Genomic DNA, 47075 nt, shown 5'->3' on the forward strand with positions numbered 1-47075 from the left:
GTGACACCGCTGGGTGTCGGCGAGGACGTCGGCGAGTACGTCGCCGACGCCGTCCGCGTGGTTCGCGAGTCGGGCCTGCCCAACCGCACCGACGCGATGTTCACGTCCATCGAGGGCGAGTGGGACGAGGTCATGGACGTCGTCAAGCGTGCGGTCGCCGCCGTGGAGGCCCGCGCCCCGCGCGTCTCCGTGGTCCTCAAGGCGGACATCCGCCCCGGAGTGACGGACGGCCTCACCTCCAAGGTGGAGACGGTCGAACGGCACCTGGAGCGATAGGACCTGTCCGGCGGAGGCGGTGATCAACCGGCCCGTTCCGCCGCCGGGGTCAACCCCCCACCCACCTGGACGCACCCAGTTCGACACGCCCTCAATTCTCCACTTGTGTGAGGTTATCGGCCCGGTCGATCTTCGGAACCCAACGGTTCCGGCGGTCCCCGGGCGTCGATCACTCCTCAATCATTGGAGGGCGCTGTGCGGCCGGAGGGCTACGACTACGACACCTACAGCCGACTGGCCGGACCGCTCACGGAGCCGTCCGGTGCGTCGTACCAGGTGCAGTACAACTCGCTCCTCTCGCGCGAGCCCCACCGAATACGCGCCATCCTCCTGATGAGCCTCGCCCCGGTGCTGACCGCCGCCCTGCTCGTCTATCTCGTCTGGCCCACCCACTGGGTGGAGCGCGAGGGCGGTCAGGAGTGGATGGTCGGGCTCGACATCACGATGCTGATAGCCATCGGCCTCATCGAGCTGTTCATGGTCGTCAACGTCGCCTCCGTCGCCCACGCCACCCTGGTCGCCCGCGACCCGGTCCCCGTCGTCCCCGCCCCCGGCACCCGCGTCGCCTTCCTCACGACGTACGTCCCGGGCAAGGAGCCCCTCTCCATGGTCCGCGCCACCCTCGAAGGCGCGGTCGGGGTCACGCACACCGGGCCCGTGGATGTGTGGCTCCTCGACGAAGGGGACGACGAGCAGGCCAAGGCCCTGTGCGCCGAGTTGGGCGTACGGCACTTCACCCGGCACGGAGTCCCGGAGTGGAACCGCCCCAAGGGCGTCCACAAGGCCCGTACCAAGCACGGGAATTACAACGCCTGGATCGCGATGCACGGCGGCGACTACGAGTTCTTCGCCTCCGTCGACACCGACCACGTGCCGCTCCCCAACTTCCTTGAGCGGATGATGGGTTACTTCCGAGACCCGGACGTGGCCTTCGTCGTGGGACCGCAGGTGTACGGGAACTACCACAACCCCGTCACCAAGGCCGCCGAGTCGCAGCAGTTCCTCTTCCACGCGTTGATCCAGCGCGCCGGCAACCGATACCGCGCCCCCATGTTCGTCGGCACCAACAACGTCGTACGGATGGCCGCCGTCAAGCAGATCGGCGGGCTGTACGACTCCATCACCGAGGACATGGCCACCGGCTTCGAACTCCACCGGCACCGCAACCCGTTGACCCGCACGCACTGGCGGTCCGTCTACACCCCGGACGTGCTCGCCGTGGGGGAGGGGCCGGCCTCCTGGACCGACTTCTTCACGCAGCAGATGCGGTGGTCGCGCGGCACGTACGAGACGCTGATCAAGCAGTACTGGAAGGCGCCGTTCACGATGCCTCCCGGGCGGCTGTTCTCCTACACGATGATGCTCGTCTACTACCCGATGACGGCCGTCAACTGGCTGCTGGGCATCATGAGTTGCTTCCTGTTCCTGTGGTTCGGCGCCTCCGGCACCCAGGTCGCCGCGTCCGTGTGGCTGATGCTCTACAGCGACGCCGCGGCCCTGCAGATCGGGCTCTATCTCTGGAACCGGCGGCACAACGTCTCCCCGCACGAGCCGGAGGGGTCGGGCGGTCTCGCGGGCATGGCGATGTCCGCGCTGTCCGCGCCGATCTATCTCAAGTCCCTGGGCGAGGCGCTCGTCCGCAGGCCCAGCCGGTTCGTCGTCACCCCCAAGGGCGGCGACGCCAGCCCGGACCGGGTGATGACCTTCCGCATCCACCTCTTCTGGGCGATCCTCCTGGCGACCTCGCTGGCCGCCTCCGTCGTCCTCGACCACACCCACGCGGCCATGCGCACCTGGGCCGTTCTCGCGATGGTCATCTCCCTTGCGCCGCTCGGTGTTTGGGTCGGCTCGCTGGTCAAGGAGCGCCGGGAACGGCACGCGCTGCTCGGCGCCACGCGCACCCTCGACACCGTCGAACCCGCTCTCGCCACCACCGGGGCCGGCCCGTCCGTCTCCGGCACCACGACAGGGGGCAACTAGACCATGGCGTACCAGCCGTCCCAGAAAACCAGGAAGACCGTCCTCGGCATCGGCGGCATCGCCGTCCTGGCCGGTCTCAACGCCCCGGCCGCCCTCGAATTCGCCGGCGAGCAGTACCACGAGTACAAGATCACGCGGCCCGACTACATGGCCGAGTACGGCTCCTGGGACCAGATCGACATCCCGAAGGAGTACCGCACCAACGCCATCCACGCCTCACTGCTGCACACCGGCAAGGTCCTGATCGTGGCCGGTTCGGGCAACGAACAGAAGAAGTTCAACGCGGGGTCCTTCGACACCGTCCTGTGGGACCCGAAGGCCAACACCTTCAAGAAGATCCCCACCCCGGTGGACTTCTTCTGCGGCGGCCACAGTCAACTCCCCAGCGGCAACCTGCTGGTGGCCGGCGGCACCGCCCGCTACGAACTCCTCGACGGCGAGGTCAAGCGGGCCGGCGGCGGTATGCGGGTGAAGAACGAGAACCCCAACAAGCCGATGTTCCTCAAGAAGGGCACCGTCTTCCGCTCACCGGCCGGCGTCGACTACGTCACCAGGTTCGACGTCACCGTCCCCAAGGCCAAGCGCGAGTTCAAGGTGACGTACAACGCCCGCGGTGTGATGCAGCCCTGGCAGACCAAGGTCACCGCGAGCGAGGTCCGGGTCTTCGTCGAGGCCACCGAGGCGGGGCCGATGTCGGTCACCGAGAAGCAGGCCCAGTACGACGTCGTCGGCCTCAAGGGCATCGACGCGAACAACACGTACGGCCTCTCCGAGAAGATCACCCTGGACAAGCAGGACTACCAAGGCATCCGCGCCGCCTACGAGTTCGACCCGAAGGCCGAGCGGTACATCGCCGTCGACCCGATGGACAAGGCCCGCTGGTACCCGACCCTCGTCGGCCTCGACGACGGCCGCGTCCTCGCCGTCTCCGGCCTCGACGACGTCGGCGTGATCGACCAGGGCGACAACGAGATCTACGACCCGAAGACCAAGAAGTGGACCCCGGGCCCCAAGCGCTACTTCCCCACCTACCCGGCCCTCTTCCTCACCAAGGGCGGCAAGCTCTTCTACCCGGCCTCCAACGCCGGTTACGGACCCGCCAACAAGGGCCGCGAGCCGGGCCTCTGGGACCTGAAGACCAACAAGTTCACCACGGTGGCCGGACTGCGCGACCCCGACGAGACCGAGACCTCGTCCTCCCTGCTCCTCCCGCCCGCACAGGACCAGAAGGTGATGATCCTCGGCGGCGGAGGCGTCGGCGAGTCCAAGAAGTCGACCCCGCGCACCGCGGTCGTCGACCTCAAGCAGGACAGCCCCGTCTTCAAGGACGGCCCCAACCTCCCCCAGGGCACCCGGTACTTGAACAGCGTGATCATGCCGGACGACTCGGTCTTCACCACCAACGGCTCCTCGGACTACCGGGGCCGCAGCGCAAGCAACATCTTCAAGGCACAGTTCTACGACCCGAAGGGCAACGCCTTCCGCGAGGCCGCCGCCCCCATGGTCGGCCGCAACTACCACTCCGAGGCGCTGCTGTTGCCCGACGGCAGGGTCGTCACCTTCGGCTCCGACCCGCTCTTCGACGACCAGGCCAACACCAAACTCGGCCACTTCGAGCAGCGCATGGAGATCTTCACCCCGCCCGCGCTGCACAAGAACGGCGGCAACAGGCCCGTACTGCAGGACGGTCCGGAGACCCTCGACCGCCACCACCGGGCGACCTTCCGCACCGACCACCCCGACCGGGTCGTCAAGGCCCGTCTGATGCGGCCGAGTTCGGTCACGCACACGACGGACGTCGAGCAGCGCTCCATCGAACTCGGCCTCGTCAAGGACGGAAAGTCGGTGACGGTGGACGTACCGAACGACCGGGCACTGGTGCCGCCCGGCTGGTACATGCTGTTCGTGACGGACGCGGACGGCACGCCGTCGGAAGCCAAGTGGATCCAGGTGAACTGAAGTTGACCCGGACGAACTGAACTGCCGGTCTACGCCTTGGAGTTGCGCGCCAGCTCCAAGGCGTACTCCGGCCACCACTGCCCGGCGTCCGGGCCGCCCGCGCAGGTGCCGTCCGAGGCGCCGGGCCGCTTGATCCACAGATAGGCGTCCAGGGCGGGTTCGCCGGTGTCGGTGGTCGGCCGGGTGCCCAGGCCCCGGCCCGGCGGGTTGCACCAGGCGCCGGGCAGCGGCCCGTTGCCGTTGCGGCTGCTGTCGACGACGAAGTGCTTGCCGCCGAGGTCCTTCGACAGCTGGACGCCGTACTTCTTCGTCACCGCGTCCGTCTGGAAGTTGGAGACGTTCAGCGAGAACCCGTCGGCCTCCTCGACACCCGCCCGCTTCAGCGGCTCCACCAGCTTCCAAGGGTCCTGGATCCAGGCCGGGTTGCCCGCGTCGAGATACACCGCCGTACCGGGCTGCTGCTTCAGCCGGACCACCGCCTCGCTCAGCAACTGCTCCCGCTCGCCCTGGTACTCGCCGGGCGTGCACCCGTCCACCATGTGCGCGACCGCGTCCGGCTCCAGCACGACCAGTGCCTTCGAACTCCCCAGCGCCTCCGCGAACTTGCCGATCCAGGCCCGGTAGGCGTCCGCGTCCGCCGCCCCGCCCGCCGAGTGCTGACCGCAGTCCCGGTGCGGAATGTCGTACGCCACGAAGATCGGCGTACGACCCTCCTGGCCCGCGGACGCCGTCGCCGCCCTGATCACCGGGCCGGGGTCGAGCTCGCCGGCCGGCCACAGCGCGGTCGGCTCCTCGGCGATCCGCTTCAGCAGGGTGGCGTCGTGCTTGCGGCCCTCCCGTTCCCACATCTGGATCTGCTCGGCCGCCGGGCTCGCCGGGTCGACCCAGAAGGACGTGGCGTGTGCCGGGTCCTTGGACCGGGCACCGGCGACGGAGGCCTCGTCGACGTCGGCGGCGGACGAACAGCCCACCGCGAGCCCGAACACCGAGAGCACCGCGAACGTGCGGATCAGCCGGGACATGCCGCTCCCTTGCGCGAGGGGACATTAAGTGACGATTCGTCAGTGATTGTGGACGATCCATCACTCTGCCGGGCCCTGGCGCGCCGGTCGGCCGGTGCCTGAGGCCGGCACGGATTGCCGGTGGTGTTGGTTGGCGCGTGGTGTCGGGTGTTGCCGCACGGTGCCGGGCTCTGGTGCGGCGGTCGGCCGCCGCGTGAGGCCGGGGCGGGTTCCTGGTGGTGTTCCTTCGTGCGCCGGGCCGGGTGTTGGTGCGTCGGGCGGCCGGTGCCTGAGATGGGCGCGGATTGCCGGTGGTGCGCGGTATCGGGTGTCGGCGTGGGGTGTCGGTCCCTGGCGCGCCGGTCAGCCGCCGCCCGAGGCCAGCGCGATTCCCAGCGGGGTCCGTTCGTAGAGCACCTGATGGCCGTAGCGCCGAGCCGTGAGCAGGCCCGCGTCGCGCAGCACCGTCAGATGCGCGGACACCGACGAGGGCGCCAGGCGGAGACGGTGGGCGAGGGCCGTCGTGGAGGCGGGCTCGTCCAGCGCGGCCAGCACGGTGGCCCGGCCGCGCCCCAGCAGCCGTAGCAGCGCGTCCGGTGTGTGGTCGGCGGGCTCGGCCCACAAGGCGCCGATGCCCCGGGCCGGGTAGGCCAGGGTCGGCTGCCAGGGGTGCTCGAAGGTGCTCACCACGTCCGGCCAGAGGAAGACGCTCGGCAGCAGCACCAGGCCCTGACCGCCGAGATGACGCTCGTGCTCGCCCCGGAAGGCAACGGTCAGCGTCCCCGCGTCCCAGGCACAGCGCCCGTTGATCTCCGGGAGCAGCACGCCGAGCCCCACCTCGGCGAGCCGGCGCGAGTGGAAGGCGATGTCCGCCTCCAGCAGGGCGCGCAGCCGCGGCCAGTCCGGCGCCACCAGGGTGTGCCAGACGGCCTCCATCGCGTCCGCCAACTCCTCGATCATGCGGGCGGGTTCACGCAGCCAGGCCCGACCGCGCGCCGACTCCAGCGCGCCCGGGGTGTCCGCCAGCGACCTCGCCGTGTCCTCCCGGGCCTCGTCCGGATCGGCCGCGCGGACGGCGGCGATCTCCTGCTCGAAGGTGGCCGAGGGCCCGTTCGGCGGCGGGCACAGCCAGTCGGGACAGTGCCCGGCCCGCGGCATCAGCAGCCACAGCGGCCCGAGATCGAGACCGGCCGCCGCCGCACCGGTCCGCCGCAGCCAGGGCGCGTGATACCCGTGCCGCTCCGGCCGCTTCAGCGTGCGCACGACCTCCTGCGTCTCCCAGAGCGGCGACACCGCGAACCGGCACCGGAGGAAGTCGTCCTCCCCGAAATACAGCCGCGACGGCATGCCCACCCCCAGAAGGACCAGAAGGACCAGAAGGACCAGAAGACTCGGCTCGGAAGATTCGGCCGTACCCGAAACTCTAGGACGGCCCGGCGCCGCCGAGCACGCTGCTGCCCATGCTTCAAGCCCCTCCCGCCCCGCCCACCGTCTACCGCCGCGTCCTCGCCGTCCCCGAGTTCCGCTTCGTCTTCGCCGCGCACGCGCTGTCCCTGCTCGGCGTGGTCGTCACCGAGATCGCGCTCTCCGTCCTCGTCTACGACCTCACCGGCTCGCCCCTGATGAGCGCGCTCGCCTTCGCGGTGGGCTTCCTGCCGTATCTCATCGGCGGGACGCTCCTCGCCGGGATCGCCGACCGCTACCCGGCCCGGCGCGTGCTGGTGGTCTGCGACCTGCTGTGCGCGGGCTGCGTCGCGGCGATGGTGGCGCCGGGCACCGGCATCGCCGTACTGCTGCTGCTCCGCTGCGCCCTCGCCGTCGTCTCACCGGTGTTCGCGGGCACCCGGATGGCGACACTCGCCGACATCCTCGGCGACGGCGATCTCTTCGTGCTCGGCCGCTCGCTGCTGCGGATCGTCTCGCAGAGCGCGCTGCTCGTCGGCTACGGACTCGGCGGCCTGCTGCTCACTCTGCTCTCCCCGCGCCACGCCCTGCTGATCACCGTGGGCACCTTCCTCGCCTCCGCCGCGCTGCTGCGCCTCGGCACCCGGCGCCGCCCCGCCCGGGCGAGCGGAGGGGGCGCCCTGCTGGCCGACTCCCTCAAGGGCGCCCGGCAGGTGCTCGCCGACCGCCGGGTACGGGCGCTGCTCCTGCTGTTCTGGCTCCCGGCGATGTTCTCCGTCGCCCCCGAGGCCCTCGCCGCCCCCTACGCGGCCGAACTCGGCGCCGGTTCGACCGGGCTCGGGCTGCTGATGTGCGCCCTGCCCGTCGGCACGATCGCCGGCGAGCTGTACGCCGGCTCCCGGCTGCGCCCCGCCACCCGGGAGCGGATCGCCCTCCCCCTGGTCTGCTGCACGTTGCTGCCCTACCTCGGCTACGCCTTCCGGCCGGGCCTCGCCCTCTCCCTCGCGCTGCTGATGGTCGCGGGCGCCGGGTCCGCGTACACGCTCGGCATCGACCAGTGGTTCGTCCGGGACGTGCCCGAGGAACTGCGCGGCCGGGCCATGACGCTGCTCACCGCCGGGCTGATGACCATCCAGGGCGTCGGCATGGCCCTGGCCGGTGCTGCCGCCGAGTTCGCCGGGGTGCGCGGGGCGGTCGTGGGGGCCGGGGCGCTCGGCACGGTGTGCTGCGCCCTGCTCGCCGTGGAAGCCCGCAGGACCGCCGGGGGGCCACCGGCGGACCGAAAGGCGAGACGGGGCTGACCACGATGTGACCGGCCGGTAAGGTCTGGTGCCGTGCCGAAGCCCCTCAGTCTCCCTTTCGACCCCATCGCCCGCGCCGACGAACACTGGAAACAGCGCTGGGGAAACGTGCCCTCGATGGCCGCCATCACCTCGATCATGCGGGCACAGCAGATCCTGCTCGCCGAGGTCGACGCGGTCGTGAAGCCGTACGGACTGACCTTCGCGCGGTACGAGGCACTGGTGCTGCTCACCTTCTCCAAGGCGGGTGAGCTGCCGATGTCCAAGATCGGCGAGCGGCTCATGGTGCACCCCACGTCCGTGACGAACACCGTGGACCGGCTGGCCAGGTCCGGCCTGGTCGCCAAGCGCCCCAACCCCAACGACGGCCGCGGCACCCTCGCCTCCATCACCGACAAGGGCCGCGAGGTCTGCGACGCGGCGACCCGCGACCTGATGGAGATGGACTTCGGGCTGAGCGCCTACGACGCGGAGGAGTGCGGGGAGATCTTCGCGATGCTGCGCCCGCTCAGGGTCGCGGCGGCGGACTTCGACGAGGACTGACGCGGGCGAGGGACGGTGACTGACCCGGGGAAAGATCGCCCGGAACCGGTCGTTACGCTCGTCCTCATGAAAAAGAGCGTGCTGACCCGCTACCGCGTCATGGCGTACGTCACGGGTGTCCTGCTGGTCCTGCTGTGCCTCAGCATGATCGCCAAGTACCTCCTCAAGATCGACGGTGCCGGGAGCTTCACCGAGGTCGTCGCCATCGCGCACGGCTGGCTGTACGTCGTCTACCTGCTCTTCGCGTTCGACCTGGGCTCCAAGGCGAAGTGGCCGGTCGGCAAGCAGCTCTGGGTGCTGCTCGCAGGGACCATCCCGACGGCCGCGTTCTTCGTGGAGCGGAAGATCAGCCACGAGCTGGAGTCGAAGATCGTCGAGCCGACTCCGGTCCCCGCCAAGGCCTGATCACTACCGGGGCGTCACTCGGATGCCCCGGTTGCCCATCGACATTTACTAGGACGTCCTAGTAAATTCGAAGCATGGACGCTGACGCCATCGCAGAGGGCCGCCGACGCTGGCAGGCCCGGTTCGACGCCGCACGCACGCGTGAGGCCGACTTCACCACGCTCTCCGGGGACCCCGTCGAGCCGGTGTACGGACCTCGCCCCGGGGACACGTACGACGGCTTCGAGCGGATCGGGTGGCCCGGCGAGTACCCCTACACGCGCGGGCTGCACGCCACGGGCTACCGGGGGCGGACCTGGACGATCCGGCAGTTCGCCGGGTTCGGGAACGCCGAGCAGACCAACGAGCGCTACAAGAAGATCCTCGCCAACGGCGGCGGCGGCCTCTCCGTCGCCTTCGACATGCCGACCCTGATGGGCCGCGACTCCGACGACCCGCGCGCGCTGGGCGAGGTCGGGCACTGCGGGGTCGCCATCGACTCCGCCGCCGACATGGAGGTCCTGTTCAAGGACATCCCGCTGGGTGATGTGACGACCTCGATGACCATCAGCGGGCCGGCCGTCCCCGTCTTCTGCATGTACCTGGTCGCCGCCGAGCGCCAGGGCATCGACCCCGCCGTCCTCAACGGCACGCTCCAGACGGACATCTTCAAGGAGTACATCGCCCAGAAGGAGTGGCTCTTCCAGCCCGAGCCGCACCTGCGCCTCATCGGCGACCTCATGGAGTACTGCGCGGCCGGCATCCCCGCCTACAAGCCGCTGTCCGTCTCCGGGTACCACATCCGCGAGGCCGGCTCCACGGCCGCGCAGGAGCTGGCGTACACGCTGGCCGACGGCTTCGGGTACGTCGAACTCGGCCTGTCCCGGGGCCTCGACGTGGACGTGTTCGCACCCGGCCTGTCCTTCTTCTTCGACGCGCACGTCGACTTCTTCGAGGAGATCGCCAAGTTCCGCGCGGCGCGCCGGATCTGGGCCCGCTGGATGCGGGACGTCTACGGCGCGCGGTCCGAGAAGGCCCAGTGGCTGCGCTTCCACACCCAGACCGCCGGCGTCTCGCTGACCGCGCAGCAGCCGTACAACAACGTGGTCAGGACGGCCGTAGAGGCGCTCGCAGCCGTCCTCGGCGGGACCAACTCGCTGCACACCAACGCCCTGGACGAGACCCTCGCGCTGCCCAGTGAGCAGGCCGCGGAGATCGCGCTGCGCACGCAGCAGGTGCTGATGGAGGAGACCGGGGTCGCCAACGTGGCGGATCCGCTGGGGGGTTCGTGGTACGTCGAGCAGCTCACCGACCGGATCGAGGCGGACGCCGAGAAGATCTTCGAGCAGATCAGGGAGCGGGGGCTGAGGGCGCATCCGGACGGGCGGCACCCGATCGGGCCGATCACGTCCGGGATCCTGCGCGGGATCGAGGACGGCTGGTTCACCGGTGAGATCGCCGAGGCCGCCTTCCAGTACCAGCGGTCCGTGGAGAAGGGCGACAAGCGGGTCGTCGGCGTCAATGTGCACCACGGGTCGGTCACCGGGGACCTGGAGATCCTGCGGGTCAGCCATGAGGTGGAGCGGGAGCAGATCCGGGAGTTGGGGTCGCGGAAGGGCGCTCGGGACGAGGCGGCCGTAGGGGCGGCGCTGGACGCGATGCTCGCCGCCGCGCGGGACGGGTCGAACATGATCGGACCGATGCTGGACGCGGCGCGGGCCGAGGCGACGCTCGGTGAGATCTGCGGGGTGCTGCGCGAGGAGTGGGGGGTCTACACCGAGCCTGCGGGCTTCTAGGGGTTCGTGAGCGCGGTCAGGCCCAGCAGCAGGACCCGGGTGAAGCTGCGGACCCAGTCCTCGTCGGCCGGTTCCGCGCTCACCAGGGTGCGGTGGACGACCGCGCCGGCGACCACGTCGAAGATCAGGTCGGCGGTGCGCGCGGCTTCCAAGGGGTCTGATTCCGGGGGCAGTTCGCCGCGGGCCTGGGCGCGTGCCCTGCCCTCCACGACCAGGCACTTCTGCCGGTCGACGATCGATTCGCGGATGCGTTCGCGCAGGGCGTTGTCGCGGACGGACTCGGCGACCACCGCCATCAGTCCACTCTTGGCCTCCGGGCGTGCCAGGATCGCCGCGAACTGGAGGACGACGCCCTCGATGTCGGCGGCCAGGGTGCCCCGGTCGGGGAGTTCCAGTTCGTCGAAGAGTTCGGCGACGGCGTCGACGACGAGTTCGTTCTTGCCTGCCCAGCGGCGGTAGAGGGTCGTTTTCGCGACCCCGGCGCGGGTTGCCACGTCTCCCAACGTGAGCTTGGACCAGCCGAGTTCGACCAGGGCCTCCCGGGTGGCCGCGAGGATCGCGGTGTCCGCGGTGGTGCTGCGGGGGCGTCCCGCGGCGCGTGGGACGGGAGTGCGGCTCTGCATCCCTTGACCATAACCGGCGGTTCCTGTGGTGCAGTGAGGGAGATCACCGGGTATCCCTTTCCGCGAGGCACCCGGCACCATTACGCTACGACCCGTAGCGAAACCGCGGGCGTGGGGTGGGGACCCGACGCCGAACAGCACCTGCCGAACAGCACTGACCGGACCGGCTTTCACAACACTTTTCATTCACACGCGCGGACGGGGGAGGATAGACGCATGCAGCCACGGAACATGTCCATGAGCGGAGTCGTCGACCTCGCCGCGGTGAAGGCGGCCCAGGAGGCCAAGGCCAAGGCGGAGCAGGCGCGCGCCGAATCCGCCAGACAGGGCGGTGGCGGGGCCGTCTCGCCGGCCGATCTTGTGATCGACGTAGATGAGGCGGGGTTCGAGAGCGAGGTCCTGCAGCGGTCCACCGAGGTCCCGGTCGTCATCGACTTCTGGGCCGAGTGGTGCGAGCCGTGCAAGCAGCTGAGCCCGATCCTGGAGCGGCTCGCCCTCGACTACGACGGACGCTTCGTCCTTGCCAAGATCGACGTCGACGCCAATCAGATGCTGATGCAGCAGTTCGGGGTGCAGGGCATCCCGGCCGTCTTCGCGGTGGTCGCCGGGCAGGCGCTGCCGCTCTTCCAGGGGGCCGCCACCGAGCCGCAGGTCCGCCAGACCCTCGACCAGTTGATCCAGGTCGCCGAGCAGCGCTTCGGTCTCACCGGGCTGACCGTCGACCCGGACGCCGTGCCGGGCGACCGCCCCGAGGTCGTCGCCGAGATGCCGGCGGGCCCCTACGACGCGCTGCTGGAAGCCGCCGTACGGGCCCTGGACGCCGGGGACTTCGGCGGGGCCGTACAGGCCTACAAGAACGTGCTGAGCGACGACCCGGCCAACTCGGAGGCCAAGCTCGGGCTCGCGCAGGCCGAGTTGCTGCACCGGGTGTCGACGCTCGACCCGCAGCAGGTGCGTACGGAGGCCGCCGGGAAGCCGGGTGACGTGCCGGCGCAGATCGCCGCCGCCGACCTGGATCTGGTGGGCGGTCATGTCGAGGACGCGTTCGGCCGGTTGATCGACACCGTGCGGCGCACGGCGGGTGACGACCGGGACACCGTACGGCTGCGGCTGCTGGAGCTGTTCGAGGTCGTCGGGGCCGACGACCCGAGGGTGGCGGCGGCCCGGCGGGCACTGGCGCGGGCGCTGTTCTGAGCGGGGCGCGAGGCCGGTTCTGACCAGTCGGTAAACCTCGGGAACGGTGTTGCCGGTGTGAAATATTTGCCGACAGAGTGTCACTGCGACCGCGCTTTACCAAAACTTGGTAATCGCGGTCGCTGTTACTTGGAGTAAGCCAGGGGCGTTGTTCTGTCGGATTCCGTCCGAAGATCCATCGTTTTGTCCTGGCCCAGGATGACACCCAGCGTCGTCGGTCGATACCGGCGGGTCGTTGTTCGGTTATCCGCTCGTTACTACCCAGTAACGAAGCCCCTTGTGCGGGCGGCGAGAATGCACCACGATCGGCGACGCTCGGTCCGTTTCCGTACCCCGACAGCCGGTCGGGTCGACGGGGTCTCCTGGGTCCCCACCGAGTAGAGCCGGAAACAATGGAGTCGGCTCTTGGGCAGGGGGGTCTTCGCCGCGAGGCGGAGCCTGTCCAGCAAGGTTGTGCGTGATGTGCGTCAGGCGCGACCAGTGGTTGTCGCTCGGGGGTGATCGCCGGTGATCGGTGCGCGGGTTCGCGCCTCCGGGTACAGGCGCTCCCCTTCCCGAGGACGTAGCACTTCTCCCATCCCTGCCCGGCTGAGCCGCCATCTGGGGGCAGTCAGGGCCAGGAGATGTACGTCCGAGAAGGAGGAAATATGGAGTCCCAGGTGCGTGGCGGGACGAGATGGAAGCGCTTCGCTGTGGTCATGGTGCCCAGCGTCGCCGCTACGGCGTGTATAGGTGTCGCCCTCGCGCAGGGCGCCCTTGCCGCGTCGTTCAGTGTTTCCGGCCAGTCGTTCAAGGTGACGGCCGATCAGCTCGACGGCACGGGCTTCACGCAGTACGGAGCCCTGGACTCGGGCTACAACCTGGACGGCAGCAAGACGGCTCACCCCGTCGCCGTCTCGGCGTTCAAGTCCGCTTCGATCACCAACATGTGCCAGTCGGTGGTCACCCCGAACATCCCGATCTTCGGATCGGTCAGCCTCGTGCTGAAGGCGGGCGGCGACGGTACGCCGGTCCAGGCCGAGAACCTGTACATCGATGTCCAGGACCTCGCCGCCGACGCGGTGTTCCACAACATCGACATCGGTGTGGCCGCCGGAAGCGCGACCAAGGGTCCGGGCATGAAGGGCGGCAGCGAGGCTGCCAACCCGTACGGATTCGCCCAGCAGGCCGAGTCGGCCACGCTGACCAACGTGAAGCAGACGGCGTGGGCCACCACTGCCGGAACCTTCAAGCTCAGCGGGCTGAAGATGTCGGTCTCGACCGGCACCCACGAGTGCTACTAGGCACTTGACGGCGGGCGGGGGAGCCGGTGGCGCCCCCGCCCGTCCACCTTCCACCCGCACCTTCACCCGAGGTGCACCTCTCCACCACAGCAACGCCGTACCAGGGAGCTGTTTTCCATGAGCGCCGAGACTCCTGCCGCACCCGGTCAGTTCACCCGCCGGAGGCTGCAGTTCCGCGCCTGGCGTGGCACAAGGCCGTTCTGGGCCGGTCTGTACGTCATGCTCGGCGGACTCCCGATCGCCTACTTCCCGTACGCGCATCTCCAGATCGGGCATCTGACGCTGGCGATGGCCACCACCGCGGGCGCCGGGTCCCTGATCATCGGCGTGCTGCTCGTCGTCCTGGGCTTCAGCCTCTGGTTCCAGAAGCACGTGCGCACCTTCGCGGGTGTCGCGGCGATTCTGCTGGCGCTGGTGTCCATCCCCGTGTCCAACCTCGGCGGCTTCCTCATCGGCTTCCTCTTCGCCATGGTCGGCGGGGCGCTGGCCGTGTCGTGGGCGCCGGGCGCACCGCCGGAGCCGCAGGCGGTACCGGAGGACACGCAGGGAGAAGGCGGCGCACCCGCAGCCGCACCGTTCGAGGCCGCACCGCACGAGTCCGCGTCGTACTACGAAGCCGCGCCTCACGAGTCAGTGCCGCACGAGTCCGCCGACGACGCGGACGAGCCCAAGGATCTGTCAGGAACGAGCCCGGTGAACAACGGGGCGAACGGGAGGCACAGTGCCGGCTGACGAGGTGACCCACGGGACTGACGTGGACGCGTCCCGTGTGAGAACCGGGCCGCGGCACGCGGCGCCCAAGAAGCCGTTGCTCACCAGGCTCCACATGCCCGCCGGCAAGGCGATAGCCACGGTGGCGATGCCGACCGCTGTCATCGTGGGGCTGGGTTTCACGTCCTCGCTCGCCCTCGCCGACAACGGTTCGACGACCTCGCCGTCGTCGAAGAGTCTGACGGCCGACGAGTACAAGGACTGCGTCGCGGCCCTCGCCGACTCGACGGCCGGCGCCTCGGCGACGCCGTCCGCGTCCACGAGCGAGTCCTCGGACTCGTCCAAGGACGAGGCGACACCGTCGGCCACGTCGACGGACTCCGCCACGAAGGACTCGGGCAAGACCTCTTCGTCGGATTCAGGTTCCGACGACAAGTCCACGCCCACGCCGACCGCTTCGGCCTCGGCGAGCAAGTCCAGCGACTCCGGCAGTACGTCGTCCGGCTCCACCGCCACCGCGACGCCCTCGGCGACCGCGAGCAGCGAGAGCCTGCTGGACACCATCGGCGACGCGATCACCGGCATCCTCACCGGCGGTTCCAGCTCGTCGGGTTCGGACTCCACGGCGACCGCCACGCCGACGCCGACCGCGTCCGCCTCGGCGAGCGCCACGAAGGACACGTCCACGGACGACTCCTCCAGTGCGTCCGACACCGTCAAGGAGACGACGAAGAAGGCCACCGACACGGTCGACGACACCGTGAAGGACACGACCGACACGGCGACGAAGGCGGCCGAGGACACGGCCACCGCCACCGCTTCGGCCACGGCGAGTCCGTCCGCGAGCGCGAGCACCGACACCTCGGACTGCCCGGTCGCCACGGACGACCTGAGCGGCGTCGACAACAAGGTGCTGCTGCCCGACGACCCCTGGTACCTGAACGCGAGTTCGCTGCTGCTCAAGGGCGCCGACTACAAGGGCATCGTCGAGGTGAAGACGGCCAGCGGCAAGGTCAAGAAGGTCCTGAAGTACGTCATCTCCGGTGGCACCGACATCGGCGACCTGCACCAGACGGTGGACGACAAGCAGTCCGGCAAGACATACCACGTGCAGGCGGCCTCCGGTTCGACGTCCACGATCCGCGACGGCGACACCGTGATGTACACGGAGTCCATCTCGGGCAACCTGTTCGGACTGATCCCGATCACGTTCACCCCGGACAGCCCGCCGCCGCTGAACATCCCGCTGATCTACTTCACCAACGTGAAGGTGGTCCAGGCCGGCCAGTTCGGCGGCACGCTGACCGTTCCCGGTCTGCGCAGCTACCAGAACTGAGCCCGTCCACAAGCCCGTTCGGGAGCCGCGAAGGAGCAGTGCCCCGCCGAGTACCCACTCGGCGGGGCACTGCTCTGTTCCGCGCGGTCCGAGAACCGGAGGCGCACACCGACGTCGCGGTCTCGCGGAGCGGGCGAAGGCGGACGCCGTACGGCTGATCGACCACCGCCCACCCGGAGCTGCGCGCCGGCACATGGCTGTGCGAGACGGTCGGAGCACCCCCGGCCGCATGATCCGACCGACGGCGAACAGCCGAGGGCGCCCCCTGGTCGCAGGGGACGCCCTCAGCGCCGTACAAAAGCCTTCAGCGGTACGTCAGTTGCCCTCGCCGCCGCCGAGGTGGTGGACGCGGAGCATGTTCGTGGTGCCGGCCACGCCGGGGGGCGAGCCGGCGGTGATGATGACGGTCTCGCCCGGGTTGAAGCGGTTGATCTTGGCGATCTCGCCGTCGACCATGTCGACCATCTCGTCGGTGGTGTTGACGAACGGCACCACGTGCGACTCCACGCCCCAGCTGAGCGCCAGCTGGTTGCGGGTGCCCTCGTCGGTGGTGAAGGCGATGATCGGCTGCTGCGCGCGGTAGCGGGACAGCCGGCGGGCGGTGTCACCGGACTGCGTGAAGGCCACCAGGGCCCGGCCGCCGAGGAAGTCGGCGATCTCGCACGCGGCACGCGCGATCGAACCACCCTGCGTCCGCGGCTTCTTGCCCGGCACGAGCGGCTGCAGGCCCTTGCTGAGCAGCTCCTCCTCGGCCGCCTGGACGATCTTCGACATCGTCTGCACGGTCTCGATCGGGTAGGCGCCCACCGAGGACTCGGCGGACAGCATGACCGCGTCCGCGCCGTCCAGGATCGCGTTGGCCACGTCGGAGGCCTCGGCGCGCGTGGGGCGGGAGTTGGTGATCATCGACTCCATCATCTGGGTCGCCACGATCACCGGCTTGGCGTTGCGCCGGCAGAGCTCCACCAGGCGCTTCTGCACCATCGGGACCTTCTCCAGCGGGTACTCCACGGCGAGGTCCCCGCGGGCCACCATCACCGCGTCGAAGGCCGCGACCACGGCCTCCATGTTGGCGACCGCCTGCGGCTTCTCCACCTTGGCGATGACGGGGACCCGGCGGCCCTCCTCGTCCATCACCTTGTGGACGTCGTACACGTCGCTCGCGTCGCGCACGAAGGACAGGGCGACCATGTCGCAGCCCATCCGCAGCGCGAAGCGCAGGTCCTCGACGTCCTTCTCGGACAGCGCGGGCACGTTCACGGCCGCGCCGGGCAGGTTGATGCCCTTGTGGTCAGAGATGACGCCGCCCTCGATGACGATCGTCTTCACGCGGGGGCCTTCGACGCTGAGGACCTTCAGCTCGACGTTGCCGTCGTTGATGAGGACCTGGTCGCCGCGGGAGACGTCACCGGGCAGGCCCTTGTACGTCGTCCCGCAGATGGTCTTGTCGCCCGGGACGTCCTCGGTGGTGATGGTGAACTCGTCACCGCGCACCAGCTCGACGGGACCCTCGGCGAAGGTCTCCAGGCGGATCTTCGGGCCCTGCAGGTCGGCGAGGACGCCGATGGCACGGCCGGTCTCCTTGGCCGCGGCACGGACGCGGTCGTACCGGCCCTGGTGCTCGGCGTGGGTGCCGTGGCTGAAATTGAAGCGGGCCACATTCATGCCGGCCTCGATCAGCGACACCAACTGCTCGTGGGAGTCGACCGCGGGGCCGAGAGTACAGACGATTTTCGAACGGCGCATGGGACGATCCTATCGGTTTGTTTCGCTACGGAATATTCCGTCTGGCGGAAGATACAAATGGGCGGGCAGGCGCTCAGGCGTTGGAATTTCCGACCAGTGCATAGGTCTGTGTGGCGATCTCCAATTCCTCGTCCGTCGGCACCACCGCGACCGCGACCCGCCCGGACGCCGGCGAGATCAGCCGCGGCTCGTCACTCCGTACGGCGTTCAGCGCCCCGTCCACCTCAAGCCCCAGCAGCTCCAGGCCCGCGACGGCAGCTTCCCGCACCGCACTCGCGTTCTCCCCGACTCCCGCTGTGAAGGCGACCGCGTCCACCCGGCCGAGTACCGCGCAGTAGGCACCGATGTACTTCTTCAACCGGTGAATGTAGATGTCGAAGGCGAGTTCCGCCTGTTCGTCGCCCTCGTCGATCCGGCGCCGGATCTCCCGCATGTCGTTGTCCCCGCACAACCCGATCAGACCGCTCTTCTTGTTGAGAAGAGTGTCGATCTCATCGGTGGACATTTCGCCAACACGCATCAAATGGAAGATGACGGCCGGATCCAGGTCTCCCGACCGGGTCCCCATCACCAACCCCTCCAAGGGCGTCAGCCCCATCGAGGTGTCCACACACCGCCCACCGCGCACGGCCGAGGCGGACGCCCCGTTCCCTAGATGCAGCACGATGACGTTCACGTCCTCGGGCGCCTTCCCCAGCAGCTTCGCCGTCGCCCGCGACACATACGCGTGCGAGGTCCCGTGGAACCCGTACCGCCGGATCCGGTACGCGTCCGCGGTCGCCACGTCGATCGCGTACCGCGCGGCCGACTCCGGCATCGTCGTGTGGAACGCGGTGTCGAACACGGCCACCTGCGGCAGATCCGGCCGCAGCGCCATCGCGGTCCGGATCCCGACGAGGTTCGCCGGATTGTGCAGCGGAGCGACGGGGATCAGCCGCTCGATCTCGGCGAGCACCGCGTCGTCGATGACGGTGGGAGCGGTGAAGGTCATCCCGCCGTGCACGACCCGATGCCCGATGGCAGCCAGTTCGGGAGAGTCCAACCCGAGCCCGTCCGTGGCCAGTTGCTCCGCTACGGCCTTCAGGGCGGCCTCGTGGTCGGCGATCGGCGCGATCGACTCCCGTACGGCACCGGTCGTGACGCAGGTGTGCTTGAGCCGGGAGGTCTCCTCGCCGATGCGCTCGACGAGCCCCAGGGCCAGCCGCTCGCCGTCGTGCATGTCGAGGAGCTGGTACTTCACCGACGAGGAGCCGGAGTTGAGCACGAGGACACGGGTCGCGGTCACTGCTGGGTTGCCTTCTCGGTCGGGTTCTCTGCCTGGTTCTTCGGGCTCTGGGACTGGATCGCCGTGATGGCGACGGTGTTGACGATGTCCGAGACGAGGGCGCCCCGGGACAGGTCGTTGACCGGCTTGCGCAGCCCCTGGAGCACCGGCCCGACGGCGATCGCGCCGGCCGAACGCTGCACGGCCTTGTAGGTGTTGTTGCCGGTGTTGAGGTCGGGGAAGATCAACACGCTTGCCCGGCCCGCGACTTCGGACTCCGGCATCTTCGTGGCGGCGACACTCGGCTCGACGGCGGCGTCGTACTGGATCGGCCCCTCGATCCGCAGATCGGCCCGCCGCAGCCGGACCAGCTCCGTGGCCTCGCGCACCTTGTCGACGTCGACGCCCGAGCCGGACGTACCCGTCGAGTACGACAGCATGGCGATCCGCGCGGCGACCCCGAACTGCTCGGCGGTGGCGGCCGATTGAATGGCGATGTCGGCCAACTGCTCGGCGTTCGGGTCGGGGTTGACGGCACAGTCGCCGTACACCAGCACTTTGTCGGCGAGGCACATGAAGAAGACGGACGAGACGATGTCGGCGTCCGGCTTGGTCTTGATGATCTCGAAAGCGGGCCGGATGGTGGCGGCCGTGGAGTGCACGGCGCCGGAGACCATCCCGTCGGCGAGCCCGGCCTGCACCATCAACGTCCCGAAGTAGTTCACGTCGGCGACGACGTCGTAGGCCAGCTCGACGGTCACGCCCTTGTGGGCGCGGAGTTCGGCGTACTTCTCGGCGAAGCGGTCGCGGAGTTCGGAGGTCTGCGGGTCGATCAGCTGGGCGGCGCTGAGGTCGATGCCGAGGTCGGCGGCCCGCTTGCGGATCTGGTCCTCGGGCCCGAGGAGGGTGAGTTCGCAGACGCCCCGGCGCAGCAGCACCTCGGCGGCGTGCAGGACGCGGGGCTCGGTGCCCTCGGGGAGGACGATCCGGCGCTTGTCGGAGCGGGCCCGCTCCAGGAGCGTGTGCTCGAACATCATCGGGGTGAGGCGGTCGCTGCTCGGCGCGGAGACCCGCCTGAGCAGGTCGCCGGTGTCGACGTACCGCTCGAAGAGGCCGAGCGCGGTCTCCGCCTTGCGCGGGGTGGCCGCGTTCAACTTCCCTTCCAGGGCGAAGAGTTCACCGGCGGTGGGGAAGGAGTTCCCGGCCACCGAGACCACCGGCGTGCCCGGCGCGAGGCGGGCGGCGAGGGTGAGGATCCCGTCGCTCGGCACCTCGTTCAGGGTGAGCAGGACGCCGGCTATCGGCGGGGTGCCGGCGCTGTGCGCGGCGAGCGCGCCGACGACGAGGTCGGCGCGGTCGCCCGGGGTGACGACGAGACAGCCGGGCGTCAGCGCCTTCAGGAAGTTGGGCAGCATCGCCCCGCCGAACACGAAGTCCAGCGCGTCCCGCGCGAGCCCCGAGTCGTCCCCGAGGAGCACCCGGCCGCCGAGGGCGTGGGTGATCTGCGCGACGGTCGGCGCGGAGAGCGCGGGCTCGTCCGGTACGACGTAACAGGGCACCGGCAGCCGGGTGGTGAGTCGCTGGGCGATCTCCTCCCGGTCCTCGCGGGCGACCCGGTTGGTGACCATGGCGAGGACGTCGCAGCCGAGGCCGTCGTAGGCGCGATACGCGTTGCGGGTCTCCGCGAGCACGGACTCGGAGGTCTGCTTGCGGCCGCCGACGACGGGGATCACGGACGCGCCGAACTCGTTCGCGAGACGGGCGTTGAGGGCCAGCTCGTCCGGGAACTGGGTGTCCGCGAAGTCGGTCCCGAGGACGAGGACGACGTCGTAGTCACGGGCGACGAGATGGAACCGTTCGACGAGCGTCGACACCAGCTCGTCCGTCCCCTGCTCGGCCTGGAGGGCGGACGCCTCGTGGTAGTCCATGCCGTAGACGGTCGCCGGGTCCTGCGAGAGCCGGTAGCGGGCGCGCAGCAGTTCGAACAGCCGATCGGGATCGTCGTGGACGAGGGGCCGGAACACCCCCACCCGGTCGACCTGCCGGGTCAGGAGCTCCATGACCCCCAGCTCGACGACCTGACGGCCGTCGCCGCGGTCGATCCCGGTCACGTACACGCTGCGGGTCACGCGTGCTACCTCGCTTCGTCTCGGTGGTCATAAAAATCGCCCACCGGGGTGAGCGGAAGCCTCTTGACAATACCTCCGGGGGTGGTTAGGACGCCCCTCGGTCGGACGGGAGCGGCGTCGCCCTGAGGGACGTGAAACAATCGAATCCGGCTCACCGGTCTCAACAGCGAGCAGGAGACACAGCACGATGCGCATCGGAGTTCTCACCGCAGGCGGCGACTGCCCCGGCCTGAACGCAGTGATCCGATCGGTCGTGCACCGAGCGGTCGACAACTACGGCGACGAGGTCATCGGCTTCGAGGACGGCTACGCCGGACTGCTCGAAGGCCACTACCGCACCCTCGACCTCGACGCGGTCAGCGGCATCCTCGCCCGCGGCGGCACGATCCTGGGCTCTTCCCGCCTGGAGCGCGACCGCCTGCGGGAAGCGTGCGAGAACGCGCTGGACATCGCGCGGGACTTCGGGATCGATGCGCTGATCCCGATCGGCGGCGAGGGCACGCTGACGGCGGCGCGCATGCTGTCGGACGCCGGATTGCCGGTGGTCGGGGTCCCCAAGACGATCGACAACGACATCTCGTCGACGGACCGCACGTTCGGGTTCGACACGGCGGTGGGCGTCGCCACGGAGGCGATGGACCGCCTCAAGACGACCGCGGAGTCCCACCAACGAGTGATGGTCGTCGAGGTCATGGGCCGGCACGCGGGCTGGATCGCGCTGGAGTCCGGGATGGCGGCGGGCGCCCACGGCATCTGCCTGCCCGAGCGCCCCTTCGACCCCGCCGACCTGGTCAAGATGGTCGAGGAACGCTTCGCCCGCGGCAAGCGGTTCGCCGTCGTCTGCGTCGCCGAGGGCGCGCACCCCGCCGAGGGCTCCATGGACTACGGCAAGGGCGAGATCGACGCGTTCGGCCACGAGCGCTTCCAGGGCATCGGCACGGCACTGGCGTACGAACTCGAACGCCGCCTCGGCAAGGAGGCCAAGCCGGTCATCCTCGGCCACATCCAGCGCGGCGGCGTACCGACCGCGTACGACCGGGTGCTCGCGACCCGGTTCGGCTGGCACGCGGTGGAGGCCGCGCACCGGGGCGAGTTCGGACGGATGACGGCGCTGCGCGGCACGGACGTGGTGATGGTGCCGCTGGCGGAGGCGGTCACCGAGCTGAAGACGGTGCCGAAGGACCGGATGGACGAGGCGGAGTCGGTCTTCTAGGTCCGGTGCGGGCTGTTCAGTAGGTGCCCTTCTCGACCACGGCCCAGAAACGGCTGATGATCTGGTCGAGGAAGTCGCGGCCGGCCTCGCTCGCGTCGCCGGGCGAGTTGCCGCCGGCCCAGGTGAGGGTGGCGAGCATCCGCCCCTGGTAGTCCTGGTGGAGTTCCTTGAGGGAGTCCTCCAGGAGATGCCGGTCCAGGGGCACCATTTTTCCGATCGGCCGTACGGCGGCCTGCCAGCGCGTGGTCACGGCGCCGCGCAGCAACTCCGCGAGTTTCGCGTCGCGTCCGGTGACGTTGATGAAGTCGGGCAGCGAGAGGTCGAGCACATCGGCGAGTGCGGCGGACTGGCGCTCGGTGCCGCGCCACTCGTCGTTCTCCTCCATCCGCAAATACACGAGGAGTTCGAGCCCGACGGCACGGGCGATGTCCTCCGGCGCGAGGCCACGGGCCAGACGGTGCTCACGCAGCGTGCGTGGCCTGCCGATGAGTTCACTCGCGGAACACCACAACACGCCCGCGAGCGCGGCGAGTTCGGGACTCGACGGCGCGGTGAGCCCACGCTCCCAGGCGATGACCAGGTCCGGCGTGACATAGGGCAGCCCGAACGACACACGCATCCCGTACGCGACGTGTTCGGGACCCATGTCGAGAGCGGTCCTGAGCCTGCGGGCAGCGGGGGCGTTGAACGGCGGAGTGGGCGGCGTGGACTGGCTGGGTTGAGCTGGAGGTCGGCGCACGGGGCACAAGTTAGGGGCGCCCGAGTGCGGTGACTACGGTCTGTTCGGCCAGGATTACGGATCGTAGGAACGTACGGATCCGGTCGGGTGGGGGAGATCGAATGCGGCTGGGGGTGGTGTGCGTGGTGACGGTGCGTGGCGGCCGGGGGAGCCGGATGGTGGCCGAGGTGCGATGAATATGCCGCTCTACCTTGCCATTTGCCTGGGTGGCGGGCACTGGCCGAGGGGGTGGGGGTGGTTCGGCTGGTCTCGGGTGTGTGGGCGGGGTTCGAAGGGGAGTGCGTTTGTGGTGGGGGTGATGATCGGGTGTGGGGGGAAGTGGGGGGTGGCGGGAATTCGACGGTGGGGGTGTGGGCGGGGTCGCCGGGCGGTCGTTCAGGTGCGTCGCGTATCGACTCCGGCCCCGACCGTCGGCTCCCGGGGGAACTCCTTCGGCTTCGCCTCACCCCGCGTTGGCCGATCACGGGCGCCCCGCACCGATGCCTCGTGACGGCCTAGGCTCCGAGGGGTGATTGAGACCATCGTGTTCGACGTCGGCGAGACGATCACCCGAGACGACCGGTACTGGCAGTCGTGGGCCGACTGGCTCGACATCCCCCGCCACACCCTCTCCGTGCTCGTCGGGGCCGTCGTGGCCCGGGGCCAGGACAACGCGGAGGCGTTGCGCCTCGTCCGCCCCGGCATCGACATCGCCGCCGAATACCGCGCTCGCGAAACGGCCGGCCACGGCGAGTACCTCGACGAGAGCGACCTCTACGACGACGTCCGCCCGGCCCTGTCCGCGCTCCGCGAACTCGGAGTGCGGGTCATCGTCGCCGGGAACCAGACTTCCCGCGCCGGCGAGTTGCTGCGCGCCCTCGACCTGCCCGCGGACCTCGTTGTCACGTCGGGGGAGTGGGGCGTCGCGAAGCCACAACTCGGGTTCTTCGAGCGCGTGCTGGAGGTGGCCCAGGCAGCGCCGGACCGGACGGTCTACGTCGGCGACCATCCGGCCAACGACATCTTCCCCGCCAAGCGGGCGGGGCTGCGCGTCGCGCATGTCCGCCGTGGCCCATGGGGGCATCTGTGGGCGGACGACGCCAAGGTCGTAGCGGCGGCGGACTGGCGTATCGACGGTCTCGGCCGGCTCACGTCGATGGTGGCGGACTGACGGAAACGGCTCGGCCCTCCGCGGGCTGTGGCCGGTGGGGCCGTTCGCGTGCACAGGGGAGTTGACCGGTCCCGGCGCGCGTGCCGGTGGGGTGTAACCGCTTCTCGATGTCCGCCAGAGGGGCACGCACTGCCGCTGCCGTGTGTTCGAGCGGCTGTGCGGTCAGGACGGCGACCGTGGGCGGTGTGTCGGGCGCCTCTTCACCGGTACTGCCAAGTGGGCTGGCCAGAGCGGGTGTTGGGTGGGCATCGGAGGCGTACCGTGTGGCGCGCGAGGTTCGGAGGCGGCACGGAGGACGGCGCGGTGGCCTATGAGTACAGCGGGGATCATCTCGACTTTCGGGCAGGGGACTTCAAGGGGCCCGTCATCGCGAAGGTCAGCGTCCACCAGCATGCTGCGGCGCCCACGGCCCTGGACGCCCTGCCGGCCAGGACCGCTGGGTTCATCGGTCGGGGAAGTGAACTGAGCCGACTGCTCCATGCGCTGGACCCCGCGATTGCCGAAGGGCCGCATGCCGTTCTGGTCGCCGCGGTGTCGGGGCTCGGCGGTATCGGCAAGACCGCACTCGCCGTGGAGGCGGCACACGCTGCCCGCGACAAAGGCTGGTTCCCCGGCGGGGTGCTCTTCGTCAACCTGCAGGGGTATGCCGACGATCGTGTTACCGCTGACCAGGCGCTGGAGGCATTGCTCCGGGCGCTGGGTACCAAGCCGGACCACATCCCGGCGACGGCGGACCAACGTGCCGGTCTGTACCGGTCAATACTCACTGAGCGAGGCCGGGAGCGGGGAGCGGTGCTGATCCTGGCAGACAACGCGGCCTTGGCCGAGCAGGTGCGCCCGTTGTTGCCGGGCGGTGGGGCGAGGCATCGTGTCCTGGTTACCTCGCGTGACCGATTGCCCCAACTAGGGGCCAGAATCGTGCCGTTGGGGCAGCTGACGCCGAGTGAGGCGTCCGGCCTCCTCGACCGTGTGCTGCGGATCGCGGACCCTGATGACTGTCGGATGGCCGATGAGACCTCAGCAGCCGCGAAAGTCGCCGCGTGTTGCGGATACCTGCCGCTCGCCCTGCAGATCGCGGGGGCGCTGCTGGTGCTGGATCGGAGTCAACCTGTTGCCGAACTCGCCGCTGAACTGGGCGAGTTCCGCGATCGGCTCGACCGCCTTGACGACGGTGAGCGTAGTGTCCGGGCGGCGTTCGAGCTGTCGTATCGGCTGTTGGCGCCGGACGAGGCTAGGCTGCTCCGGTTGCTCGCCCTCGCTCCGGGACCCGAGGCAAGCGCTGAGGTGGTCACGGCTCTGATCGGGGCCAAGGAGTTGCCGACTCGCGCTCTGAACGTACTGGCCCGCGCACACCTCGTCGAGCGGGGAAGCGGGCGGGAGCGGTGGCGGATGCACGATCTGGTGCGGGCGTTCGGCCTGGTAGCGGATGCGGATCTGCCGGACGAGCGGGAAGCGGCTCGGGATCGGGTGTTGGATATCTACTGGCGGCGGGCGCATGCCGCCGATGCGCGTTTGAGATGGTTGCGGGGGATGCCCGAACCACCGTGGTTTGGCGAGTCGGCCCAGGCGTTGGCGTGGTTCGACGCGGAGCGACTGGGTCTGATCACCGTAGTCGGCTGGGCTGAGGAGAAGCGATACGAGAGCCGGGCCGTGTTGCTGGCGGCATGCTTGGTGCTTTACCTGGAGCGGCAGCGGCATTTCGACGACTGGATCACCGTGAGCAGTGCTGCCCGCAATGCTGCTCGTCGCCTTGGCGATCCTGACCGTGAGGCGGGTGCGTCGAACAACCTCGGGAACGCCTTGCGAAAGGTTGGCAGGGTGGCCGAAGCCATTGACGCCCATACACACGCGCGCGATTTCTTCCGGGCTGTCGGGGAGCACCGCAGCGAGGCCGTGTCGTGGAACAACCTCGGCCTGGATCTGCTGGCGGCGGGTCGGGAGGACGAGGCGATCGAGGCTCTCACCCGTGCTCGCGATCTTCTCCAGGTCGTTGGGGACGCCCACTTGGAGGCCGTTGCATGGGACTGTCTCGGAGTTGCCTTGTCGCAGACGGGGCGGGTCGCGGACTCGATCGAAGTGACCGCCCGTGCCCGCGACCTGTTTCGGATCGTAGGGGACTTTCGCCGTGAAGCAGGCGCTGAGAACAATCTCGGAGCCGCCCTGATCGATGCCGGCCGGACGGAGGAGGCGATCGAGAGCTTTGAATCGGCGCGGGAGATCTTCCGGGAACTGGGTGACTGGTACTGGACCGGGCAGGTTTTGTACAACCTTGCGCTCTGCCACGAAGCGCACCGGCACTCGGCTGAGGCCGTCGCCTGCTGGGTCCAAGCTTCCGAGGCCTACACCCGAGCAGGTGCCGTGAAGGAAGCAGCCGAGGCGCTTGCCCTGGCCGAGGAGCAAGAATGACTCCGGTTCGACCGGCCTACCCCTTGACTGCCCCGCCCAGCGCAAACCCCCCACCCAACCGCCGAGCCACCAGCACATACAACAAAATCACCGGCGTCGAATAAACAACAGAAAACGCCGCCAGCTGCCCGTACGCCACCATCCCCCGATTCCCGAAGAACTCGTTGATGCTCACGCTCGCCGGCATCTGGTCCGGCGTGAGCAGCAGCATGAACGGGACGAAGAAGTTCCCCCACATCATCACGAACGAGAAGACGGTCACCACCGCGACGCCCGGCCCCATCAGCGGAAGAACGATCCGTACGAGCGACTGAAACGACGACGCGCCGTCCGCCCACGCCGCCTCCTCCAGTTCCTTAGGTACGCCGTCCATGAAGTTCTTCATCAGCCAGATGGCGAAGGGGAGTTGGGAGGCGGCGAAGAAGAAGATCGTGCCCTGCATGGTGTCGATGAGATTCACCTGCACGAACAACGCGTACACCGGCACCATGATCGCGGTGATCGGAAGGCTCGTCGCGAAGAGGATCGTCAGGAGGAATGGGCGATTGAGCCGTGACCTGAAGCGGGACAGCGGGTATGCCGCCAGCGCCGAGCACACCACCGTCAGCAGCGTTCCGAATCCGCACAGGATCAGGCTGTTGAGGAGGGGGGTGAAGGTGATGTCCGAGTTCAGGATCGCGTGGAAGTTGTCCAGGGTCAGGCCGTCGGGGGCCTTCACCTTGAGGTCCGCGTGGGCGTCGAGGGACGACAGGACCACCCAGAGCAGCGGCAGCGCGAACGTCGCCGCGACCACCAGCAGCCCCGCGTCCGCAGCCAGGCGTCGGCTTGTGCGGCGGGAGGAGAAGGTGAGTGCCATGGGTCAGACCTCCGTTCGCAGCAGGCGCATGTAGATCACCGAGAAGAGCGAGCCGACCAGGAGCAGGAGCAGCGCGACCGCCGTGGCGTAGCCGATCATGCTGTTCTGGAAAGCCTGTTCGTACATGTAGAGGGGGAGGGTCTGGCTCTTGTTTCCCGGGCCGCCTCTCGTCATCACCCAGATCAGGCCGAAGACGGAGAGGGTCTGGAGGGTGTTGAGCATGAGGTTCGTGCCGATCGAGCGGCGGATCATCGGCAGCGTGATGTGCCACATACGGCGCCAGCCGCCCGCGCCGTCGACCTCCGCCGCCTCCGTGATCTCCTTGGGGATCTCGTTCAGCGCCGCTGAGTAGACCAGCATCGAGAACGCCGTTCCCCGCCATACGTTCGCGAAGGACACCGCCAGGATCGGGAGCGTGAACAGCCAGTTCTGGGACGGGAGATGGAGCCAGTCCAGGATGGCGTTCAGGGTGCCCTCGCGGCGGAAGAAGGCGTAGAGGAGGAAGCCCGCGACCACTTCCGGGAGGACCCAGGCCGTGATCACGATCGCGCCCGTGAGTGTGCGGATCGGTTTTGACGCGCGTTGCATGAGGGTCGCGAGCGCCAGGCCGAGGGTGTTCTGGCCGATCAGGGACGACAACACCGTGAACACCAGGGTCAGCCAGACCGCGTTCAGGAATTCCGAGTCCTTGAAGGCCGTACGGAAATTCGCGAAGCCCACGAAGGACGAGTGGGCCTGGCCGGTGAGTTGGAGGTCGGTGAAGGCGATGTAGGCGCAGTAGCCGATCGGGACGGCCAGGAAGAGGAGCAGGAGGACCAGGGCGGGGGAGAGGGGGAGGAGGTGGGTGAGGATGCGGCGGAGGGTGCGGTGGTCGTTGCGGGGGTTTGGCGGCTGGTGCGCGGGCTGTCGGGGGGCCGGGCCCGGGGCGGACTTCGTCCCGTCCGGGCCCGCCGCTTGCCGGGGTGCGGTGGTCACTTCTGGGTGACCTGGTTGTCCGTGGCCGACTTGAGCTCGTCGTCGTACGAACTCGCTGCCTTGTCCACCGACATGTCACCCGTCGTCACGCCCTCCATCGCCTCCTGGATGGCGGTGGAGACCTTCGGGTACGCCGGGTAGGCGGGCCGGTAGTGCGTGCTCGCCACTAGGTCGGTGAAGAACTTGATGCCGGGCTGGGCGTTGGCGTAGGCGGGGTCGGCGGCGACGTCCTTCCGGACGGAGATACCGGAGTTGGCGATGTACCACTTCTCCGCGTTCGCCTTCGTCTGCATCGTCTTGATGAAGTCGAAGGCCAGGTCCGGGTTGCCCGCCTTGGAGGGGATCGCCCAGGTCCAGCCGCCGGACATGCTCACCTTGCCGGGGGCCTGGCCGTTCTGCGTGGGCATGTACGCAAGGCCCAACTCCTGTGACCACTGCGGCCATTCATGACCGCTGCCCTTCAACCACGCCTGCGGCAGCCAGGATCCGTCGAGAGCGATGCCGAGTTTGCCCTTGGGGAGCAGTTCACCGGCCACGTAGGTCTGGATGTTGGGGTCGAGAGCGTCGGACACGTCCGGGCCGAGCTTCTCCTTGTAGACCGTGTGCACGAAGGAGAGGGCGTCCTTGAAACCCTGGCTGCCGGCGATCCACTTCTTCGACGAGGTGTCGTAAAGGGGGTCTGTGGTGCCGTCGTTGGTGCCGTAGAGCAGCATCTCGAAGCCCTGCATGGTGGCGGCCTCGCCGGCCGGTTTGCCGGTGTAGACGTTGAGGGGGGTGACGTTCGGGACCTTCTGCTTGATGGTGCGGGCCGCGGCGAGGACGTCGTCCCACGTCTTGGGCTGCCAATTCGCGGGCAGGCCCGCCTTCTTGAAGATCCCCTTGTCGAACCAGAGGCCTCGGGTGTCCGTCCCGTCCGGGACGCCGTACGTCTTTCCGTCCTCGGCCTTGGCGGCGGACTTCGCCGTGTCGACGAACTGGTTCCAGTCCGGCCACTTGGAGAGGTAGGGGTCGAGGGGCTTGAGGTAGCCGGAGGTGATGTCGCTGTTGATGAGGAACGTGTCCTCGTAGACCAGGTCCGGGGCGGTCTTGGGGGAGCGAAGCATCTGCTGGAGCTTGGTGTAGTACTCCGAGTCCGGGGCCTTGATCGGGACAAGCTCGACCTTCTTGCCGGGGTACTGCTTCTCGAACTGCTTCTTCATGTCGGCGAGGTAGGTGTCCATCACCTTGATGGAGTTGTCCGTCGACTGCTTGAAGGAGATCTTCACGGTGTCCGGGCTGCTGCCGGAACCGCTGCCGCAGGCGGTGAGGGTGGTTGCGGCGAGGGCTAGGGCTGAGATGGCTGCGAGGGCGACGGCGGTGGGGCGCACGGGCACGACCTCCTGCGGGCTCACTTCTTTGTGGCCTGGGCCTGGGTGGTTGCCCGGTGAAGGTAAGTGGAGTGGTCTAGTCAGGTCAATGAGTCTGCGGCGGATTGGGCAGCTGCGGCTTCTGCGGGGGCGTTGGCTCGGGTGAAGGCGGCGGCGGATCTGAGGTAGGCGGTGCGGGCCCTGGCGGGGCGGTGGGCGGCCTGGTGGGCGCGGGCCAGACTGAACAGAGTTTGCCCCTCGCCGTATGGATTCTCGAATTCCCTGCGGATCCGAAGGGACCTGCCGTAAGCCGCGATCGCCGCATCGATGTTGTTGGCCTCCTGTAATGCGATGCCGAGGTTGTGCCATGCCCAGCCCTCACGGCTGCGGTCTCGGACATTCCGGTACAAGTCGCGGGCGCGGCGGTGAGCGTCGATCGCCTCTTCTGTCCGGCCCGATTCCCGGAGGGCGACACCGAGGTTGTTCCAAGCCATGGCCATGTCGTGGGGAAGCCTCAGAGCCTGGAACAGGTCAAGTGCGCGGGTGTGGGCCTCGATTGCTTCGCTTGCCCAGCCCGCCTGCCGTAGGGCGACGCCGAGGTTGTTCGATGACGTGCCTTCGTTGTGGCCGTCTCCGACGGCCTGGAACAGGTCGACTGCGCGGGTGTGGGCCTCGATTGCCTCTCTTGCCCGGCCTGTCTCTCGTAGAGCGACACCGAGGCTGTCCGATGCGATTGCCTCGCCCGAACGGTGCCCATAGTGGCGAGTCGCTTCCCTTACAGGGCTCATGACAGCGATCAAGTCGTCGTAGTACCGCCGCCAGTCCAGATACACCGCCAGGCACTGGGACAGCCACACCGCATGGGACACGAACCGCTCCTCCCGCGCCCATCCCACCGCTTCGACCAGACCCGTGCGCTCCTCGTCCAGCCACGCCAATGCCTGCCCGCGGTCCGTGAAGGGTGCGGGCTCGGGCAAGCCGGGCAGCCACCGCAACCGGTCATCAGCCGCATCCGCCCACCGGTAGTAGAACTTCAGCACCCGCTCCCGCGCCGCCTCCCCCTCCTCCCGCAACCCGGCATCCCCCGCCACCACCCCCACCCCGAACGCCCGCACAAGGTCATGCACCCGCCACCGCACCCCGTCCACGCGCACCACCGGCGAAACAAGATGGGTCGCCGCCAACCCCTCCAACAGGCAAACGGCAGCCTCCTGTTCAAGGTCGGCCAGCGCAGCAACCGCCTCCACCCCGCTGTCCGGCCCCGGAGCCAGACACAACAACCGCAACAACCGCCGCTGCTCGGACGGCAGTCGGCGATACGACGTCTCCAGCACAGGCCGCAGCACCAGCGACCGCCCGTACAGATCCGCCCCAGGGCTGCCGCCATCGAGAACGACCGTCGGGTCCCCGGCCTCCCGGATCTCGGTCACCAGAGACGCGATGTCACGATGCCTACGCCTGCGGAGCATCCCCGCCGCGATCTGAAGCGCCAGCGGCAAGTGGCCGCACAGGTCCGCCAGTTCACGCAATGCATCCGGCTCCCGCGCCGCCCGTTCGTCCCGCTCATCGGTGTCCCGCAGCGCCCGAGTCACCAGCGCCACCGAGTCGTCCGGATCAAGCGTCTCCAAGTCGATGAGCCGCACCGGAAGGGCGTCCGGGCGGTCCCGCGACGTGATGAGCACCCGGTGATGATCCGTGCCCGGCAGCAACGGCACGTACTGCGAAGGGTCCGACGCGTTGTCAAGGATCAGCAGCATCCGTTCCCGCCGCCCGGCCAACAGCCCTCGGTACACGTCGTACTGTCGCTCCGCCGTCGGCGGCAGATCCCGGCCCCGTACACCCAGCGCGTCGAGCAGAGCCAGCACTGCCTGGTCGGCCGTGGCGGGGTCGTCGTCGTAGCCACGCAGATCCACGAAGAGCGTCCCGCCGGGGAACTGGGCCCGCGCCCGGTGCGCCGCCTCCACCGCCAACGCGGTCTTGCCGATGCCGCCCATTCCCGTGACGGCGAAGATGAGCAGCGGGAGGCTGACGGTGTCGTCGGTGCCGGGGGCCAAGTGAGGGAGCAGCCGGTCGAGTTCGGCTGTACGGCCGGTGAAGCCCAGCGGCCGTGGCGGCAGGGTCGCACTCGCGCGCGGAACCGGCCCGTGCGTGGGGCCCCTACCCTCGCCCGTCGACCCTCTTTCCGACGACGGGCCCGTGAAAGGTGCCGCCCCGGAAATCGATGTGGTCTCCGCCGTATGTCGCTCCGTCGCCCCCTCTGCCGCCGGCCCGATGGGGCTCCTCCTCGGCGTCGGCGGAACCCCCGCGCGGCCGGTGCTTGCGCAGCATCGCCACCGTAACCGAGGCCGCCTGCTCAGCCGCACGTTGTTGCGAACCGGATGCGTCGGCCGTGCGCTTGTTGTCATCGGCCCGGTCGCTGATGCCCCGGATGACCAGAGCGTCCAACTGGCCGTTCAGATGGGCGGCTTGGAGCGCTCCGGAGCCTTCCATCTCGATCGCGCCTGCGTCGTTGTAGTTGCTCAGGATGAAGCGAGCGATCTCGGACTCGGCGTCCGCCAGCACCACGTCACCCGTGGCGATCGGCACGAAGTGCGCCCGTACGTCGGCCATGTCCCGTACGGCGGAACGGGCCGCCTGCTCCAACGCGTGCGAGCCCGGCAGGGCCTTCGGCCGGACGAGGAAGCCCTCCGGTGTCTGCTTCCCGCCGTGGATCTCGTACACCTGCGTGCCCACGACGACGTCGCCGATCGCGATGTCGTCCTTCAGGCTGCCGGCGATTCCGACGAACAACACGGCTTGTGGACGCAGCCAGTTGATGAGTTGGGTGGTGAGTGCGGCGGCCCTTTCGGCGCCCACGCCCAGCTCGCTGATGGCGACCTGCCATGCGGTGTCCGGGAGTTGACCTTGTTCGACGCGGGTTCCGTCGGGGTGGACCCGCTCCCGTCGCCGCTCGACGTACGCGCGGACGGCAGCGTATTCGAGAGGGAGTGCGGTCAGGACGAGGACGGTGGGCTGTGGCTCCGGCACACTCATAAGGTACTGCGGGGGAAGGGAATCGAGTGCCGGAACAGGACGTAACGGTCGGGCAGTTGCTGCTCGCCGAGTACCAGACCGTCAAGGACGAGCAGAAGACCCGTATCGGCTTCCGCGACAACCTCCTCTACGTCACCCTCACCATCGTCGCCGCCGTCATCGCCGCCGCGGCCCAGGCCAAGCAGCCCGTGATGCTGCTCGCGCTGCCCCCGGTGTGTGTCGTGCTCGGCTGGACCTATCTCGTGAACGACGAGAAGATCTCCGCGATCGGGACGTACGTACGCGACGACCTGGCGCCCCGGCTTGCCGAACTCGCCCAGGCCGAGGCGGTGTTCGGGTGGGAGACGGCCCACCGTTCCGACACCCGCCGACGCTCCCGCAAGGTCATCCAGTACTCCGTCGACCTGCTGGCGTTCTGCGTCGTCCCGTTCGCCGGGCTCATCGTCTACTGGGCCGCAGGCCGGATGTCACCCGGCCTGCTCGCCCTCTCCGTCGTCGAGGCGCTCATCGTCATCGGCCTCGGCCACCAGGTCCTGAGCTATGCGCGACCGTCCAACTCGCCCTGCCCGCCTACCCCTTGACCCACCGGTACTGCAACTCGGGCCGCCCCACAGTCCCGTACTGCGGACTCCTCGCCGCCCTCCCCGCCTCCACCAGATGCTCCAGGTACCGCCGAGCCGTGATCCGGGAAATCCCCACCGCCTCCGCCACCCCCGCCGCAGTGAGCCCCTCCCTGCAGTCCCGCAGAGTGACAGTCACCTTCTCCAACGTCGGCGCGCTCAGCCCCTTCGGCAGTGCCGCAGGCGAAGGCGCCCGTAGAGCAGCCAACGCGCGGTCGACCTCGTCCTGGCCGCTCGCCTCACCGGCCGCCGCGTGGAACTCGGCGTACCGCACCAGCCGGTCCCGAAGTGTCGCGAACGTGAACGGCTTCAGGACGTACTGGACCACCCCCAGCGACACTCCCTCCCGTACCACCGCCAGGTCCCGCGCCGACGTCACCGCGATCACGTCCGCGTGGTAACCGGCGGCCCGCAGCGATCGAGCCAGCTGCAGGCCATGCGCATCCGGCAGGTGCAGATCCAGCAACAGCAAATCCACCTGCGTACGCTCCAGCGCCCGTCTCGCCTCCGCCCCCGTGTGCGCCTTGCCCACCGCCACGAAGCCCGGCACCCGGCCCACGTACATCACGTGCGCGTCGGCGGCTACGGGATCGTCCTCGACGATGAGGACGCGGATCGGGTCGGCCGTAGTCATGAGGTACCACCTTTGGAAACCGAACCTGGGACGGAGCCCTGGGGCGACGTCCCAACACCACCCGCACTCGCGTCCGTCCCCCACAACGGCAACCGCACCTCGAACACCGCCCCGCCTCCCTCCGCCTCCGCCACTGTCAACGTCCCCTCATGCCGGTTCACCGCCTGGCGTACCAACGCCAGTCCCAGCCCCCGGCCGCCCGGTCCCGCCGGCTTCGTCGAGAAGCCGCGCTGGAAGACCGCCTCCGCGTGGGCCGGGTCCACCCCCGTCCCCGTGTCCGCGACCCGCAGCACCAGCGCGGAGCCGGAGCCCGTCGCGTCCGCCTCCGTGCGCGCCGTCACCGTGACCCGCGCCCGCAGGCTTCCCTGGGCCGCGTCCACCGCGTTGTCGATCAGGTTTCCGAGGATCGTCACCAAGTCCCGCGCGGAGAGTGAATCCGGCAGCAGGCCGTCGTCCAGGCCGCTGTCCTCGGACACCACCAACTCGACGCCCCGCTCGTTCGATTGGGCCGTCTTGCCCAGCAACAGGGCTGCCAGCACAGGCTCGTTGACCGCCGAGACGACCTGGTCCGTCAGCGTCTGGGCCAACTCCAACTCGGCCGTCGCGAAGTCCACCGCCTCCTCCGCTCGGCCGAGTTCGATCAACGACACCACCGTGTGGAGGCGGTTCGCCGCCTCGTGCGCCTGTGACCGCAGCGCCTGGGTGAAGCCGCGTTCCGAGTCCAACTCGCCCATCAGGGACTGGAGTTCGGTGACGTCGCGGAGGGTTACGACCGTTCCTCGGCGTTCGCCGCCCGACACCGGTGAGGTGTTCACCACCAGTACCCGTGACGCCGTCAGGTGTACCTCGTCCACCCGTTCCTCCGACGACAGCAGTGCGCCCGTCAGCGGTGCGGGCAGGCCCAGGTCCGCGACCGAGCGGCCCACCACGTCACCCGTGACTCCGAGGAGTTCGCGCCCGCCGTCGTTCATGAGCGCCACCCGGTACTGCCCGTCGAGCATCAGCAGCCCTTCCCGTACCGCGTGCAGCGCGGCCTGGTGGTAGTCGTGCATATGGCTCAGCTCGGTCGCGTTCATGTTGTGGGTGTGACGGCGGAGGCGGGCGTTGATGACGTACGTCCCTACGGCACCCAGTGCCAGGGCGCCCGCCGCGACGCCGATCAGCGCCGTCACCTGGTCCTGCACCCGCTGGGTGATCGCCTCGACCCGGATGCCGGCGCTGACCAGGCCGATGATCCGGGTGCGGCCGGTGTCGTAGATCGGGGTGACCGCGCGGACGGACGCGCCGAGCGTACCGGTGTAGGTCTCGGTGAAGGACTCGCCATTGAGGGCGGGTTCGATGTGGCCGAGGAACTTCTTGCCGATCTGGTTCTTGTCCGGGTGGGTCCAGCGGATGCCCTGCGGGTTCATGATCGTGACGAAGTCGACCTGGGTGTCGCGCTGGACGCGCAGGGAGTACGTCTCCAGGTGCGCGGTGGGGTCGGACGTACCGATCGCCGCCACCACCGACGGGGAGTCCGCGACCGAGCGGGCCACCGCCGTGGCCTGGCGGCCGGCCGCGTCCTCGGCCTGGCTGCGGTCGCTGACGTAGGTGAACAGCGCGTACCCGGCGACGACGACCGCTATCAGCACCGCCTGCATGCCGAAGAGCTGACCGGCGAGGCTGCGGGGACGGGGGACGTGCGGGAAGCGCATGTCGTCAGTGTGCCTCTCCGAAATGGCGCGAACTAAATGAACGTAAGGGTGACCGCCCTCACAAGCCAGGAGATAGTCACCGCAACCCCCTGGGAGCCCCCATCTCCCGGATCTTCCCGGATGTGAGCCGCACAACGGGATTCCGCCGGTCGTGAGCCGCACGCCGGATGATGCCGACGACGTCGTCAAGGAGGGCAGCCGTGGCCAGCACGCCCGCATCTGCCGCACCCGCAGCACCGCCCGCGAAGCGGGACCGCACCCACTACCTCTACATCGCGGTGATCGTCGCGGTCGCCCTCGGTATCGCCGTCGGGTTCATCGCGCCGGACTTCGCCAAGGAGCTGAAGCCGCTCGGTACGGGCTTTGTCGCGCTGATCAAGATGATGATCTCGCCGATCATCTTCTGCACGATCGTGCTCGGCGTCGGCTCCGTACGGAAGGCCGCGCAGGTCGGCAAGGTCGGCGGACTCGCGCTCGGCTACTTCATCGCGATGTCGTTCGTGGCGCTGGCCATCGGCCTGGTCGTCGGCAACATCATCCACCCGGGCAGCGGCATGCACCTGACCGAGGCCGTCAAGGGCGTCGGACACACGCAGGCCCAGGCCGCCGCCGAGGGCCCGGTCGACTTCCTGCTCGGGGTCATCCCGACCACCTTCGTGTCGGCGTTCACCGAGGGCCAGGTCCTCCAGACGCTGCTGATCGCGCTTCTCGCGGGCTTCGCGCTGCAGGCCATGGGCCGGACCGGCGAGCCGGTGCTGCGCGGGGTCGAGTACATCCAGAAGCTGGTCTTCCGCATCCTCGGCATGATCATGTGGGCCGCGCCCGTCGGTGCCTTCGGCGCGATGGCCGCCGTCATCGGCGAGACCGGCATGGACGCGCTGAAGGCGCTGGGCACGATCATGCTCGGCTTCTACGTCACCTGCTTCCTGTTCATCGTGATCGTGCTCGGCACGCTGACCAAGCTGGTCGCCAAGGTCAACCTCTTCCAGCTGCTGAAGTACCTCGGCCGGGAGTTCCTGCTGATCGTCTCCACCTCCTCGTCCGAGTCCGCGCTGCCGCGGCTCATCGCGAAGATGGAGCACCTCGGTGTCAGCCGCCCGGTCGTCGGCATCACCGTGCCGACCGGTTACTCCTTCAACCTCGACGGCACGATGATCTACCTGACCATGGCGTCGCTGTTCATCGCCGACGCCATGGACCAGCCGATGAGCATCGGCCAGCAGATCGGCCTGCTGCTCTTCATGATGGTCGCCTCCAAGGGCGCGGCCGGTGTCTCCGGCTCCGGCATCGCCGTACTCGCCAGTGGTCTGCAGTCGCACAAGCCGGCCCTGGTCGACGGTGTCGGCCTGATCATCGGCATCGACCGCTTCATGAGCGAGGCCCGCGCCGTCACCAACTTCGCCGGCAACGCCGTCGCCACGCTGCTTATCGGCACCTGGACCGGCGAGGTCGACAAGGAGCGGGTGGACCGGGTCCTCGCGGGTGAACTGCCCTTCGACGAGAAGACGTTGCTCGACGAGAAGGACGGCGACGAGCACCTCGACGGCGTGCCCGAGCAGGGCGGCGAGAAGGAACTCGCCAAGGCCTGATCCGCCCCCCGAGCGGGGCGCCCGGACCCACCTGAACAAGGTCCGGACGCCCCACGGACTCCGGGTGGCTGGGTGTCCCCCCGTCGCTCAGCCGCCCGGTCCACCACGTGTGCCGACCGTCGGCCGCCCGACCTCCCGGGCCCGGCGTTCAAGCGGATGCACTACCGTGCCGTGCCGTGCCGGAAACCTCCGGCACGGCACGGCACGTTCGCGTTCGGCGGGAGTCACGGGGGACATGGGCATGAAGATCGACTGGGACCGGCGGCACTGCGCACGGCACGGGCATGTGACGTACGCGCCCGACGAGACGGTGCTGCGGGAGCGGCTGCGTGTCGAGACCAAGTTCGGTACGGCCTGGCGCTGTCTGCGCTGCGGAGACTTCGCGCTCGGCGACCCGCACGGCTCGGGGCCCGCCGAGAACGCCCCGCTGGTACCGCGCGGGAAGGTGCTGCGGGACCTGTTCATCCTGCGGTTCCTCGCGATCGAGCGGGCCGTGCGCGGGGTGTTCATCGTGCTGGTCGCCGCCGCGGTGTGGAAGTTCAGCAACAGCCAGGACTCGGTGCGCAAGCTCTTCGACGACTACCTGAACGTCTTCCGCCCCGTCTTCAAGCACTTCCACTACGACCTCGACCACTCGCCGGTCGTCGGCTCCATCCAGAAGACCTTCGGCTACAAGCACTCCACACTGGTCCTGGTCGCCGTACTGCTGCTGGCGTACGCGCTGATCGAACTCGTCGAGGCCGGCGGGCTCTGGTACGCCAAGCGCTGGGCGGAGTATCTGACGGTGGTCGCCACCGCAGCCTTCCTGCCGCTGGAGATCTACGAACTCACCGAGCACATCAGCTGGTTGAAGATCGCCACCCTCGTCCTCAACATCCTCGCCGTCCTCTACATCGCCCTCGCCAAGCGGCTGTTCGGGCTGCGCGGCGGACGGAAGGCGTTCGACGAGGAGCGCGAGAGCGCGTCTCTGCTCGAAGTGGAGACGTCCGCGGGCGTGATGGTCTGACGGCCAGGATGCTCTCACCCTCGGCTACCGCACCACCCCCGGCAACCACTCCCAGGCCCGGGTGAACGCGTAACCGAGTTGTGTCGCACGGGAGTTGTCCATGCCGTAGGAACGGGCGAAGGAGAACGGGGAGTTCTCGCCCTCCGGCGCCGTCCGGAACACCACCCGGCCGGACGGGAGGTGCGCGGCGATCGCCTCGCACAGCTCCTCCGTGGTCAGCAGGCCGTGGGAGGCCGCGTTGACCGGGCCGGTGAAGTCCTGGCCGACCGTCCAGAAGAGGAAGTCGGCGATCTCGTCGACGTGGATGTAGGTCGCCGGGTGGTTTGTGGCCGGGACCGCGATCGCCTCACCCGCACGGATGCGGTCCGTGTAGTGGCCCAGGCGGCCGGTGAAGTCATCGGCGCCGCCCAGGACATGGGCCACGCGGACGGCCGCATACGGCAGCTCCGGTCCGGGCGCCGCGAAGACCGCCTCCGCCTGGCGCTTGCCCTCGCCGTAGTGCGTGTCGAGGAACTCCCGGTCGTCCCAGGGGAGTTCGAGGTCGACGGGCACGGCGAGCGGATCGACGGCCGTCTCGCCCACGAGGTCGGCCGAGTCCTCGTACTCGTACACCTCGACCGTCGACGTCATGACATAGCGGTTGGTGCGGCCGGTGAACAAGCGGCGGGCGATCGCCGCCTGGCGCGGGGTGTAGCAGACCTGGTCGACGACGACGTCGAAGGTGCGCGGGCCGAGCGCGGTGCGCAGCGCCTCCTCGTCGTCGCGGTCGGCGATCAGGTGCGCCGCTCCGGCGGGCGGCGCCGACGAACCCCGGTTGAGGACGGTGACCCGGTCTCCGGCGGCCAGCAGCCGGGCGATCAGCCGCTTGCCGAAGTAGCGGTTTCCGCCGATGACCAGTACCTCTCGCGCTTTTCCCATGACCATAATTCTGCTGGCGTACCCGCGCCGACTGAAGGGGAAGACATGGGAGTTCCGGCCGCAGCGCCGAAAGAACCACGGCATTCGCGTGGCGGTGCCGACGAAACATCGGTGGCCTTCGACGGCGTGGACCGGCAGATCCTCCAGCTTCTCCAGACCGACGGCCGGATCAAGCTCAGTGAGCTCGGGCGGCGCGTCCGGCTGAGCCCGGCGGCGGTCACCGAGCGGGTGCGGCGGCTGGAGACCGCGGGCGTGATCAGCGGCTACGGCGCCCAGGTGGTCCCGGGCCGGCTCGGTTACGGCATCCAGGCGTTCATCCGGGTGAACCCGCACGGCGGCTACAACCTGAAGCACCCCAGGACCCTGGAGCTGATCGAGCGCCCCGAGATCACCGAGGTGCACCATGTCGTCGGCGAGGACTGCTGGATCCTCAAAGTCGTCGTCCGGGACACCGTCCACCTGGAGGACGTCCTCGAAGCGGTCTCCGTGCTCGGGCGCACCACGACGTCGATCGTGCTGACCTCCCCGGTGGAGCGGAAACCGCTCTTGCCCTGACGTCGGCGTCAAGGATTACCGTCGTAGACATGCGAATCGGCGAGCTGGCCGCGCGGGCCGGGACCACGACGCGAACGCTCAGGTACTACGAGTCGCGGGGGCTGTTGCCCGCGCGGCGCGGTGGCAACGGGTACCGGACGTACGACGAGGGCGATCTGAAGCTGTTGCGGCAGATCAGGACCCTGCAGGACTTCGGGTTCGACCTGGAGGAGACGCGGCCCTTCGTGGAGTGTCTGCGGGCCGGGCACCCGGAGGGCGACTCGTGTCCGGCGTCGCTCGCGGTCTACCGCCGCAAGCTTTCCGAACTGGATTCCCTGATCGGGGAGTTGCAGGCGGTGCGGGCGGAGATCGGGGTGCGGCTGGCGTCGGTCGACGAGCCATCACCATTGTGCGAACTGGGAGGGCGTGAGCTGTGATCGACGTAGCGGGCGTGATGGACGTGACGGACGAGAATTTCTCGGCGGAGGTGATCGGGGCCGAGTTGCCGGTGCTGGTGGAGTTCACCGCGGACTGGTGCCCGCCGTGCCGGCAGATGGGACCGGTGCTGCGGGCCCTCGCCGCGGAGGAGGGCGAGCGGCTGAAGGTGGTGCAGCTGAACGTGGACGAGAATCCGGAGACCACGAACGCGTACAAGGTTCTCTCGATGCCCACGTTCATGGTCTTCCGGGGCGGTGAGCCGGTGAAGGCCATGGTGGGAGCCAGGCCGAAGCGGCGGCTGCTGGAGGAACTGGCCGACGTGATCTGAACCCGCTGACCCGATCCGCCGGCACGAAAAAATCCCCTGAGCAATTGCGCTCGGGGGATTCTTTTGCGTATATTCAATGGTTCGCGACTTCATGGGAATTAGGTCGCAAAGAGGCTCAGTGAGCACAGTATATAGGTCCGGGAGTGGAATTGTCAAACAGCGATGAAATTCACGGTGAGCAGGAATTCATCGACGGTCTGTACACACGCGTGGACGCGCTGCGCGGCGCCACCGAGGACTCCGTCACGGACGCGCTCGGGCAGGGCAACACGCCCATGCAGGCCCGGCTGGAGCGGGACATCCTGGTCGCCGAGCGCTCGGGGCTGCTCGCCGCGCTGAACGCCGTGGACGGCTCGCTCTGCTTCGGCCGGATCGACCTGACCTCCGGAGTCCGGCACCACATCGGCCGGATCGGCATCCGCGCCGACGACGCCGACCTCACCCCCATCCTGATCGACTGGCGGGCCGAGGTCGCCCGCCCCTTCTACCTCGCCACCGGCCACACCCCGATGGGTCTGCGTCGCCGCCGGCACCTCACCACCGACGGCCGTCGAGTCACCGCCCTGCACGACGAGATCCTCGACCTGGGTGACGCCACCCGCACCGGCCACGAGGACCCGAGCGGCGACGCGGTGCTGCTGGCCGCGCTCAACTCCGCGCGCACCGGCCGGATGAGCGACATCGTGCAGACCATCCAGGCCGAACAGGACGAGATCATCAGGGCACCCCATCGCGGGGTGCTCGTCGTCGAGGGCGGACCCGGTACCGGCAAGACCGCCGTCGCGCTGCACCGGGCCGCGTATCTCCTCTACGAACACCGGGAGTTGCTCGCCAAGCGGGCCGTCCTCATCGTCGGCCCGAACCCCGCGTTCCTCGGCTACATCGGCGAGGTGCTGCCCTCCCTCGGGGAGACCGGCGTGCTCCTCGCGACGGTCGGCGAGCTCTTCCCCGGCGTGAAGGCGACCACCGCCGACAGCCGGGCCGCCGCCGCGGTGAAGGGCCGCGCCGACATGGCGGACGTCCTCGCCAGGGTCGTACGCGACTGGCAGTCGCTGCCCGACCCGGTGATCGCGATCGAGCACGACCGCGAGATCCTCATGCTCGACGACGGCCTGGTCCGGATGGCCCGTGACCGCACCCGCGAGGCCGGGCTCCCGCACAACGCGGCCCGCGAGCACTTCGAGGGGCACATCCTCAACACGCTCACCGAGATGGTCGCCGAGCGCATCGGCACCGACCCCTTCGACGGCAGCAACCTGCTCGACCCCAGCGACATCACCCAGATCCGCGACGAACTCGCCGAGAACCCCGAAGTCTGGGCCGCCATCGACCAGTTGTGGCCGCGGCTGACCCCGCAGTACCTCGTCGCGGACTTCCTCGCCGACCCGGTGGGCTACGTCTCCGACGACGACGCGGACGCCATCCGCCGCCCGGTGACCCGGGCGTGGACCGTGGCGGACGTACCGCTGCTCGACGAGGCCGCCGAACTCCTCGGCCGCGACGACCGGGTGCGGCAGGCGCGGGTTCAGCGTGAGCGCGAGGAGCAAGTGTCGTTCGCGCAGGGCGTGTTGGACGTGTCCTTCGCCTCCAGGACCTTCGAGTTCGAGGACAAGGAGGAGGACGACCCCGAGGGCTCCGAGGTGCTGTCCGCGCACGACATCATCGACGCGGAGCGCTTCGCCGAGCGGCACGAGGAGGAGGACCACCGCAGCGCCGCCGAGCGCGCGGCGGCCGACCGCACCTGGGCGTTCGGCCACATCATCGTCGACGAGGCACAGGAACTCTCCCCGATGGCCTGGCGGTTGCTCATGCGGCGCAGCCCCACCCGCTCCATGACCCTGGTCGGCGACCCGGCCCAGACGGCCGAGGCGGCGGGCGTCGGCTCCTGGTCGGAGATCCTCGCCCCCTACGTCGAGGACCGCTTCACCCACACCCGCCTCGGCGTCAACTACCGCACCCCCGCCGAGATCATGGACCTCGCGGCGGCGGTCGTCCGCGCGGAGAACCCCGACTTCGAACCGCCGAGTTCGGTACGGTCCACTGGCGTACGGCCCTGGGTGCGCGCCACCGACGACCTCCCCGGCGCGGTCGCCAAGGCCGTCGGCGAACTCACCCCCGCGGAGGGCCGGTTGGCCGTCATCGCACCGCGCGACCTGCACCGGCGGCTGGCCGCGCGGCTGGACGGTGTGACGGCGGGCACGGAGCCGGATCTGACGCAGAGCGTCGTTCTCCTCACCCCGCGCCAGGCCAAGGGGCTGGAGTTCGACTCCGTGCTTGTCGTCGAGCCCGGTCGGTACGGCACGAGCGACCTGTATGTGGCGTTGACCCGGGCTACTCAGCGGCTCGGGGTACTGCACACGGGATCGCTGCCGCGCGCGCTCTCCGATGTACCGGAGACGCTCTAGGCCGGCCGGAGCCACACCGTCGCCAGCGGTGGCAGCGTAAGCCGGATGCTCGCCGCCCGGCCGTGCCAGGGGGTTGGCTCAGGCTTGATGGGGTCGGGGTTGGTGACGTCGCTGCCGCCGTAGACGGCGGTGTCGGTGTTGAGGGCTTCGTGCCAGGCCGGGGTGTCGTCCGGGACGCCCAGGCGGTAGTCGTGGCGGACCACGGGGGAGAAGTTGCTGACGGCGAGGAGGGGGGTGCCGTCGGCGTCGTAGCGGAGGAAGGCGAAGACGTTGTCCTCGGCGGCGTCGCCCGTTGTCCACTGGAAGCCGGTGGGACTGGTGTCGAGCTGCCAGAGGGCGGGTGTCGTGCGGTAGACCGTGTTGAGGTCGCGGACCAGGTCGCGCACGCCCCGGTGGTCGGCTTCGGCGCCGTAGGCCGGGTCGAGGAGCCACCAGTCGGGGCCGTGGGTCTCGGACCACTCGGCGCCCTGGGCGAACTCCTGGCCCATGAAGAGGAGTTGCTTGCCGGGGTGGGCCCACATGAAGGCGAGGTAGGCGCGGAGGTTGGCGCGCTGCTGCCACCAGTCGCCGGGCATCTTCGACACCAACGAGCGCTTGCCGTGGACCACTTCGTCGTGGGAGATGGGCAGGACGTAGTTCTCGCTGTACGCGTACACCATGGAGAAGGTCATCTCGCCGTGGTGGTGCCGGCGGTGGACCGGGTCGTGCGACATGTAGTCGAGCGAGTCGTGCATCCAGCCCATGTTCCACTTGAACCCGAAGCCGAGGCCGCCGGTGTCGGTGGGGCGGGTCACGCCGTCCCAGGCGGTGGACTCCTCGGCGATCGTCACCGCTCCGGGCACCCTGCGGTACACGGTCGCGTTCATCTCCTGGAGGAAGGCGACGGCGTCCAGGTTCTCCCGGCCGCCGTGCTCGTTCGGGGTCCACTGGCCCGGCTCGCGCGAGTAGTCGAGGTAGAGCATCGAGGCGACCGCGTCCACGCGCAGGCCGTCGATGTGGAACTCCTCGCACCAGTAGACGGCGTTCGCCACCAGGAAGTTGCGCACCTCACGGCGGCCGAAGTCGAACTCCAGGGTGCCCCAGTCGGGGTGCGCGGCCCGCAGCGGGTCCTCGTGCTCGTACAGGGGCCGTCCGTCGAACTCGGCCAACGCCCAGTCGTCGCGCGGGAAGTGCGCCGGAACCCAGTCCATGATCACGCCGATACCGGCCCGGTGGAGGGCGTCGACCAGGAACTTGAAGTCGTCGGGGGTGCCGAGGCGGGCGGTCGGGGCGTAGAAGCCGGTGACCTGGTAGCCCCAGGAACCGCCGAAGGGGTGCTCGGCGACCGGCATCAGCTCTACGTGCGTGAAGCCCAAGTCCTTGACGTAGGCGGGGAGCTGCTCGGCGAGCTGACGGTACGTCAACCCGGGCCGCCAGGAGGCGAGATGGATCTCGTAGGCGGAGAACGGTGCCTCGTGGACCGGGACTTCGGTGCGCCGGGCCAGCCACTCCGCGTCGTCCCACTCGTGGTGCGAGGCCGTCACGATGGAGGACGTGGCGGGCGGGACCTCGGTGCGGCGGGCCATCGGGTCGGCGCGCATGGTCTTGGAACCGTCCGGCCTGGTGATCTCGAACTTGTACAGCTCGCCCTCGCCGATGCCCGGCAGGAACAGTTCCCAGACGCCGGTGGCGCCGAGCGAGCGCATCGGGGCGCCCGTGCCGTCCCAGAAGTTGAAGGTGCCGGCCACCCGTACGCCCCGGGCGTTCGGTGCCCACACCGTGAAGCGGGTGCCGGTGACTCCCTGGTGCGTCATCGGCTCCGCGCCGAGCGCCCGCCACAGCTGCTCGTGCCGGCCCTCGCCGATCAGATGCAGGTCCAGGTCACCGAGCGCGGGCAGAAAACGGTACGCGTCCTCGATGTCCTGCACGGTGCCGTCGTAGGCCACGAGCAGTCGGTACTCCGGCACGTCGGGCAAGGGGAGCAGGCCCGAGAAGAAACCGTCCCCGTCGTCGTGCAGCTCGGCCGTCGACCCGTCCGCCACGACCGTCACTCCGAGCGCGAACGGCCGGAACACCCGGAACGCGATGCCGCCGGGGACCGGGTGGGCGCCGAGCACGGAGTGCGGGGCGTGGTGGGTGCCGTGGAGGAGACGGTCGCGGTCGACGGCATCGAGGGCGGGGGATATGGCGATCTCCGTTGCGGGTGCGGGTGCGGGTGCGGGTGCGGGTGCGGGTGCAGGGGTGGGAGTGGGGGTGGGGGTGGTCGAGTCGGTGCCCGTGCCGGCTGTGCTCGTCTTCTTCACTGAGGCCTTCTTCGTCGAAGCCTTCTTGGCGGAGGCCTTCTTCAGCGAACTCTTCGTCGCCGAGTTCTTCTTCCCGGAGCCCTTCTTGGCCTTCGCCTTCTTCGCGGCGGCCTTCTTCGGATCCGGACCGTTGGACGGGTGGCGCGGGGTCACGGGCGGGGCCTCCTGGGCGGGGTGGGTCAGGTCGTGGGGTTGGCGAGGCGGCGTACGGCGGAGAGCGGGACCGGGAGCCAGTCGGGGCGGTGCCGGGCCTCGTAGACGACCTCGTAGACCGCCTTGTCCGTCTCGTACGCGCGCAGCAGGACGGGGTCGGTGCGCGGGTCCGCACCGGTGATCTCCGCGTACCCCGAGCAGTAGGCGGCCCGGCACCTGCTCGCCCAGTCCGGGGCCGGCGGGTCGGCGGAGTGGGCCGCGTAGTCGAAGGAACGCAGCATCCCCGCGATGTCCCGCACCGGCGGCTGGGGCAGTCGGCGTTCCGCCAGCGGCCGGGACGGCTCGCCCTCGAAGTCGATCAGCGACCACTCCCCGGACGGCGAGCGCAGACACTGGCCGAGGTGCAGGTCGCCGTGGATGCGCTGGGCGGTCCAGGTGTGCCCCTCGGCCGCGAGATCGGCCAGCGCCGAGAACGCCGTACGCAGTCCGGGCGCGTACGGCCGGAGCGCGGGGACCGCCTGTGCCGCCGCGTCGAGCCGCTCGGTCATGCCCGTGACCAGCAGGTCCAGCTGTACGCGGCCCAGGGTCGTGGTCGGCAGTGCCCGGGCCAGCGCCACATGCACCTCGGCCGTGGCCCGCCCCAGCGCCCGCGACTCCGCGCCGAAGTCCTCGCCCTTGCGCAGCTCGCGCAGCGCCAGTTCCCAGCCGTCGGTCGCGCCCCGCACGAACGGCTGGAGCACCCCGAGGACGTACGGCTCGTCGGCGAACTCCGCCCGCAGCCACGCCGTCGGCGCCGGCACCCGGGGGCAGCCCTCCAGGGCGAGGGCCAGCGGGAGTTCCAGGTCGGGGTTGGTGCCGGGGACGATCCGGCGCAGCAGCTTCAGGATGAACGTGTCGCCGTAGACGACGGACGAGTTGGACTGTTCGGCGGTCATCAGGCGGGGTGCCAGACCGGCCGCGATCTCCTGGCCCGGGTCCCGTTCGAAGCGCAGCCCGCCGATGTGGGCCTGGGTGCGCAGGGCCTCCAGGAGCACCTCGGCGGGCCGGGGGTCGTGCAGGGCCTCGTACACCGTGCGTCCGGCGAGCGGGCCCTCCTCCACATGTCCGATCAGCGCGGGCGCGAGCCGGGGTGGCAGCGCCTCGCGCACACCTATGAGGAGCTGGTAGCAGTCGCCCGGAGCGGGTGACTGCTGGGCGCGGACCAGCAGGTGGTAGAGGCCGAGCGCGCCGTCCGCCGGGAGGAGCTCGGTGGCGGCCACCAGCGCGAAACCGGTGACGGGACGGCCTTTGCCCGCGAACCACCGCTGCCTCGGCAGCCACTCCCGCAGGAGGGGGTCGAGGGATGCGAGGAGGCCGGGACCGGGACTGGTCCGGCCGGAAAGTGTGACAGTTTCCGCCATGGCGTCACGTTCCTTTCCCCGGGGTGGTCGGGGTGTCACTGTTGCGTGCCCCGGGCGGGGCGGGGGAAACCGGATCCACCCCGCCCCACGGGGTGACTAGGCGGCTTCCTTGCGGAGCCGGAACCAGTAGAAGCCGTGCCCCGCCAAGGTCAGCAAGTACGGCAGCTCTCCTACGGCCGGAAAGCGCACCCCGCCGAACAGTTCGACCGGATGCCTTCCATTGAACGCCCGCAGGTCAAGTTCCGTCGGCTGCGCGAACCGGGAGAAGTTGTTCACGCACAGGACGAGGTCGTCCTCGTACTCGCGCAGGAAGGCGATCACCGCGGGATTCGACGACGGCAGTTCCCGGTACGAGCCGAGGCCGAACGCCAGGTTCTGCTTGCGGATCTCGATCATGCGGCGGGTCCAGTGCAGCAGCGAGGAGGG

General features: G+C 69.3%; 39 protein-coding genes (1 of these 39 only partly in view). 21 read left to right on the forward strand and 18 right to left on the reverse strand.

What is annotated here, in order from left to right:
* From OC490_RS43450 to OC490_RS43460, 3 genes are all read left to right on the forward strand, one after another.
* Positions 1 to 276, forward strand: the 3' portion of a protein-coding gene (locus tag OC490_RS43450) for an MTH1187 family thiamine-binding protein (RefSeq protein WP_262063576.1). 18 nt of this gene lie to the left of the window's left edge; only the last 276 of its 294 coding nucleotides appear in the window; the start codon falls outside the window, past its left edge; its stop codon occupies positions 274 to 276.
* Between the two features lie 195 nt (positions 277 to 471).
* Complete coding sequence (locus tag OC490_RS43455) at positions 472 to 2256, forward strand: cellulose synthase catalytic subunit (RefSeq protein ID WP_262063577.1); 1785 nt, start codon at positions 472 to 474, stop codon at positions 2254 to 2256.
* Between the two features lie 3 nt (positions 2257 to 2259).
* Positions 2260 to 4215: a kelch motif-containing protein gene (locus OC490_RS43460; RefSeq protein ID WP_262063578.1), complete on the forward strand. Its 1956-nt coding sequence runs from the start codon at positions 2260 to 2262 to the stop codon at positions 4213 to 4215.
* 29 nt (positions 4216 to 4244) lie between these two features.
* Here OC490_RS43460 and OC490_RS43465 read toward each other — a convergent pair whose 3' ends face one another.
* Complete coding sequence (locus tag OC490_RS43465) at positions 4245 to 5237, reverse strand: glycoside hydrolase family 6 protein (RefSeq protein ID WP_262063579.1); 993 nt, start codon at positions 5235 to 5237, stop codon at positions 4245 to 4247.
* 342 nt (positions 5238 to 5579) lie between these two features.
* Positions 5580 to 6563 (reverse strand): ArsR/SmtB family transcription factor, encoded by a 984-nt coding sequence (locus tag OC490_RS43470; protein ID WP_262063580.1) that lies wholly within the window; start codon positions 6561 to 6563, stop codon positions 5580 to 5582.
* Between the two features lie 113 nt (positions 6564 to 6676).
* Here OC490_RS43470 and OC490_RS43475 point away from each other — a divergent pair, with 113 nt between their 5' ends.
* The 4 genes from OC490_RS43475 (at position 6677) to OC490_RS43490 (ending at position 10644) form a co-directional block, all read left to right on the forward strand.
* Positions 6677 to 7921, forward strand: coding sequence for an MFS transporter (locus OC490_RS43475; RefSeq protein ID WP_262063581.1), 1245 nt, complete (start codon positions 6677 to 6679; stop codon positions 7919 to 7921).
* A gap of 33 nt (positions 7922 to 7954) precedes the next feature.
* Positions 7955 to 8464, forward strand: a complete 510-nt coding sequence (locus OC490_RS43480; RefSeq protein ID WP_262063582.1) for a MarR family winged helix-turn-helix transcriptional regulator — start codon at positions 7955 to 7957, stop codon at positions 8462 to 8464.
* A gap of 66 nt (positions 8465 to 8530) precedes the next feature.
* On the forward strand, positions 8531 to 8869 hold the full coding sequence (locus tag OC490_RS43485; protein ID WP_262063583.1) for a DUF3817 domain-containing protein: 339 nt from the start codon (positions 8531 to 8533) through the stop codon (positions 8867 to 8869).
* 74 nt (positions 8870 to 8943) lie between these two features.
* Positions 8944 to 10644, forward strand: a complete 1701-nt coding sequence (locus OC490_RS43490) for a methylmalonyl-CoA mutase (RefSeq protein ID WP_262063584.1) — start codon at positions 8944 to 8946, stop codon at positions 10642 to 10644.
* On the opposite strand, the gene OC490_RS43495 is transcribed toward OC490_RS43490, so the two are convergent.
* The gene (locus tag OC490_RS43495) at positions 10641 to 11267 is read right to left on the reverse strand and encodes a TetR/AcrR family transcriptional regulator (protein ID WP_262063585.1); all 627 of its coding nucleotides are present in this window, start codon (positions 11265 to 11267) and stop codon (positions 10641 to 10643) included. The genes OC490_RS43490 and OC490_RS43495 overlap by 4 nt on opposite strands.
* A 216-nt stretch (positions 11268 to 11483) precedes the next feature.
* Between OC490_RS43495 and OC490_RS43500 the strand changes: the two genes are divergently transcribed.
* From OC490_RS43500 to OC490_RS43515, 4 genes are all read left to right on the forward strand, one after another.
* Positions 11484 to 12461: a tetratricopeptide repeat protein gene (locus OC490_RS43500; RefSeq protein ID WP_262063586.1), complete on the forward strand. Its 978-nt coding sequence runs from the start codon at positions 11484 to 11486 to the stop codon at positions 12459 to 12461.
* A gap of 647 nt (positions 12462 to 13108) precedes the next feature.
* Positions 13109 to 13744, forward strand: a complete 636-nt coding sequence (locus OC490_RS43505) for a DUF6230 family protein (RefSeq protein ID WP_262063587.1) — start codon at positions 13109 to 13111, stop codon at positions 13742 to 13744.
* 117 nt (positions 13745 to 13861) lie between these two features.
* Positions 13862 to 14476: a DUF6114 domain-containing protein gene (locus OC490_RS43510; protein ID WP_262063588.1), complete on the forward strand. Its 615-nt coding sequence runs from the start codon at positions 13862 to 13864 to the stop codon at positions 14474 to 14476.
* Entirely contained in the window at positions 14466 to 15791 is a 1326-nt protein-coding gene (locus tag OC490_RS43515) for a hypothetical protein (RefSeq protein ID WP_262063589.1), read from the forward strand. The genes OC490_RS43510 and OC490_RS43515 overlap by 11 nt, the downstream gene beginning before the upstream one ends.
* A 315-nt stretch (positions 15792 to 16106) precedes the next feature.
* On the opposite strand, the gene pyk is transcribed toward OC490_RS43515, so the two are convergent.
* The 3 genes from pyk to pta form a co-directional block, all read right to left on the reverse strand.
* Positions 16107 to 17537 (reverse strand): pyruvate kinase, encoded by a 1431-nt coding sequence (pyk, locus tag OC490_RS43520; protein ID WP_262063590.1) that lies wholly within the window; start codon positions 17535 to 17537, stop codon positions 16107 to 16109.
* A gap of 73 nt (positions 17538 to 17610) precedes the next feature.
* Positions 17611 to 18822: an acetate kinase gene (locus OC490_RS43525; protein ID WP_262063591.1), complete on the reverse strand. Its 1212-nt coding sequence runs from the start codon at positions 18820 to 18822 to the stop codon at positions 17611 to 17613.
* Entirely contained in the window at positions 18819 to 20930 is a 2112-nt protein-coding gene (pta, locus tag OC490_RS43530) for a phosphate acetyltransferase (RefSeq protein WP_262063592.1), read from the reverse strand. The genes OC490_RS43525 and pta overlap by 4 nt, the downstream gene beginning before the upstream one ends.
* 187 nt (positions 20931 to 21117) lie before the next feature.
* Here pta and OC490_RS43535 point away from each other — a divergent pair, with 187 nt between their 5' ends.
* Positions 21118 to 22143 (forward strand): ATP-dependent 6-phosphofructokinase, encoded by a 1026-nt coding sequence (locus OC490_RS43535; protein WP_019073126.1) that lies wholly within the window; start codon positions 21118 to 21120, stop codon positions 22141 to 22143.
* A gap of 16 nt (positions 22144 to 22159) precedes the next feature.
* Here OC490_RS43535 and OC490_RS43540 read toward each other — a convergent pair whose 3' ends face one another.
* Positions 22160 to 22789 (reverse strand): helix-turn-helix domain-containing protein, encoded by a 630-nt coding sequence (locus tag OC490_RS43540; protein WP_262063593.1) that lies wholly within the window; start codon positions 22787 to 22789, stop codon positions 22160 to 22162.
* A gap of 601 nt (positions 22790 to 23390) precedes the next feature.
* On the opposite strand from OC490_RS43540, the gene OC490_RS43545 reads away from it, so the two are divergent.
* Together OC490_RS43545 and OC490_RS43550 are read left to right on the forward strand one after the other, a co-directional pair.
* On the forward strand, positions 23391 to 24032 hold the full coding sequence (locus OC490_RS43545) for an HAD family hydrolase (protein WP_262063594.1): 642 nt from the start codon (positions 23391 to 23393) through the stop codon (positions 24030 to 24032).
* Positions 24033 to 24335: 303 nt separating this feature from the next.
* The gene (locus OC490_RS43550) at positions 24336 to 26438 is read left to right on the forward strand and encodes a tetratricopeptide repeat protein (protein WP_262063595.1); all 2103 of its coding nucleotides are present in this window, start codon (positions 24336 to 24338) and stop codon (positions 26436 to 26438) included.
* Between the two features lie 16 nt (positions 26439 to 26454).
* On the opposite strand, the gene OC490_RS43555 is transcribed toward OC490_RS43550, so the two are convergent.
* The 5 genes from OC490_RS43555 to OC490_RS43575 form a co-directional block, all read right to left on the reverse strand.
* Entirely contained in the window at positions 26455 to 27294 is an 840-nt protein-coding gene (locus OC490_RS43555; protein ID WP_262063596.1) for a carbohydrate ABC transporter permease, read from the reverse strand.
* A 3-nt stretch (positions 27295 to 27297) separates the two neighbouring features.
* A complete protein-coding gene (locus tag OC490_RS43560) occupies positions 27298 to 28269 on the reverse strand; it encodes a carbohydrate ABC transporter permease (protein ID WP_410099252.1) in 972 nt (323 codons plus the stop codon).
* Positions 28266 to 29636 (reverse strand): extracellular solute-binding protein, encoded by a 1371-nt coding sequence (locus OC490_RS43565; protein WP_262063597.1) that lies wholly within the window; start codon positions 29634 to 29636, stop codon positions 28266 to 28268. Before OC490_RS43565 ends, OC490_RS43560 begins: the two co-directional genes overlap by 4 nt.
* An 80-nt stretch (positions 29637 to 29716) precedes the next feature.
* The gene (locus tag OC490_RS43570; protein WP_262063614.1) at positions 29717 to 31609 is read right to left on the reverse strand and encodes a tetratricopeptide repeat protein; all 1893 of its coding nucleotides are present in this window, start codon (positions 31607 to 31609) and stop codon (positions 29717 to 29719) included.
* Positions 31610 to 31772: 163 nt separating this feature from the next.
* The gene (locus OC490_RS43575) at positions 31773 to 32648 is read right to left on the reverse strand and encodes a 5'-methylthioadenosine/S-adenosylhomocysteine nucleosidase (protein WP_262063598.1); all 876 of its coding nucleotides are present in this window, start codon (positions 32646 to 32648) and stop codon (positions 31773 to 31775) included.
* Positions 32649 to 32674: 26 nt separating this feature from the next.
* Here OC490_RS43575 and OC490_RS43580 point away from each other — a divergent pair, with 26 nt between their 5' ends.
* Positions 32675 to 33229, forward strand: a complete 555-nt coding sequence (locus OC490_RS43580) for a hypothetical protein (RefSeq protein ID WP_262063599.1) — start codon at positions 32675 to 32677, stop codon at positions 33227 to 33229.
* On the opposite strand, the gene OC490_RS43585 is transcribed toward OC490_RS43580, so the two are convergent.
* Positions 33219 to 33902 carry a response regulator gene (locus tag OC490_RS43585; RefSeq protein WP_262063600.1) on the reverse strand — a complete coding sequence of 228 codons (684 nt, stop codon included), beginning with the start codon at positions 33900 to 33902 and terminating at the stop codon, positions 33219 to 33221. The genes OC490_RS43580 and OC490_RS43585 overlap by 11 nt on opposite strands.
* Complete coding sequence (locus tag OC490_RS43590; RefSeq protein WP_262063601.1) at positions 33899 to 35596, reverse strand: sensor histidine kinase; 1698 nt, start codon at positions 35594 to 35596, stop codon at positions 33899 to 33901. Before OC490_RS43590 ends, OC490_RS43585 begins: the two co-directional genes overlap by 4 nt.
* A gap of 167 nt (positions 35597 to 35763) precedes the next feature.
* On the opposite strand from OC490_RS43590, the gene OC490_RS43595 reads away from it, so the two are divergent.
* Positions 35764 to 37185 (forward strand): cation:dicarboxylate symporter family transporter, encoded by a 1422-nt coding sequence (locus OC490_RS43595; RefSeq protein WP_262063602.1) that lies wholly within the window; start codon positions 35764 to 35766, stop codon positions 37183 to 37185.
* Positions 37186 to 37426: 241 nt separating this feature from the next.
* Positions 37427 to 38191, forward strand: coding sequence for a DUF2127 domain-containing protein (locus OC490_RS43600; RefSeq protein ID WP_262063603.1), 765 nt, complete (start codon positions 37427 to 37429; stop codon positions 38189 to 38191).
* A 24-nt stretch (positions 38192 to 38215) separates the two neighbouring features.
* Here OC490_RS43600 and OC490_RS43605 read toward each other — a convergent pair whose 3' ends face one another.
* Positions 38216 to 39115 (reverse strand): NAD-dependent epimerase/dehydratase family protein, encoded by a 900-nt coding sequence (locus OC490_RS43605; RefSeq protein WP_262063604.1) that lies wholly within the window; start codon positions 39113 to 39115, stop codon positions 38216 to 38218.
* A 105-nt stretch (positions 39116 to 39220) separates the two neighbouring features.
* On the opposite strand from OC490_RS43605, the gene OC490_RS43610 reads away from it, so the two are divergent.
* The 4 genes from OC490_RS43610 to OC490_RS43625 all read left to right on the forward strand — a co-directional run bounded on the left by OC490_RS43610 (position 39221) and on the right by OC490_RS43625 (position 42814).
* Positions 39221 to 39664: an Lrp/AsnC family transcriptional regulator gene (locus tag OC490_RS43610; RefSeq protein ID WP_262063605.1), complete on the forward strand. Its 444-nt coding sequence runs from the start codon at positions 39221 to 39223 to the stop codon at positions 39662 to 39664.
* 29 nt (positions 39665 to 39693) lie between these two features.
* A complete protein-coding gene (locus tag OC490_RS43615) occupies positions 39694 to 40080 on the forward strand; it encodes a MerR family transcriptional regulator (protein WP_262063606.1) in 387 nt (128 codons plus the stop codon).
* On the forward strand, positions 40077 to 40409 hold the full coding sequence (locus OC490_RS43620; protein ID WP_315986731.1) for a thioredoxin family protein: 333 nt from the start codon (positions 40077 to 40079) through the stop codon (positions 40407 to 40409). Before OC490_RS43615 ends, OC490_RS43620 begins: the two co-directional genes overlap by 4 nt.
* A 149-nt stretch (positions 40410 to 40558) precedes the next feature.
* Positions 40559 to 42814 (forward strand): HelD family protein, encoded by a 2256-nt coding sequence (locus tag OC490_RS43625; protein ID WP_262063607.1) that lies wholly within the window; start codon positions 40559 to 40561, stop codon positions 42812 to 42814.
* On the opposite strand, the gene glgB is transcribed toward OC490_RS43625, so the two are convergent.
* From glgB to OC490_RS43640, 3 genes are all read right to left on the reverse strand, one after another.
* Positions 42811 to 45249: a 1,4-alpha-glucan branching enzyme gene (glgB, locus tag OC490_RS43630; protein ID WP_262063608.1), complete on the reverse strand. Its 2439-nt coding sequence runs from the start codon at positions 45247 to 45249 to the stop codon at positions 42811 to 42813. The two genes, OC490_RS43625 and glgB, sit on opposite strands and share 4 nt — an antisense overlap.
* A gap of 26 nt (positions 45250 to 45275) precedes the next feature.
* Entirely contained in the window at positions 45276 to 46649 is a 1374-nt protein-coding gene (locus OC490_RS43635) for a maltokinase N-terminal cap-like domain-containing protein (RefSeq protein WP_262063609.1), read from the reverse strand.
* A 96-nt stretch (positions 46650 to 46745) separates the two neighbouring features.
* Positions 46746 to 47075, reverse strand: a 330-nt coding sequence (locus OC490_RS43640; RefSeq protein ID WP_262063610.1) for an alpha-glucosidase C-terminal domain-containing protein, incomplete at its 5' end; no start/stop codon positions are given.

This window comes from Streptomyces sp. STR69, from assembly GCF_024519455.1.
In the GTDB taxonomy this organism is placed as follows: Bacteria; Actinomycetota; Actinomycetes; order Streptomycetales; family Streptomycetaceae; genus Streptomyces.

Bases quoted from the DNA above. Each gene is read 5' to 3' on its own strand.
- OC490_RS43460 (WP_262063578.1), top strand. From the start codon at position 2,260: ATGGCGTACCAGCCGTCCCAGAAAACCAGGAAGACCGTCCTCGGCATC.
- OC490_RS43465 (WP_262063579.1), bottom strand. From the start codon at position 5,237: ATGTCCCGGCTGATCCGCACGTTCGCGGTGCTCTCGGTGTTCGGGCTC.
- OC490_RS43470 (WP_262063580.1), bottom strand. From the start codon at position 6,563: ATGCCGTCGCGGCTGTATTTCGGGGAGGACGACTTCCTCCGGTGCCGG.
- OC490_RS43475 (WP_262063581.1), top strand. From the start codon at position 6,677: ATGCTTCAAGCCCCTCCCGCCCCGCCCACCGTCTACCGCCGCGTCCTC.
- OC490_RS43485 (WP_262063583.1), top strand. From the start codon at position 8,531: ATGAAAAAGAGCGTGCTGACCCGCTACCGCGTCATGGCGTACGTCACG.
- OC490_RS43490 (WP_262063584.1), top strand. From the start codon at position 8,944: ATGGACGCTGACGCCATCGCAGAGGGCCGCCGACGCTGGCAGGCCCGG.
- OC490_RS43495 (WP_262063585.1), bottom strand. From the start codon at position 11,267: ATGCAGAGCCGCACTCCCGTCCCACGCGCCGCGGGACGCCCCCGCAGC.
- OC490_RS43500 (WP_262063586.1), top strand. From the start codon at position 11,484: ATGCAGCCACGGAACATGTCCATGAGCGGAGTCGTCGACCTCGCCGCG.
- OC490_RS43505 (WP_262063587.1), top strand. From the start codon at position 13,109: ATGGAGTCCCAGGTGCGTGGCGGGACGAGATGGAAGCGCTTCGCTGTG.
- OC490_RS43510 (WP_262063588.1), top strand. From the start codon at position 13,862: ATGAGCGCCGAGACTCCTGCCGCACCCGGTCAGTTCACCCGCCGGAGG.
- pyk (WP_262063590.1), bottom strand. From the start codon at position 17,537: ATGCGCCGTTCGAAAATCGTCTGTACTCTCGGCCCCGCGGTCGACTCC.
- OC490_RS43535 (WP_019073126.1), top strand. From the start codon at position 21,118: ATGCGCATCGGAGTTCTCACCGCAGGCGGCGACTGCCCCGGCCTGAAC.
- OC490_RS43540 (WP_262063593.1), bottom strand. From the start codon at position 22,789: ATGGGTCCCGAACACGTCGCGTACGGGATGCGTGTGTCGTTCGGGCTG.
- OC490_RS43555 (WP_262063596.1), bottom strand. From the start codon at position 27,294: ATGGCACTCACCTTCTCCTCCCGCCGCACAAGCCGACGCCTGGCTGCG.
- OC490_RS43570 (WP_262063614.1), bottom strand. From the start codon at position 31,609: ATGGGCGGCATCGGCAAGACCGCGTTGGCGGTGGAGGCGGCGCACCGG.
- OC490_RS43575 (WP_262063598.1), bottom strand. From the start codon at position 32,648: ATGAGTGTGCCGGAGCCACAGCCCACCGTCCTCGTCCTGACCGCACTC.
- OC490_RS43585 (WP_262063600.1), bottom strand. From the start codon at position 33,902: ATGACTACGGCCGACCCGATCCGCGTCCTCATCGTCGAGGACGATCCC.
- OC490_RS43590 (WP_262063601.1), bottom strand. From the start codon at position 35,596: ATGCGCTTCCCGCACGTCCCCCGTCCCCGCAGCCTCGCCGGTCAGCTC.
- OC490_RS43595 (WP_262063602.1), top strand. From the start codon at position 35,764: ATGATGCCGACGACGTCGTCAAGGAGGGCAGCCGTGGCCAGCACGCCC.
- OC490_RS43600 (WP_262063603.1), top strand. From the start codon at position 37,427: ATGAAGATCGACTGGGACCGGCGGCACTGCGCACGGCACGGGCATGTG.
- OC490_RS43605 (WP_262063604.1), bottom strand. From the start codon at position 39,115: ATGGTCATGGGAAAAGCGCGAGAGGTACTGGTCATCGGCGGAAACCGC.
- OC490_RS43615 (WP_262063606.1), top strand. From the start codon at position 39,694: ATGCGAATCGGCGAGCTGGCCGCGCGGGCCGGGACCACGACGCGAACG.
- OC490_RS43635 (WP_262063609.1), bottom strand. From the start codon at position 46,649: ATGGCGGAAACTGTCACACTTTCCGGCCGGACCAGTCCCGGTCCCGGC.